Raw genomic sequence first — 57,671 nt, 5'->3', positions numbered from 1 at the left:
ATTGCCTTAGATGGCATGACTATTGAAATAGCCGCTGGTGAAATTTTTGACATCAATAATTTAATTACTGGCCTAGCTCGGTATGGCGAAGTTTCTAATGTTGAACATGGTGATAATGAGCGTCCTTGGCGTTTGAAGGTGGCAACAGAACAAGCCGCTGACAATATACTGGACTCCATTGCTTTTTTAATTTCACCGGAACGTATTTGCATACAAAACGGGAAAAATCAAATAACGAAAGAAATTGTAAAAGTTGCTGATGTAAAAAATAGCCAAGATGGTGCCTACGGTTTTTTTGAAGACACTGTCGTAAGTGAGCCTGCCGCAAATGAAGGCTATGGATTCTTTACTTCAGAAACAACGCCAGAACCCACGATTCTCTTGGAGGACGGAGAAGGATTTGGCTTTTTCACTGCCGTTGCGGCCATTGTGCCTGAGCCTACCCAAGTAGAAGCGCCGGTCATTACTGAGCCAGCAAATCGCCGTAGCAGTGATCGAACTGTAATTGATAAAGCGGCTGAAAAATCAATAGTCAGTGATAAATCAGATTCCTCAATACGCGTCAGTGTTGAAAAAGTAGATCAACTTTTAAATTTGGTCGGCGAATTGGTGATTACTCAATCCATGCTGGCACAAAATGCACTATTGCTAGATCCCGTTGTTCATGAAAAATTACTTTCCGGTGTCGCTCAACTCGAACGTAATACGCGGGAATTACAAGAATCCGTCATGTCGATTCGGATGATGCCGATTTCATTTGTATTTAATCGTTATCCACGTTTAGTTCGAGATTTAGCCAGTAAGCTCAATAAACAAGTTGAACTACGTATGATTGGCGAAAATACGGAATTAGATAAAGGTTTTATTGAGAAACTATCTGATCCAATGACGCATTTAGTTCGAAATAGTTTAGATCACGGTTTAGAAACCCCAGAAGTTCGTTTGGCTAAAGGGAAACCTGCGCAAGGTAATTTGACGCTGAAAGCATTTCATCAGGGCGGCAATATTGTTATTGAAGTCAGTGATGATGGCGCAGGCCTGAATCGAGAACGAATTCTATCTAAAGCCAGAGAGCGTGGATTTAATGTTAATGACAATATGCCTGATTCCGAAGTATGGATGCTCATTTTTGAAGCTGGATTTTCTACCGCAGAACAAGTCACTGATGTTTCTGGGCGTGGCGTGGGTATGGATGTGGTTAGAAAAAATATTCAATCTATGGGCGGACGAATTGAAATTCAATCGATGACAGGTATTGGCTCAACAATGAGTGTACGTTTGCCATTAACGTTAGCCATTTTAGATGGTATGTCGATTTCTGTTTCGTCTGAGCTGTATATTATTCCGCTGACTTTTATTGTTGAGTCTTTGCAACCAAGAATGGTTGATATCAAAAGTATGGCTGGTCGTGGAAGTGTCATTAATGTTCGTGGTGAGTATTTACCGCTAATTGCTTTATATGAAGTATTTAATCTGCCAACGGAAGTCAAGTCGTTCGAAGATGGTATTGCGATTATTTTAGAGGCGGAAGGGCAAAAAATAGCTCTCTTTGTTGATGATTTATTAGGCCAGCATCAGGTCGTGGTTAAAAATTTAGAAACAAATTATCGCCGGGTTGCCGGTGTGGCTGGTGCAACCATTATGGGTGATGGACATGTTGCATTTATTTTAGATATCGCTGTTTTAGTACAAATGGCCCAACAAATAACAACGCCATATTTAACGCAGATGGCTGCATAGGAGCAAATGATGTCAGAAAATGAGGTCAACCGCGAGCTATTAGTTTTTGCCTTAGGCAAAGAAGAATATGGTATTGATATATTAAAGGTCCAGGAAATTCGGGGCTACGATGCGGTAACTAGTATTGCAAATTCGCCAGTGTTTATTAAGGGCGTTATCAATCTTCGTGGAAATATTGTTCCGATTGTAGATTTAAGAATTAAGTTTGGACTTGGCAATGTAGTTTATGATCAATTTACCGTCGTTATTATTATTAATGTTTCACAAAGAACCATGGGTATTGTGGTTGATGGCGTTTCTGACGTTATGACATTAGCCAGTGATCAATTACGTAGCGCTCCTGAATTTGGTTCGGCATTAGATACAGCGTATATATTAGGTTTAGGTACTGTAGAAAATAGAATGATTATTTTGGTTGATATTGAAAAACTCATGACGAGTGCTGACATGGCGCTTGTTGAAGCTATTGCAGCATAAGGAGATTCCAATGAACAATTTGACTTTACGTAAATGCCTGGTATTGGGCTTATCTGTCATTGTTTTAGTTTTTATTGCTTTGGCATGCATTACCTATGGTGCAAGTGTTAAAACAATCGATCAGACTAATGTATTAAAAAATCAGTACCTACCTAATTTGATTCATGGTCAGGAATTAATGAATGAGGTTAATGGTGTTACCAGACACTTGCGAAATATGCAAATTATTGGTGCTGCAACCCCCGAAGACAAATTGAAAGCGGATGCTGAATGGGAGCAGGTATTAAAATCTAAGGCGATTATTAATAAAATATTTTCTGAATCAGAAGAAAGTGCAAAAATTAATAATGATCAAGACATGGTTAAATATTTAGATAAAATCAAAGAAAAACGAGCTAATTTTTTGGCCGCTCAAGTAAAGTTTAAATCGCTATTTGATACCGGCGATGCAGCCAGCGCTCGGATATTTGTGATGGGGGAGCTGAGAGAAACTTTTAATGTATATCGTGATGAAATATTGGAGTTTATAAATCTTCAGCAGAAAACGGTGTTGGATGACGCTTCTTCGCTCAACTCAACCTCTGAATCGACAAAATTATTAGTTTTGATTTCTGCGGCTTTGGGTGTGATTTTAGTGTTGGGTGTTGGGTTCTTTCTACTACGTAAAATTCAAAATCAACTTGGTGGCGACTTAGAATTTGTTCAACAGTTGGTGGATAAGATTGCGAGTGGTGATTTGAGTTCAGATGTTTTAGTCGCCAATCATGATACATCGAGTTTGATGGCTAAATTGCAACAGTTACAAGTCAAATTACGTGCGGCAGAAGTGGCTCGAATTGAAAATGCACGAATTAAAACGGCGTTGGATTCAGTATCGACTAGCGTGATGATTGCGGATGCTGATCGCAATATTATTTACTGTAATCGCGCCGTTGAGCGTTTATTGCAAAATGCCGAATCAGACATTAAAAAAGATTTGCCTCAATTTAGTGCACGCAACATCATTGGGGCCAATATCGATGGCTTCCATAAAAACCCAGCCCATCAGCGCGGCATGTTAGATCGCTTAAGCAATGAGCATCGCACCAGTATTGTTGTTGGCGGGCGAACTTTTGCTTTGATTGTGAATCCGGTGGTTAATGAGAAAAGTGGCCGTGAAGGTTATGTGGTCGAATGGCTAGATCGTACTGAAGCAATTGCTGCAGAATTGCGTGAACAACAACTCTCCAATGAAAGTGCGCGAATCTTAGGTGCGCTTGAGGGTACTTCGGCCAATGTGATGCTCGCCGATGTGAATCGGGTGATTGTGTATATGAATAAATCAGTGATTTCGATGTTGTCGGGGGTACAAAATGATTTGCGTAAAGTATTACCATCTTTTGATGTTTCTAAATTAATTGGCACCAATATCGATACATTCCATAAAAATCCAAGTCATCAATCGAGTTTATTGGCTAATTTAACGGGTACTTATGTTTCACAAATTACCGTTGCAGGAAAAACATTTAAATTAGTCGCTAGTCCAGTGTTTGCTAAAGATGGCGTTACTCGATTGGGCTCGGTTGTTGAATGGATCGATCGTACGCAAGAGGTGGCGGTTGAGCTTGAGGTGGGTAGCTTGGTTGACGCAGCGGTGAATGGTGATTTTACCCGTCGTGTTGATCCTGCTGGCAAAGAAGGCTTTATGCTGAAATTGGCCGAAGGGATGAATCAGTTGGTTGAATCCAATGAGGCGGGTTTAAGCGATGTAGCGCGCGTATTGGGGGCCTTAGCGCAGGGCGATTTAACGCAAAAAATTACTGCCGAATATCGCGGCTTATTGGGGCAATTGAAAGAGGATTGCAATACCACTAGTGAGCGTTTGGCTGAAATTGTGGCCAATATCAAAGAAGCAGCTTCCACCATTAATGTGGCATCGCAAGAAATTGCTGCAGGTAATAGCAATTTGTCGAGCCGGACTGAGCAACAGGCTGCAAGTCTGGAAGAAACGGCTTCGAGCATGGAAGAGCTTACCAGCACCGTGAAACAAAATGCCGAAAATGCCCGTCAAGCGAATCAGTTAGCCATCGGTGCTTCTGATATTGCCGTGAAGGGTGGCGATGTGGTTGGCCAAGTGGTCTCAACCATGGCCGATATTAATGATTCGGCGAAAAAGATCGTCGACATTATTTCGGTGATTGATGGCATTGCGTTCCAAACCAATATTTTGGCACTGAATGCTGCAGTTGAGGCAGCAAGAGCGGGTGAGCAAGGACGAGGCTTTGCGGTAGTTGCATCTGAGGTGCGTAATCTTGCGCAGCGCTCAGCGGGTGCAGCAAAAGAAATTAAAACTTTGATTGGCGACTCGGTACTCAAGGTAGAAGCGGGTTCTAAATTAGTGGATCAAGCTGGGCATACGATGCAGGATGTGGTTGGTGCGGTGCGCCGTGTGACCGATATCATGAGTGAAATCTCGGCGGCGTCTAGTGAGCAAAGTGCGGGGATTGAGCAGGTCAACCAAGCGATTACGCATATGGATGAAAATACCCAGCAAAATGCGGCCTTAGTAGAAGAGGCGGCAGCAGCGGCAGAAAGTCTTGAAGAGCAAGCAAGTAACTTAACCCAAACCGTGGCTATTTTTAAGTTGGGGGCTGAGCAAATGTCGCATCGTCCAGCTGCGGTTCGATCACCTAAAGTCGTTCATTCTGCGTCATCGGCATCCATTGCGAAACCAACTAGTAAGGCGCCACCACGTTCGGCACCGCCTCAGTTAGGAGGGGACGATGCAAATTGGGAAGAGTTTTAATTAAATAAAAATGACTGCGTAAGCCAAAGAGGGCGCACTTCTTTGGCTTGACGTCGATTTCAGAGGTTAACAATCAAGGGCTGATTGTCTCTGGTATTTAGTGTTCCCAGAGTGATGTACCGCAACGGTTCAGAATGATTCTTGCGGCTTTCTATTATTCATTTTGCCTAGAATATTTTGATGGTATTTACTTCTAGGCATTGATTCTCAATGGCTTTGATCATATACGTAGGTTTAATTATGGTTTCAAACTCGCCGCTTAGTGATCCCCATGAATTTAGTTATTCCACTGCAGACTTCAACAAAGTCGTACAGTTGATTTATCAGCGTGCTGGAATTCGACTCAATGATAGTAAGCAGCAGATGGTATATAGCCGTCTAGCTCGGCGCTTACGTGCGTTGAATATGACTTCATTTTCTCAGTATTTAACCCAATTAGAAAAAGATGCTGATTCAGAAGAATGGCAGCAATTTACCAATTCACTAACGACCAATTTAACGTCGTTTTTTCGAGAGTCTTATCATTTTGATATGCTGGCGCAGCAAATGAAAAAAAGCGCAGCCAAGCCATTTCGTATTTGGTGTTCTGCAGCTTCTACTGGAGAAGAGCCCTATTCTTTGGCGATGACAGCGATTGAGGCTTATCAAAGTAATCACCCCAACGTTGAGATTGTGGCTTCAGATTTAGATACGCAGGTTTTAGCCACAGGGGCAACTGGGATTTATACCTTAGATAAATTAGAAAAATTATCCATGGAGCGAAAGCGAGCCTTTTTCTTAAAAGGAAAAGGCAGTGATTCTGGCAAGGTAAGAGCCAAAAAAATATTGCGTGAATTACTCGAATTTCAGCAAATTAATTTATTAAATGACACCTGGCCCTTGCAGGGACGTTTTGATGCGATTTTTTGTCGGAATGTGATGATTTATTTTGATCGGCCAACACAAAAAGTCATTTTAGAGAAAATGGGGCATTTGTTAAAACCAGAAGGTCATCTTTATGTTGGTCATTCTGAAAATTTACAATTTTTATCTGATTATTATGCTTCTTGTGGAAAAACCACGTATCGCTTAACAGAGCATGCGATTTCACAATGGGGACACCGCTAATGTCCACTCACCTTTATGAAGAGGTTTTGGCGCCCACACTGTATTTTGATAAAAACTTTGATATTGAAGCGGCAAAAATATTACCGGGTGAATATTATGTTACTGGTCGTGATATGTTGCTGGTGACGGTGTTGGGTTCTTGTGTTGCCGCTTGTATTCGTGATCCAGTAACCGGGATTGGCGGTATGAATCATTTTATGCTGCCTGAGTCCGCAGAATCGATGGCGACTGTGAATGGTTTGTCCACTCGCTATGGCACATATGCCATGGAGATTTTAATTAATCAATTGCTTAAGCAAGGTGCCAAAAAAACGCGGCTAGAGGCCAAGGTATTTGGTGGTGGTAATGTGTTACGTGGCTTTACTGTTTCTAATGTGGGGCTAAAAAACTCGGAGTTTGTAAAAAGTTTTTTATCTTTAGAGCGAATTCCAATTGTGGCTGAGGATTTGTTGGATATATATCCACGCAAAGTTTATTTTTTTGCTCAAACAGGCCGCGTTTTAATTCGGAAATTAAAAGAAGTTCATAACAATACGATTGTAGAGCGAGAAAAAAGCTATGGCGCTCGTTTGACACATATTGATGATGGTGGTGATATTGAGTTGTTTACTTAAGCCTTAAAGAATTATTTTTCTTGCATCGTTATCTCGCATCCAAGTACTTTATGCGCTTGCTTGTTACTTGAGCGCATGACATAAAACTTGTACGAGTACTGAACTCAATGCGCTAGGGAGGCCGTAATGGGGCAAAAAATCAAAGTAATTGTCGTTGATGATTCTGCATTGATGCGCAGTCTACTGAAAGAAGTGATTGATACTGCTCCAGATATGGAATGTGTTGCAGCGGCTCCTGATCCACTGATTGCACGAGAAAAAATTAGGGAACTCAATCCAGATGTTATTACACTGGACGTAGAAATGCCGAAAATGGATGGTTTAGATTTTTTGGCTCGTTTAATGCGCTTAAAACCAACGCCGGTACTGATGATTTCTTCTTTGACTGAGAAGGGCTCAGAAGTGGCATTAAGGGCGCTTGAATTAGGTGCTGTGGATATTATCGCCAAGCCAAAATTAAATATTGCGCAAGGCATTCAAGATTACGCAGAAGAAATTAGAGAGAAAATTCGCATGGCGGCAAAGGCGAAAGTAAGTGCATTATCACAGCCGCATATGGCGGTGAATTACACTGCAGATGCGGTCTTATCCAAAACGGTAAGACCGCTGATGAAGTCAGAAAAATTAATTATTGTTGGCGCTTCAACCGGTGGAACAGAAGCATTAAAAGAGTTCCTCGTGCCGATGCCTCCTGATGCGCCGGGAATCTTGATTGCACAGCATATGCCTGAGATGTTTACCAAATCTTTTGCCAATCGTTTAGACACGCTGTGCCGAATTACGGTAAAAGAAGCGGAGCATGGCGAACGTATTTTGCCGGGGCATGCCTATATTGCGCCAGGGCACTCGCATCTTTTGCTGGGCATATCCGGTGCAAATTATGTCTGTGAGCTGTCTCAAGCGCCGCCGGTTAATCGACATCGACCTTCGGTAGATGTTTTATTTAGATCGGCCGCCAATGTGGCCGGCCGTAATTCAATCGGCGTTATTTTGACCGGCATGGGCAAAGACGGTGCGGTTGGCATGCTAGAAATGCGGGAAGCGGGCGCGCATAACTTTGCGCAAGATGAAGCCAGTTGCGTGGTCTTTGGTATGCCAAAAGAAGCCATTGCGGTGGGCGGAGTGAATGAAATTGTCAGTTTGAAAGATATGGCGCACAAAGTATTGTCATGGTTGGCGAGCAATGGTGGCAGGGCACTTAGGATTTAAAAAGGAAGGACATGGCTTTACCGGTATTAATTGTAGAAGATGATGATGCCCTGCGAGAGGCATTGCTTGATACGCTTGAATTGGGAGGATACCCAGCCTTGGCCGCCGAGGATGGTTTGGCGGCTTTAGAGTTATTAAAAATACATCGGGTCGGTATGGTTATTTCCGACGTGCAAATGCAGCCGATGGATGGCGATACCCTTCTGAAAGAAATCAAAGCGCAATATCCTTGGTTGCCCGTGATGTTGATGACGGCTTACGGCGTCATTGATCGCGCGGTCTCCGCGCTGCATGCCGGCGCTTGTCATTATTTGCCCAAACCTTTTGAGCCGGATTTATTGTTGGCGCAAGTAGAAAAATATCGCCTACCCGATATGGAAGGGGATGATGTTTTGGCCGATGCGCCGGCAATGCGTCAGTTAATGGCGATTGCTCGCCGAGCTGCGATGGCTGATGCTTCGATTATGTTGACTGGGGAGTCTGGGGTCGGCAAAGAAGTCATGGCTCGGTACATTCATCGTCACAGCCCTCGGGCGAATAAACCGTTTGTAGCGATTAATTGCGCCGCAATTCCTGAGCAATTACTTGAGTCAACCTTGTTTGGTCATGAAAAGGGCGCCTTTACTGGGGCGGCAAGTCATCACATCGGTAAATTTGAACAGGCGCAAGGCGGTACTTTATTGCTCGATGAAGTCACCGAAATGCCGTTGGCTTTGCAGGCCAAATTACTGCGTGTATTACAAGAGCGAGAATTGGAGCGCGTTGGTGGCGTGAAATCGATTAGCTTGAATATTCGTATCTTGGCCACCAGCAATCGTGATTTAAGCCTTGAGGTTAAAGCCGGGCGTTTTCGCGAAGATTTATTTTATCGTTTGAATGTATTTCCTTTGCGTATTCCAGCGCTGCGCGAACGCTTGGAAGACTTAATCCCTTTGGCACGATCTATGCTTTCTACGTATTCAGTTGCTTACCAGCGACGGTTGCCAAATTTGACGCCAGCAGCAGAGCAGGCGCTTAAAGCGCATCGCTGGTTGGGGAATATTCGTGAGTTAGATAATGTGATTCAGCGGGCTTTAATTTTAGCGCCAGGGGATGAAATTGCCGTCGAGCATCTGTACTTGCCATCGGATGCGGCAAATACTGCCGCTAGTTTGAGCGATTGCCAGACAGCCGAAATCAATACAGCCGAAATCAATACAGCCGAAATCAATACCGCCTCTGGCAATATTAAAGACATGGAAAAAAATCTAATTCTTGAAGCATTGAAGTCAACGCAAGGGGTGAGGAAAGCCGCTGCTGAGAAACTGGGGATGAGCGAGCGAACTTTGCGCTATAAATTGGCACAATACCGTGAACAAGACGGAAATTTACCAATTTGATGCGACAAGGCGCAGTATTTGCTTGCCGCCATCGCCATGCGCCCCTACAATTTTGCCAAGAAGGATAGGTAGTTATGAGCGTGCAAGGAATAGATCAGGTTCTCGGCGAATTAAGGTCGATGTCTGCTTTAGCATCTGGTCAGCCAGTAGCGAAAGCAGCTGAAGCAGGGGCGCCTGATTTTGCCGAGTTACTAAAACAATCCATCGACCAAGTGAACCAAGTCTCGCAAGGCGCACAAGCTCAACAAGCGGCTTTTCAGTCGGGCGATTCGGACGCGAATTTACAAGATGTGATGGTTTCATTGCAAAAAGCCAGTTTGAGTTTTCAAACCATGGTGCAAGTACGCAATAAGTTAGTGACTGCCTATCAAGAAGTGATGAATATGCAGGTATAAACCTGACACCTTGAAAATCGGTAAGGTATGGCAGAAGCGGGCGTCGCGACAGATAACACCATAGTTAGGGCAGGAAATTTCGGTGGGCTGCGTCAGCGCTTCAGCGAGATGCCTGCTGGGCGTAAAATGTTGGCCATGGTGATGGTGGCCATTATTGTTGCTGGGGTGGTTGGTTCATTACTGTGGTCACGTGAACCAGCCTATCGCATCTTATTTACCAATTTACCTGATAAAGATGGTGGCGCAGTCGTCCAGTCTTTGCAGCAGCTCAATATCCCCTACAAGCTCGATGCTGGAATGATTTCAGTTCCGGCGGAAAGAATCTACGATGTCCGGCTCAAACTTGCGGCGCAAGGTTTACCTAAAGCGGCCAATACCGGTTTTGAGCTTATCGATAACCAAAAATTTGGTGTTTCTCAGTTTACTGAGCAAGTCAATTATCAACGCGCGATTGAAGGTGAGTTAGTTCGCTCGATTGAAAGTATCTCTTCAGTAGAAAAAGCCCGTGTGCATTTGGCAACGCCAAAGCAAACCGTATTTTTGCGCGATCAGCAAAAACCGTCGGCGTCGATTGTGCTGACCTTGCATCCTGGGCGCGTTCTCGATGGTGGGCAAGTCGCCGGCATTATCCATTTAGTGTCATCCAGTATTCCCGGTATGCCGGTGACCAATGTGACGGTGGTCGATCAAGATGGCAATTTATTGTCACGTTCAGCAGACCTTAATAAGGGCACCTTAGATCAGCGCCAGCTGCAGTATGTCAATACCGTTGAAAGAGGCTTTGTTGAGCGACTGGAAACGATTTTGGCGCCAATTGTGGGTAAAGGGAATGTTCGCGCCGAGGTAACGGCGCAACTCGATTTCTCTGAAATAGAACAAACTTCAGAAACATATCGCCCGAACTCACCGCCGAATGCCGCTGCGATTCGTAGTTTGCAATCATTGGAGCAAGCTGGTAAATCGAGCGAAGAGATGGCGATGGGTGTACCGGGCGCATTATCTAATCAGCCGCCAGGCGCTGCATTAGCGCCGATTACGGCACCGATTGCTTCTGGTGCAAGTGCGATATTGCCGGCAACGCAAAGTAATTCGCGCAAAGAAGCGACCACTAATTATGAAGTGGATAAAACCATTCAGCATGTGAAGCAGTCGGTGGGGTCTATTAAGCGACTGTCTGCCGCTGTGGTACTCAATTACAAGGCTGGCAAAGATAAAGACGGTAAGTTGTCGTATGTGCCGTTCACACCGCAAGAAATGCTACAAATTAATAATCTGGTGCGCGAAGCGATTGGGTATAACAAAGAGCGTGGCGACTCGGTGAATGTGGTGAATGCCGCTTTTGCTGAATCCATTCCTTTGGAAGAAAAACCATTACAAGATCGCGCTTTAAGTTATGTGCAAAGCAATGGCCCAGACGTCTTAAAAGCGCTGGTGATTTTAGTCGCGGTCATTTATTTGCTCTTCTTTATCGTTCGACCGCTGATGAAAGACATCACGCGTTCTCGTGAAGAAGCTCGTATCACCGAGCTTGATTTAGGGGATATGCCTGTTGGTGAGCATTTCTCGCCAGATTCGAAAGGGCAGGGTAGTGAGAGCGAAGACGAGCAGCAGAAAATGTCTGCCTTTGCTGACCTATTGCAACAAGCCAAAGAATTGGCCAAAAATGACCCGCGCATGGTCGCTACGATTTTGCGTGAATGGATGGCGGTTAATACCGATAAATCCGATCCGAATAAAATGAATTAGGAGTGCATCTAGATGGCAGCCAATATGAATGAAGACGGCGTCAATCGTGGTGCCTTATTATTAATGTCTTTGGGTGAGGATTGTGCGGTTGAAATTTTTAAGTTTTTAGGGCCAAAAGAAGTCCAAAAACTCGGCTTTGCCATGGCCAATATGAATGCAGTAAAGCGTGAAGATATGGACAAAGTGTTGGGGGATTTTATCGCCTCAACGCAAAACCGCGCTAATTTGGGCGCTGCCGACGAATATATTCGTTCGGTCTTAACCAAGGCTCTGGGCACCGATAAAGCCGCTAATTTGCTCGACCGTATCTTACAAGGCAATGACAATAACGGCATTGAATCGCTTAAATGGATGGATGCGGTTGCGGTGGCTGAGTTGATTAAAAACGAGCATCCACAGATTATTGCTACCATTATGGTGCACCTTGAACCAGATCAGTCCTCTGAAATCATGGGGCATTTTGTTGAACGTTTACGCAATGATGTTTTACTGCGGATTGCCACGCTTGAGGGCGTACAACCGGCCGCATTAAAAGAGCTCAATGATGTTTTAACGCAGCTGTTGTCGGGCTCGGACAAGTTGAAAAAAAGCGCCATGGGCGGCGTGCAAATGGCGGCCGATATGCTCAACTTTATGGGCAGCGCAGTCGAAACCTCGGCAGTTGCCAATATTCGCGAGTATGACCCTGAACTAGCCCAAAAAATCCAAGATAAAATGTTTACCTTCGATAACGTGTTGGATATTGATGACCGTGGTATCCAGCTCTTGATGCGTGAAATTCAGTCTGATTCTTTGGTGGTCGCGCTCAAAGGCACCAGCCAAGCATTACGAGAAAAAATATTTAAAAATATGTCGCAACGTGCGGCAGAAATGTTGCGTGAAGATCTGGAAGCAAAAGGGCCGGTTAAGCTCTCTGAGGTTGAAGGCGAGCAAAAAGAAATTCTTAAAATCGTACGTCGTCTGGCCGATGAAGGACAAATTGTATTGGGCGGCGGCGGTGGCGAGGGCTTAGTTGATTAAGGAGCACCATGTCAGGACCCCATCGTCGCGTGATTCCACGCGAAGAGCTATCTGAGTTTCAGCTCTGGCAATTTAATTCACTCCTCGATATGCCAAAGGCAGTTCCCCCCCTTCTTGCCGTTGAAATTCCCGAGGAGATAGCGCCGACACCGGAGGTTGAAGCGCCGCAATTGGAGCCGGTAGCCGCCGTACCGGTTGAACCGAGCTTGCCGCTCCCTACCGCCGAAGAAATTGAAGCTATTCAGCAGCAGGCTCAGCATGAGGGATTTCAAGCTGGCTTAGAGGCCGGTCGTTTGGCGGCCGAAGCTGAAACGCAGCAATTGCTGACTTTATTGGGCCACATTACTGAAACCTTGGCGCAGGGTGAAGCGCAATTGGCCGAATCGGTACTTGATTTGGCTTTGCTCGCAGCAAGACAAATGATTTGTGACGAATTACAGAACCACCCTCAGCAGCTCTTGGCGCCGATCCGTGAGGCTTTGGCGATGATGCCAACGGCGACCCATCCATCGCGCTTATTTTTGTCGCCCGTCGACTTTGAACTCCTGCACTCTTCCTTACAAATCGAATTGCCTGATGACGTTTGGCGTTTGGTCGCAGATCCTAGTTTATTGAGCGGCAGCTGCAAAATTGAAACACCGGCCACGCAGTTGGCTTTTTCTTTGGCATCGCGCTGGGAAAATATTCTTAGGGTATTAAGACGTAGCGATCGAGCTGATTTAGCTTGGGGGCAATACCCCGCAGAAGAAACGCAGGCGGCATCCGCAGTCCAGCCGTTAGAAACGCCAGTGCCTGTCGCTATTGATCTTGAATCCGTGGCGAACATTGATTCATTGTCGCCGCCACCTGCAGCCGACGCTGAGCGCGTTTAGTTCATGAGCGCGCCAATTCAATTAATTCAAAGCTATCTCAATGATTGCGGTTCGGCCATTACCGCGATTCGACCATGGCAGCCGCGTGGGCGTTTAACGCGCGTTTCGGGCATGGTGCTCGAAGCGGTTGGTTTGCGGCTGCCGATTGGCGCATCGTGCCAAGTGATGACGCCCAATGGCCATTCAGTAGAAGCGGTGGTGGTGGGCTTTCAAGAAAGCCGCCTATTTCTAATGCCAATTGCTGAAGTGTATGGCGTTGAGCCCGGTGCAGCAGTGATTCCACTGGAGGACTTTTCTGCTTGGGAGCCCGAATTTGGCAAGCCCAGAACGGCACAGCGGCGCGTTGAAGATCATGGCCGGCAAGTGCCCGTCGGATGGGGATTACTCAATCGAATTTTAGATGGTTTGGGGCGGCCACTCGATGGCAAAGGGCCGCTGCAATTTGATAGTTATCAGCCCTTATTTGCCCGTCCGTATAATCCCATGGATCGAGAGCCAGTCAAGCAAGTGATGGACGTTGGCGTACGCGCCATCAATGCCATGCTGACGGTTGGGCGTGGGCAACGCTTGGGTTTATTTGCTGGTTCTGGGGTGGGTAAATCGGTGCTGCTTGGCATGATGGCGCGTTACACCAAGGCCGATGTCGTCGTTGTTGGCTTAATTGGCGAGCGGGGCCGAGAAGTTAAAGATTTTATTGAGAACATTCTTGGCGACGAAGGTCGTGCGCGTAGCGTTGTCGTTGCTGCGCCTGCCGATACGCCGCCGCTGCTGCGTTTATATGGTGCCGCTTACGCGACCAGCATTGCTGAGTATTTTCGCGATCAAGGGCAAAATGTACTGCTGATTATGGATTCCTTAACGCGCTATGCGATGGCGCAGCGGGAAATCGCCTTGGCCATTGGCGAGCCCCCCGCCACCAAAGGTTATCCACCTTCAGTATTTGCGCGCTTACCGCAATTGGTCGAGCGGGCAGGTAATGGTCGTGAGGGCGGCGGCTCAATTACGGCTTTTTATACAGTTTTGTCCGAAGGGGACGATCAGCAAGATCCCATCGCCGACAATGCCCGCGCGATTTTAGATGGTCACTTTGTTTTATCACGACAATTGGCTGAATCGGGCCACTATCCGGCGATTGATATCGAAGCCTCTATTTCACGGGTAATGCACGACATTATTAGCCAGCCTGAATTTGATTTAGTACGTAAATTTAAGCACTTGTATGCCCGCTATCAGCGTAGCCGCGATTTAATCAGTGTTGGCGCGTATGTGCCGGGCTCTGACCCCGTGCTCGATGAAGCGATACGTCGGCATCCCGGTTTTGAAGCCTTTTTGCAACAAGGTATTCACGAACAAGAAAGCTACGAAGGCGCTAGACTGAAGTTAGCGCAATTGTTTGGGATGTAATTGAGTGGCTCAATTTCGTTTTGCATTTTTATTGCAACTGGCCATCGATCAGCGTGAAGACGCTGCACGCTTAATGCAAGCCGCGCAAGCGGCATGGTTATTGGCCCGCAGTAAGTTAGAACAAGTCGATGGCTTTCGCAACGAATACCGCGCTCGCTTGGCCAATAGCGCGCAAACCGGCATGTCGATTGGGCAGTGGCGCGATTATCAATTATTTTTGGCCAAACTCGATGGTGCTGCCGATCAGCAAATCTTTGAAGTGGAGCGTTTAGCGCTGGAATATGAACGGCATAAAAATGACTGGCAAAGCTGCGAGCGCAAAGTAAAAGCATTTGAAGCCTTACGCGATCGGCACAACCAAGCTGAACTACGCAAAGAAGGGCAGCAAGAGCAAAAACTGCTCGATGAATTTAATAGCCGTTTAGGCCGATATTAAACGCGTTGCACTAGCAGAAACAACAAAGCCCCACATTGGGGCTTTTGTCATTGCTGGTGTCCTCGACAGGAATCGAACCTGTATCTAGCGCTTAGGAGGCACTGGTACTATCCGTTGTACTACGAGGACTACGGCGGCGATTGTACCGCAAGGGCGATGCTTCTGCCAGCAGTGATGGGCGCGCGTGGTATTGGGTTTGAGTCGGTCAACCCAATGACAACCGATCCTCGTCGGTATGGCTCGTAGATTGTGATGCTGTTGCCACGACTGTGGCTAAATAATTGACTACCTTGCTGCAAAATGACATTAATCAACGCTGTGGGGTGATTGTTGCCCTAGGCTATACGTCAATAGTGCCAGCGCATTCGTTCAGGAGAAATTCATGTCACGCAGTACAAAAATTGTCGCAACCTTAGGCCCGTCGTCCAACGATGTCACTGTTTTGGAAAAACTGATTGTGGCTGGAGTGAATATGGTCCGATTGAATTTCTCGCATGGCACGGCACAAGATCATTTAGATCGTGCTGCCTTGGTGCGTGAAATCGCCAAAAAACTCAATCGTCCGATTGCCATTATGGTCGATTTGCAAGGCCCTAAAATTCGCGTTGGTAAATTTGAAAAAAATAAAATTGAATTAAAAAATGGCGCCAAATTTATCCTTGATGCTGAATGCGAGCTAGGCAATCAAAACACCGTTGGCTTAGATTATAAAGAGCTGCCAAACGATGTAGAAAGCGGGGTGGTGTTGCTGCTTGATGACGGTAAAGTCAAACTGCAAGTGGATCATGTCGAAGGCCCGAAAGTATTTACCACGGTACTCGTGGGTGGAATACTTTCGAACAATAAAGGTATTAATCGCCAAGGTGGCGGCTTAACGGCCCCAGCGTTAACCGCCAAAGACATGGAAGACATCAAAGTTGCGGCTAAGTTACACGCTGATTATGTCGCGGTTTCTTTTCCTAAAAGTGGCGCCGATATGTATATGGCGCGCACCTTGCTTCGAGCTGCGGGCAGTAAGGCATTGCTGATTGCTAAAATTGAACGCACTGAAGCCATTGGTAATTTAGAAGACATTTTGACTGCGTCAGACGGCATTATGGTGGCGCGCGGCGATTTGGCCGTTGAAGTGGGTGATGCTGCAGTGCCAGCACTACAAAAGCGCATGATTAAAGCCGCACGCGCGATGAATAAGCTCACCATTACGGCAACGCAAATGATGGAGTCGATGATTTCGAGCCCAGTACCAACGCGCGCCGAAGTGTCTGATGTGGCCAATGCCGTGTTAGACGGCACCGATGCGGTGATGCTGTCGGCCGAAACAGCTTCGGGTAGTTATCCGGTGGAAACCGTTGAGTCGATGGCGCGAGTGTGTGTTGAAGCCGAAAAATCGCAAGATTATAAAGTTAGCAATGCGGCTATTTTAGATGGCGAGTACTCTCGAGTTGACCAAACCATTTCCATGGCTGCGCTGTTTGCGTCCAATCATTTGAATGTCAAAGTGATTGCCGCATTGACGCAATCGGGCTCGTCAGCATTGTGGATGTCACGGGTGATTAGTGGTGTGCCAATTTATGCCTTAACGCCAGAAGCTGAAACCTACAATCGCTTGTCATTGTTCCGTGACGTAGAGCCGGTGATGCTGTCGCATGATAATACCGATCGTGAATCTTTATTGGTGCGCGCAGAGGTAGAAATGCTGCGCCGTGGCATCGTGCAAATTGGCGATTTGATTGCCTTTACTTTTGGCGATGTGGTCGGCATGGGTGGCGGCACCAATTGCCTGAAAATTGTCAAAGCAGGCGAAATTAAGCACCGCTAAAGTGCTGTAGCTTGCAATCGTAATGGTCAGAGGCGCACCGAGGTGCGCCTCTTTTTCATGCTTTATTGTCTTGAAACGCGAATCACGCCGGGCACATCCTTTAGGCGAACAAAGACTTTTTGCAGTTGCTCGTTATCGCGAATTTCAATCGTAAACCGCATTTGTGAACGGGCATCTTTGTTTTGCGTATGCACCGCAGTCACATTGATTTTGTCTCTGACCATCACGTCGGATAAGTCGCGCAGCATACTCGCTCGTTCTAGCGTTTCTACCAAAATATCCACCGAAAACACATGCCCCGCTGATTGCCCCCAATCGGCTTTAATCAGTCGCTCTGGCGCTTCAGTCGCTAGCCGTTTGAGTGCACTGCAGTCGGTGCGATGAATCGAAATGCCACGCCCTTTGGTCACAAAGCCCATCACATGATCGGGAGGAACGGGTTTGCAGCAGCGCGCCAGCATCGTCATTAATTTATCGATGCCTTCAATTAAAATGCCTTCGCCACTTTGATTGGCGCGGGCGCTTTTAACCATCAGCTCTGGTGTTTGGTCGGCGACTTCTTGCGGCGCCAACGACTCGGTAAAAGCCATCGCTAATGCGCGCAAAGAGCATTCGCCTTGGCCTAGCGCGGCAAACACATCTTCGATTTGCTTATAGCCGAGTTTTTGGGCGATCAGCTCTTGACTGATATTACTTGCCCCAGCGCGAGACGCCTCTTTATCAAATAAAGTGTGTCCCGCTTCGATGGCAATATCCAGATGCTGCTGACGTATCCAGTGCCGGATTTTTTGGCTGGCACGATGGCTTTTTACATAACCTTGATGCAGCCAATCTAAACTCGGGCCACCTTCTTTGGCGGCTAAAATCTCAACGCGTTGGCCATTTTCCAGTGGCGTGCCCAGCGGCACAATCGCACCATTCACTTTGGCGCCACGGCAACGGTGGCCTAAATCGGTATGCAAATGATAAGCAAAATCGACCGCCGTACTGCCCTTAGGCAGCGAAATCACCCGGCCCGCTGGGGTGAGGACATAAATCGTATCGTCGAATAATTCGGCTTTAAACGCATCCGAAAAATCACTTTCATTGGCTAAATCTTCGCGCCAATCAAGCAATTGGCGTAACCAGGCAATTTTTTCTTCATAGCGTGAATCGCCTTTGCCGCCTTCTTTGTAACGCCAGTGAGCCGCCACGCCAAATTCAGCGTGTTCGTGCATATCGAAAGTGCGAATTTGCACCTCGACCGCTTTATCGGCCGGGCCAATCACCGCCGTATGTAAAGAGCGATAAAAATTGCCTTTGGGCTGGGCGATATAGTCGTCAAACTCACCGGGAATCGGTTGCCAGAGGTTATGCACGATGCCCAGCACCGTATAACAATCTTTAACATCATCCACCAGCACGCGAACGGCGCGAATATCATACAGCTCAGAAAAATCGAGCTTTTTCTTTTGCATCTTTTTCCAGATGCTGTAGATGTGTTTTGGCCGCCCCATTAGGTCAACATGCGTCACGCCAGCAAGCGCCAATTCGCTACGCAGTTTACTGATCACATCGCCAATAAAATGCTCACGATCAACTCGGCGCTCATCAAGTAATTTGGCGATTTTTTTATAGGTATCGGTATGCAAATACCGGAAACCTAAATCCTCGAGCTCCCATTTGATTTGCCAAACGCCTAAGCGATTGGCCAAGGGCGCAAATAAATCTAAGGTTTCACGGGCTATAATTCGGCGTTGTTCTTCGTTTACATTGGCCAAGCTATGCATGGTTTGCGTACGCCAAGCGAGCTTTATCAGTACCGCACGAATGTCTTCCACCATCGCCAGCAGCATTTTGCGCTGCGCTTCAACTTGCTGCGCGTAGTCAGCGGCCTTGCCGTGTTGTGGCTGCGCCAATTGGCGTAATTGCCTGACCTTGATAATCCCTTCCACCAAGGCGGTGACGATACTGCCAAAGCGTTTATTAATTTGCTCGGTGGCATTGCTGAGTTTATCGGGCGCACAAAACAGCAATGCCGCGATCACTGCATTGGCATCCATACGTAAATCGGCAACGATGGACGCGCTGGCCACAGCATGAATAAACAAAGAAGTTTGTGTATCCGGATTGACTGAGCCTTGGTACAGTTCAGCCGCCCAGTCTAATGCTTCACGTAAACGGATAATATCCTGCGGAGGATAGCGCTCGGAAAGCGCAATTAACCAACGATCAGGATCGGCAGCTTCGGCAATCGATTGGGCTAAAGGACGAGTAACGGCAACCATAATTTTCTACAACGTAAACGAATCATTGAATTTTGCGGCAATAATACAGTCTGTCATAGCTAAATCATTGGAAAAATAACCGAATGCCTCGAAAATACCTCCGCCGCTGGCTGCCTGACCACGCGGCGATGCTAGACAATCGTTTTTTACGGCGTTTTGCCCATTGGTTTGAGCATCCCAATTTATTTCATCTCAATCGCAAATCCGTCGCTGGTGGCTTAGCCGTTGGCATGATTGGTGGCCTGATTCCGGGGCCATTGCAGGTGATTACTTCGGCGATTTTATGTTTGATTTTTCGCGTTAATTTACCGGTGGCCATTTTGGGTACTTTTTATACCAATCCACTGACTATTGCGCCGATTTATTGGCTGGCGTATCAAATTGGTGCTTGGGTGAGCAATGCCCAAGGGCGGGCGGTGCTGGCACCGATGCCAGAGTGGGGCGAGCTCTCGTTAAATGGCTGGTTACTGGCGATGTGGCATTGGGTGGGCACCTTGGGCACGCCACTCTTGATCGGCTTGCCTATATTGGCATTTGGTTTGGCGATTGTGATGTATTTTGCCGTGCAGTTATTGTGGCGATTATGGGTGTATTGGATGCTGCACCAGAAAAGAAAAAGGCGCTAGGGCCTGATACTTCGTGCCTTGCCTCAGGCCAAAATCCGCGCAAACGCGGTTGGCAAACCAAACGTCAACGACCCTAGTACCCCAAGCTAAATCAGGCAGTATTGCTCGTGCTACGCTGTGCCACCACTTGGTTGAGGGCGTGCAGCACTTGGGCTGCTCGTTGTAATAACACGACATCGCGCCCCCATGGGCGGCGATTTTTGGGTAAATGGCGTAAAAACGCCAATTGCCGCGCACTATGCAAAACCAGTGCGCGTACTTCTGGATCATCGCACATGAGTTGCTGCAGTAAGCTTTGAGCGAGGGTGGTGTTATCGGCTTGCAGATAGTAGGCGCTAGATTGCAAATAAAGTAGCCAGTCTCGACTTTGTGCATACGCCAGTGGCAGGCTTTTAGCTGGGTCGTCTTCAAAGTCAATAAATTGAATCTGACCATCTTGCCACATGATATTACGGGTAAAAGCTTGGCTGAGATTTTGGCGGCATTGATGGACGTGCAATATCGCCTGTAGCCCGGTTATCCAAATCTCTAATTGCTCAGGACCAGAGGCGCGCAGTAATTCTTCGAGTGATTGCTCGCCAGCGACGCTCATGGCAAACCAATCTTGTTCAATATGGCGCACTTGCGGTACAGGCACGCCAGCGCGATGCAGTGCTGCTAGGCGTTCAATTTCGATACGTTGACTAGCGGCACCTCCCGGCGCATGGACGGCACAGAGTAAGGGCAGGCGCAGTATTTTGGCCAAGCCATTGAGTAAACGATAACCGAGCGCCGAACGTGCAGGCTCTTGACGTTTGATAATCAACTGCTCACCAGCCAACTCAACCAAGACAATCCGGTCTGCGGTGGGTAAGTTGGCGGTGGTAAGCTGAGCGATCGGTACTGCGACTGGCATGATAAATTTCAAAACAAGTAAGTTTATGCGAGTAATTTACATTGTCTTATTGAAAATAAAAAGATTCAGGTCAGTTCTGTTGCAGTGTTGTGGCTATGTCCTTATGGCGTTTTTTTACTTTGGCCCGTGATTAGTATTTGCTATTGGCAGCGGCAGTTAATTCATCTTGCAAACGCTGCAAAAAGTTTAAACGCTCTTGTGAGATCGTTCCTTCGGCAATCGCAGCGTGAATGGCGCAGCCGGGTTCTTGGCGGTGGCGACAATTGTGAAAGCGGCATTGTCCAAGATGGCGCGCCATGTCGGGCATTAAGCGCGGTAAATCTTCCACCCCAATATGCGCCAAACCAAAAGATTGCAAACCGGGTGAGTCGATTAGCTCAGAGGTGGCATTGAGTTTATACAACTGAGCATGTGTGGTGGTGTGTTTACCAGAATCGAGCGCAGTCGAGATTTCTTTCACGCGGGCATTGGCTTCGGGAATCAAGGCATTGGTAATGGTTGATTTTCCCATCCCCGATTGCCCAACCAGCACCGATACTTGGCCTTCTAACCAAGGCGTGAGCGGGCTTAAATCTTGTTTGGCTGAAATCTCAACCACCGGGTAGCCCAAACCGGTGTAATACGCCAAACGTTCTCTAGCGGCATCCGCGACTGGCAAATCACACTTATTCAGGCAAATCACTGGGCGTATGCCTTCGGCTTCGGCGGCGATGAGTGCGCGGCTAATGAGCTCATCGGAAAAGCTAGGTTCAGTGGCCACCACAATCACAATCTGCGTCACATTGGCGGCAATCATTTTGCTGCGCCAAGCATCGGAGCGATAGAGCAGGGTTTTACGCTGCAATGCTTTATTGATCACGGCTTGCTCTAGATTGAGCACGTCAATATCAACTTGATCACCACAGGCATAATCGGTTTTTTTGCCTCGAGTTGAGGCGGAAAGACGGCGGCCATCGGCAAGTTCTACGATGTAAACCTTGCCGTAGCTAGTCACAATGCGGGCTGTTTCGGTCATGAGGCCTTTGGAAGTGCATCTACGCACGCGGCGCAGATAAAGTCATTACGAGTTAAGCCGTTGGCTGAATGAGTATTCCATGTCAGTTTACAGCGGCTAAAACTCAGCTGGATATCAGGGTGATGGTTATGCTGGTGGGCAATAAATGCCACCGCATTGGTAAATGCCATCGTTTCATAAAAACTGCGAAAGCGAAACGTTTTTTCAAGGCTGTCATTCACGACAAACCAATCGTCTAGCTCGGTGCATAGCATTTCAACGGCCAGTGCATCGAGTTTGGGCGCAGCTTGAACACAAGATTCGGTATTTAACGACATCGCAGAGCTCCAGTGTGGTTTTCTCTGTTGTAGTCCAAGCGATTGAAGAAGCCCAAATCTAATTACACTGCGAGTCGTTGCAAGGCAGCAATGCGTAAACTGGCTGGCGGATGGCTGTCATAAAACAAGCTATGCCAAGGATCTGGTGTCAGTGTTGCGGCATTGTCGCGATACAATTTAACCAAGGCATTGACTAAATCAGCGCTGGAACTTTGGCTGGCCGCAAAAGCATCGGCTTCATATTCATGGCGGCGCGACATCATTGAGCTCAGCGGCGAGAACAAAAAAGTAAACACCGGCAGCACCATAAAAAACAGTAATAAAGCCGCCGCAGTCGATGGTGTCGCCACGCCTAAACCTTGATAAAACCACAGCTGAGTTTTGAGCTGACCCAGTAGCCATAAAAAGCCCAGCATCAGTGCAAAAGTCCAGACGATGCGTTTTACAATATGGCGATGCTTAAAGTGGCCTAATTCATGCGCCAACACCGCTTCAATTTCTGACGGCGATAAATGCTTCAGTAGCGTATCAAAAAACACGATGCGTTTGGATTTACCCAAGCCAGTAAAGTAGGCGTTGCCATGCGATGAGCGCTTGCTGCCATCCATCACAAATAAGCCATTGGATTGAAAGCCACAGCGAGTGAGCAGGGCGGTGATCCGCGTTTTCACTTCGCCGTCTTCCATCGGAATAAATTTATTAAATAGCGGTGCGATAAAGGTTGGAAACACCCACATCAACGTCAGCGAAAATCCCAGCCATGTTAGCCAAACCCACAGCCACCAATATTCGCCCATTGCCCCCATCAGCCACAATACCGCTGCAATTAATGGTAGGCCAATCACTGCGCCGATGAGTGTGGTTTTGGCCAAGTCGGTGATAAACAATTTGGCGCTCATTTGGTTAAAACCAAAGCGCGACTCGATGACAAAGGTTGAGACCAAAGAAAACGGCAGCGACAATACGCTACTGACCACCGCCAAGCTGGCAATCAGCGCAATGCCGTGGCCGAGGCTATCGGGGGTAAACCACTGTGAGGTGAGATGGGATAACCACGCGATACCGCCGCCCAAAGTAAACGCCGCCAAGATCATCGCATCAAAAATCGTAGTGAGCATGCCAAACCGAGTTTTAGCGATGGTATACGCTGCCGCTCTTTGATGTGAGGCGAGGGTAATTTGCTCGGCGAACTCGGTAGGTACCACCTTGCTATGTCGTTTTACATGATTGACATGACGCAGTGCTAACCAAAGCTGTAATAAAACACTCGCCATCAGGGCAAACAGGAAAAGTAGTGAAAATTGTGTAGCGCTAAAAAGGTCAGTCATGAAGTAAAATGATGTTTTTTCTCGGGAATTGCTCAGTATGCCACAAGACCAGAACCGACTCATCTGGGTCGACATGGAAATGACGGGTTTGGAGCCTGAAACCGACCGTGTCATCGAAATTGCCGTGGTCATTACCGACAATGATTTAAATATCGTCGCCGAGGGCCCTGTTTTTGTGATTCACCAAGACGACGCCTTGCTCGACTCAATGGATGAATGGTGTGTTAAAACTCACGGTAATTCGGGTTTGACCGCCAAAGTAAGGGCTTCAACCACGACCGAAGCGCAAGCCGAAGCGCAACTGATTGAATTTATTTCGCAGTACGTGCCAAAAGGCGTGTCGCCATTGTGTGGGAATTCGGTACATCAAGATCGGCGCTTTTTAGTGAAATACCTGCCGCAATTAGAAAGCTGGTTCCATTATCGCAATCTAGATGTTTCTACACTGAAAGAACTCTGCAAACGCTGGCAACCGCAAATTGCCAAAGGCTTTAAAAAGCGCGGCGCGCATACCGCTTTGGCCGATATTGTCGAATCGATTGATGAGTTGAAATATTACCGCGAGCACTTTATTCAAGCGCCAGCGGTTGAAGAAGTGTCTTAATTGAGCAAAACATCGCCCAGACCCAGCGTCAGTCGACGCAGGCATTCACCCCGGGCCATAGGCCTATTTTTGATGACTCGATTGGGCCCGCATGATGTTTAGTTCTGAAATTAAAGCCTTGGCAACCGAACTCGGGCAATTACTCTTGGCGCGTGGTGAAACGATATCCACGGCTGAATCGTGTACCGGTGGCTTGATTAGCGCCGCGATTACTGAAATTGCCGGATCGAGTGCGTGGTTTGAGCGTGGTTATATTACCTATGCCAATCAAGCCAAAATCAGTCTGCTCGATGTGCCGCCAGCGTTTATTGATGGGCTCGGCGCGGTGAGTGAGCCGGTGGTGGCTGCGATGGCGCAAGGCGCTGCTGATGGTGCGGCGGCGCGTTGGGCAGTGGCGGTCTCTGGGGTGGCTGGGCCAACCGGCGGCAGTGTCGACAAACCGGTGGGTACGGTGTGGTTTGCGTTTGCAACGCCAGAAGGGATTCATACCGAAAAGCAGGTATTTGCTGGTGATCGTTCTGCAGTAAGGATGGCCACGGTATACCATGCATTATTGCGTTTAGTTGCCTTAGTCAAACAAGCCAGATAAAGCGAGCGCAGGATTAGTTTTAGCAGGAGAGCAGACAATGACGACCATTGTTGTAGTAAAAAAAGACGGGCATTGCGCCATTGCGGCTGATAGCCAATCCACCTTTGGCGACACGCGTTTAGCCGCGATGGACGATGCGCGCTGGAATAAGATTTTTCAATACGACGATAATTATTTCGCCATTTGCGGTAGCGCCGCACACGATTTGGTTTTGCAATCGGCATTAAAAAAAATCAAAAAGCTTGATTTTTCTAATCGCGCCGCCATTTTTGAATCATTCCGCAAATTACATCGCAAATTAAAAGACGATTTTTTTCTGAAAACCGACGAAGAAGACGACGACGCGTATGAATCGAGCCAGATGACGGTGTTGATTGTGAATCGACACGGTATTTTTGGCGTGTATAGCCTGCGCGAAGTGTATGAATTTGAGCGTTTTTGGGCCAGCGGCAGTGGCCGCGACTATGCGATTGGCGCGATGCACGCGGTGTATTCGCAGCTGAGTGCCAGCGAAATCGCCAAAGTTGGCGTTGAAACCGGTTGTATGTTTGACGTGGCTTCCAGCTTGCCGATGACGCTGTACTCGGTTGAGATGAATGGGTAACACCCAGATGTAAAACTGTGGCCATGCAGAAACTAGCGCAAGACGATTTGAAGACCTTATTGTGGTGCGTTAGTACGGTCGTTACGCCGGATTCGCTTGAAATGGTGGGGGCTTTGGCTCCCACTTGTTGTTTAAAGCATCTTGCTTGGCAATCGCGTTGATCGTTGGCCTTTACCTTATGACTGAATAAAGAGAATCGAATGAAAGATATTTTAGAGCGTTTCCTATTTGATAAAGCCCCTGTGCGCGGTGAGTTGGTTCAGCTTGACGCCACGTACAAAGAGGTTTTACTCCGTCACGACTATCCGCTGGTGCTGCAACGCATTATTGGCGAATTGATGGCGGCCAGTGCTTTGCTGTCGGCCATGCTCAAATTTGACGGTACCTTGATTATGCAAATGCACGGTACCGGTGCCGTGCAATTGATCGTGATTGAATTCACGTCCGATCGCACCATGCGTGCTACGGCCCGCTGGGACGCCGACAAAATCCAAACTTTTGGCCCTGGCACGTCATTGGCTGAATTACTCGGACGCGGTCGCTTTATGATTACGCTCGATCCAACCGTGGGCGAAGCGTATCAAGGTGTGGTCGGTATGGAACGCGGTCAATCTGTAGCGCAAATTATCGAGCACTATATGAGCGCGTCTGAGCAGCTAGAAACGCGTTTGTGGTTAGCGTGCAGCGATGCAAAAAGCGATAACAAAATGGCCGCCGGCTTGATGTTGCAAAAAATGCCAGCTGAAGCCGACGAAACCCAATCGTATGAACATTTAGTAACGCTGGCAGAAACCGTCAAGCCCGAAGAGCTGCTGGAATTACCGGCGCGTGAAGTGCTGTATCGTTTATTTCACGAAGACAGCGTTCGCGTATTTGACCCCACCACGCCCCGTTTTGCCTGCTCTTGCTCGCGTCACCGCGTTGCCGGCATGATTAAATTGATGGAACGCGATGAAGTCGATGAAGTCTTAGCCGAGCGCGGCAATGTGCATATCGTGTGTGATTTCTGCGGTAAAGAATACGAGTTTGACGCAGTGGATATCGGTGCACTCTATGCTGATAGCCCAGCCACCGGCTCAGTGCAGTAAGGGTATTGCTCGCTGAGTTTAATTTATTAAGGGTTAGCGGTGTATACCGCTAGTTATTTTAGATTAAGTATGCTTGGTTTTAAGTGCCTGCGGCACTGTTATTTACAGTCGCAGTCCGCGACGGGGACCCTCTTTCTTTGACTCGCCAAAGAAAGAGGGGGAAAGAAAGGCGACCCGAGCGCGCATCGGTTCCCGATGCCCTCGATCGATCGTGAGCCAAACGATAAAACTGTTTGTCTCCCTCCTCACTCGGTGCGCTTGGACGGGTTGTTAAGCACCAGACCGACGAGCGCGGCACAGCATCAACACCAAAACTACGCCTGCATTTTGCTGTTTAAATGGCTGGTGATATGGCGGGTTTTACCATCGTATCAATGAATAAGCCCAAGTGATACTGCGTCACTTGGGCTTTTTGCTTGGGCGAGAGTCTGGGTTTTAAATCACGCTCACCTTAGTTGCACCCGCTTGCAAGCGACCAATCACTGCCGCTTGGGCAAAGCCTTGTGCTTGAAATAAAGCCATGACTTCGTCGGCGGCGTCGGCGGAGCAGGCCACCAATAAGCCGCCTGAGGTTTGTGCATCGGCCATGATGCGCTGCTGCCACTCGGCAACGCTGGCAGCAAATTCAACATCGGGACCAAAGCTGGTTAAATTGCGCTCAATCGCCCCGGGGCCAATGCCTTGTTGGGCAAAACCAACGGCGGCCGATAGCAGTGGTAAATCATCGGCACTAATTTGTGCGGTAAGTTGGGCACCACGGCAAACCTCTAATACATGGCCCAGAAGGCCAAAGCCGGTGACATCGGTTAGCGCGTGCACGCCGGCGAGTTTGGCTAAATCACTGCCGACTTTATTCAGCTGAGTCGTGGTATCAATCAATTGCTGATAGCCTGCAGCATCGAGTAGCCCTTTTTTCATTGCGGTACCCAAAATGCCGATGCCCAAGGGCTTGCCTAAAATCAGTACGTCGTTAGCTTGGGCATCGCTGTTTTTTTTCAGCTGTTTAGGGTGCACCAAGCCCATGGCGACTAAACCATAAATGGGTTCCGGCGCATCAATCGAGTGCCCGCCCGCAATTGGGATACCAGCAGCGGCGCAAATGGCAGCGCCGCCGGCCAAGATTTGTTGGATATCTTCAATCGGCAACACATTGACGGGCATGCCGACAATCGCTAAGGCCATAATCGGCGTGCCGCCCATGGCATAAATATCTGAGATCGCATTCGTGGCGGCGATGCGGCCAAAGTCGAAGGCATCATCAACAATCGGCATAAAAAAATCAGTGGTTGCGACCAAAGCTTGTTCGTCGTTCAGCCAATACACTGCCGCATCATCGGCGGTTTCGGTGCCGACCAAGAGCTTGGGAAACATCGCCGCCGTGGGGAGTTTTGACAGCATTTCAGATAACACGGCCGGCGCTATTTTGCAGCCGCAACCGCCGCCGTGCGATAAAGTTGTTAATTTTGTGCTCATTACCACCCCTAAGTCAGAAACCAATAGCCCAAGATAGCAGCCCTGTCGCGCTTTGGCGAGAGGGTATCGGGATGAATTTAGCCACGGCTGCCGTGTAGGTGGGATAATCCACCGATTGAGTGGATAAGGTGAAAAAACGTGAGAAAAATGTTATCGACCTTGGCCGATCTAAACCAATTTGACGAAGTGATCGACGTTCGCACGCCGCTAGAGTTTGCCGTGGACCATATTCCCGGCGCGATAAATGCGCCAGTGCTGAGTAATGAAGAGCGGGTGATTGTCGGCACGCTCTATAAGCAAGACCCGTTTGCCGCGACCAAACTCGGCGCGGGACTGGTTGCCAGCAATATTGGTCTACACCTTGCCACTACCTTTAAAGACAAACCCAGAAACTGGAAGCCGTTAATTTATTGCTGGCGCGGCGGCAAACGCTCGGGCTCAATGGCCACGTGGCTGAATTTAATCGGCTGGAAAGCTGGGCAATTGCAAGGTGGTTATAAAGCTTATCGGGCTGATGTATTGCTCAAACTGGCTGCACTGCCTGCCGCATCGCGCTTTATTGTCTTGGCCGGACACACCGGTTGCGGCAAAACGCGGCTTTTAACGGCCTTAGCCCAAGCGGGCGCGCAAACGCTGGATTTAGAAGGGCTGGCGCAGCATCGCGGCTCAGTGCTCGGCGCGAGCCCAAGTAGTTCGCAGCCATCACAAAAATTGTTTGATAGCTTGTTAACGCGCCAGCTGGCGCAGTTTGATCCGAATCGCCCAGTGTTTGTCGAAGCGGAAAGCAAACGCATCGGCTTAATTCACTTGCCTGCCAGCTTGATGTTGGCAATTCGCGCCGCTGATTGCATTCAAATTGAAGCGAGCTTTGCTGATCGAATTCGATTTTTGTGCGATGACTACAGCCATTTGTTTAACGACCCCGCCAATTTTAAAAGTAAACTCGCCCGATTGGTCGAAATGCACGGCAAAGCCGTTTTGGCGCATTGGAATGAATTGATTGATGAAGGCAAAAAAGCGGAGTTATTTAGCGAGCTGATTCATAAACACTACGATCCAGCGTATAAGCGCAGCAGCCAAAATAACTACCTAAGAATGGATCAAGCTCGAACATTATCCATTGATCCATCTGGCGATTTAAGCCACAGCGCTAAGCAATTACTGCACGAGCTTGGAGGGTGAGATTGAGCGGTAGTTGCGATGATTTAGCGGTGTTCGGCGCTTAGGCTGGGCTTTAAGTCTTAGAAAATAGGAGTAAGCCCCAGTCTGAACATCATTGGATTCAATTAAATGCCACGCTGTCGCGTTAATGCCGTTCACTTAAGCCAAGTGCGCGGCATTTTTTTCCTCGATTTCATTGCTGGTGTCGCTTTTGACGCCAAGGTAGAGAGAAAATGAATTGAAAATCCATGATTTTTCTCCGCGCCTCTGTGTCTCTGCGTCAGATTTTAAGGATTTGTTGTTAAGTGAATTTTATTTACGCTGTCGCGTGACTTTTTTATTGGTTACTTGTTATTACAGTGACACAGCCGCTATGATGCGTTGTTTATTAAACTTGGCGCGAGCGATGCGAGTTTTACTGGCTTTAGGTTTGGCTTTATTCAGTGCTGCTGCGCTTGCCGCGACGCCTAAGGTGCAGGCAAAGACCACTGCGCCCGCTTATCAATTAAGGGCCGAGCAGCTGGGTCTGGTGGTGAATAAAAACGATCCGCAGTCTCTTGAGATCGCCGCCTACTACGCCGATCAGCATCATTTAACACCAGAGCAAATTCTCGAAATCAGCCTGCCGACAGATCGAGTGTGGATTACAGAGGGCGAACTAGAGCAAGTCAAAGCGCAAATCGACGCACATTTTTCACCCCAAATTCAAGCTCTGGCTCTGGCGTGGAGCAAGCCGTATCGCGTGAACTGCATCGGGATGACCTATGGAATTACGCTGGGTTATGTTGAAGGCATCTGCAGCAATCTGGGCCAGCCAACGCCAGCATCGCCGTATTTTAATCACGCAACAACGCAACCTTTTACCGATTTGGGCATCCGCCCCAGCATGATGTTGGCGGCACAAGATGTGGCGAGTGCTAAAAAATTGATTGATCGTGGTGTGCAAGCCTGGGGTAATCAGCCCAAAGCAACGGCGTATTTTTTAACGACAACGGATCAAGCCCGCAGCTCGCGCGCGGCCTTGTTTCCGCCGAGTCAAATCGTCAAAAAACCAGCGATTAAAATCGAAAATATCAACGCCAATACGCTGAAAGATAAAAGCGATATTCTGATTTACCAAACGGGTTTGGCGAACGTGGCCGATCTAGCAACGCTGCGCTTTGTACCCGGCGCGCTGGCCGATCATTTAACGTCCTTCGGCGGCATGCTGACCGATAGTGGGCAAATGAGCAGTATGCAATGGCTAGAAAGCGGCGCAACAGCGAGTTATGGCACGGTGAACGAGCCGTATAGCTACCCGCAAAAATTTCCGCATCCACAAGTGTTATTAGCGCATTATTTGAGCGGCGCAACGGCGGTTGAGGCCTACTGGAAAAGTGTTGCATGGCCGGCGCAAGGCGTATTTATTGGCGATCCACTGGCTGCGCCGTATCGGAGCTTAAGCCCGTTTAAGTAATCAGATTGCTGTTAAATTTCTGTGGTATTGCCCTCTAAGCTTTTACAGTAAATAGCCAGAGGCTGATACCTTGGTTTTTTAGGGCGCAAGCCCCGCAGAGATTTACGCGCTATCAGCGATGGATTGTCCGTGCATCGAAGCATTGATCAATCCATCTCAGGCCCGTTTAAACACGATTAACTGCGCGGCTTGAGCGCCATAATCGCTAAAAATGTGGCGTCGCCATTGTTGGTGGTTGCGGCTTTGTAGCAGCCCAATGCGCCTAACAGATGCACCGCCATCGCGGTCAGTTCCCAAGCCATGGCTTCATCGCCAATTTCAAACACATAGTCAAAATCAAAGAGGGCATTGCCAGTTAATGTGGCTAATTCTTTGATTTTTGCCGAGCGCTCGCGCAGCGCAGGCAATCCGGCGGCATTGCTCCACGCCCATTTCCATGTATTGTTTTTGGCTGAATAGCTGCCGATCTCAATCACCTCGACCTCTACTTCAAGCTGATCGGTCGCGTCGAAAAATTGCAGTTTTCCATTGGCTTGGTCAAACCACCAACGCCCCAGCCCACTGCCTAAACTGTAGCTGGCGCTTAACATCGCTTGTTTTTGCTCAAGCTCGGCAAAGCTCGCGTCAATAAAAGCGTAAAACTCATCATCGGTCATGCTCATACACAATATCCTTACTCTCAAACTTTAATCAAAATCTCAAATCGATTGCCCGATCCGCTTTTTATCGGCGAATCGATTTTAAGTCAACAGCCAAACGGTTTTGTTGATGTATTGCGGTCTAAGCGTGGATAGGCAATGGTGGGAGACCGATACATCTCTAGGGTGCGCCTTGGCGCACTGCAGTGCTGAAGGGAGGGTTAGCTTTAGTAGTAAGCCGCCTATGTGATTTGGCTCAATATGCGATGAACTTGGCTTAAAGGGATTTGCGACTCGCCAGCGGATTAAATCCAGTGACTAGGGCTGTGCCAAGCAAAATGATTAGTGCGCCAATGAGCGTGTTGCCACCGATGTGTTCGCCCAAAAACAGCGTGCCCCACAAGATGCCAAACACTGGAATTAAAAACGTGACGGTGAGTGTCGATGCTGCGCCAATTTCGCGTACGAGGCGAAAATACAGCAAATACGCCGCACCGGTACACAAAATCGCCAGCCCAGCGATGGCCAACCAAACTACAGGCGTGGGCGTGCTGATGGGTTGGCTCGTGGCAAACAGTGGCAATAAAAACAAACTCGCGCCCCACATACTGCCGTGGGCCACTTGAAACGAAGGAATATGGCTGGCTTTGAGTTTGGTATACGCGCTGGCGATGCCGTAGCATAGGGTCGCCGATAAACATGTCGCAATACCCAGCACGGCCCCCGTTTGGCTGACAACCTGATCAAACCCCACCAATACGGCCACGCCCGCGATGCCAATCAATAGCCCCAAGCATACTTTGAACGTCGGCATTTTTCGGATGATGAGCGCCATAATCACCGCCCCCCAGATTGGCGCAGTGGCATTGAGGATCGACATCATCGAGGCATTGAGCGTGCGGGCGGCAAAGCCGTAGGCTAAAAACGGCAAAGCGGTGTTAAACACGCCCAAAATCAGATATTCGCGCCAGTGTTGCCAAGCAAAGCCTTGCTTGAGTACTTGCGCCACCAAGGCTAAAAACACTGCGGCCAAGCCAATACGCGCACTAATGGTCCAAATCGGACCGAGGCTTGGCACGGCTATACGCAAAAACAAAAAAGACGCGCCCCAAATCGCAGCGAGTAAAGTCAAACGGCAGGCATTGGCAAAATTCATTATCAGCTCGAAAAAAGTCGAGATGCCATCATTGTGCATCGCTGCCGTGATGCTTGGCTACTGAAAGATAATGCTGGTGATGTTTGTGATTTCGCTGCGCTAATTGGCGTTAATGCTACTTACTCTGTGTGCGGATTAGCTTGGAGTTTAAATAGGGCGGCATTGATGTCAATCTCATCTTCTGAAAAACAATAAGCCGTATTTTGATTGGTTTTGATATGGAGATATTTTTTTTGTGGGCGCTTGCCGTTTTTTCGCGCCAGGTATTTGCTAATTAAGCCGGCAAATAACAAAGAAAAAATACCGCCAAGATAGTGGTTTTCTTGGTAATGATTTCTGATGGCTTTTTCTCGGTTTGATTCAGTGTCAATCCAGTATTTATTGATCTCTTGGTTTTTAAAGTGTATTCCACCAATTTCTATCAATTGTTCATTCATGTTGATACGCCTTGGATTTTGAAAATCGCCGATTGCTGATTATTTTCATGCCAGTTTAGTCGTGTCAGGGTGAATTAAACATCATGTTTTCTCGATGGATGTTTCAGTTTTTTGTAGCTCGTAGGATAGGTTGAGTGCAACGATACCCATCCATTCAAAGCGATGGGTATCGCCAAATTATGGTTCAACCCATCTTGCGCCACTTAGCCTAATGCTTTACTCACAATCTCATACGTATCACTCGACAATCCTTCCGTGGCGCGAATCCGTTCTAGCTCTTGCTGCATCAACTCGCGGCGGCCGGCGTCGACTTTGGTCCAGCGGTTAAAGCAGCTGGCAAGGCGGGCGGCGATTTGTGGGTTGATGGCGTCTAATTGAATAATATGATCGGCGGCGAAGGCGTAACCGTAGCCATCCGCAGCATGAAAATGCGGCGGATTACCCAGACAAAATGCGGTGATCAGTGAGCGCACTTTATTTGGGTTTTTGATTGAAAACGCTGGATGCTCAGTGAGTTGCTGTACGCGGCTTAGCGCGCCGGGGCGGCGGCTGGTGGCTTGTAGCGTAAACCATTTGTCCATCACCAGCGCATCGCTGCTCCAGTGCGCGGCAAAGTCAGCCAGTTGGGCGTCACCGCCGTCGCGATTGACTAGCGCTTTGAGTGCCGCAAGGCGATCGGTCATATTGTCGGCGCGCTGGTATTGGCGAGCGAGTAAAGACGCAATCATCGGCTCGTCGAGCTCTGCGAGATAATCCAAGCAGATATTTTTTAAGCTGCGGCGCGCCACTTGTTCGCCTTCGTAAACATAAGGCGTGGCGTCGTTCAGCCGTTGATACACGGCGAGCAGTTCTTGGCGTAATTCACGGGCGATTTGTTGTTTGATGCTGCGGCAAACCTCGTATAAACGAACTGGGTCAACGTCGGATAATTGCTCAAACAAATAATTTTCGCGTGGCAATTCCAGCATTAAGGCCACTAGCGCAGGGTCGAGTTTGTCGCTGGTGAGTAGCTTTTGGTAGGCGGCAATAAAGGCTGCTGGTGCTGCGGCTTTTTCGCCTTGGCCAGCTGCAGCGTATTGCGCCTTGAGTAGTTGCACGGCAAAGGTGTTGGCCGCTTCCCAGCGCGAAAAAGCGTCGCTGTCATTGGCCATTAAAAACACCAAATCGTCATCGCTATAGGCAAAATTTAAATGCACTGGTGCTGAAAAATCGCGCAATAACGAGGGTACCGGTAGGCACGGCACGTTGATAAAGGTAAAGCTTTGCACCGCTTCGCGGATTTCTAACACGCGGGTGGTGCTGCCCGCCACGGCTTCACCTTGCAATTGCAGCGGTAGATCTTGGCCACGGCGATCAATCAAGCCAACGGCCAAGGGTAAATGAAACGGCAGTTTGTGTTCTTGTCCGGGCGTGGCTGGGCAATGCTGCGCTACGGTGAGCGTATAGGTTTGTGCGGCGGCGTCGTAATCGGCGTTGACCGACAAGACTGGCGTTCCGGCTTGGCTATACCAGCGCTCGAATTGATCGAGGTTCACGCCATTGGCGTCACTCATTGCGCGGCGGAAATCGTCGCAAGTAACGGCTTGGCCATCATGGCGTTTAAAATACAAATCCATGCCACGGCGAAATCCGGCAGTGCCAAGCAAAGTGGCGTACATGCGTACCACTTCGCTGCCTTTTTCGTAAATCGTCCATGTATAAAAATTATTAATTTCTAGATATTCATCGGGGCGAATTGGATGCGCTTGTGGGCCAGCATCTTCAGAAAATTGGGTTTCGCGCAGTGCACGCACATTGGAAATACGCTGTACGGCGCGGCTACCGATATCGCTGGAGAATTCTTGATCGCGATACACGGTGAGGCCTTCTTTAAGGCTGAGCTGAAACCAGTCGCGGCAGGTCACGCGATTGCCGGTCCAGTTGTGGAAATATTCATGCGCCACCACTGAATCAATACCATCAAAATCAACGTCGGTGGCGGTGTCGGGCTTGGCCAAAACAAACTTGGTATTAAAGATATTCAAGCCCTTGTTTTCCATCGCGCCCATATTAAAGTCGCTGACGGCGACAATCATATACGTATCGAGATCGTATTCCAGCCCAAAGCGCTCTTCATCCCAAGCCATAGCTTTTTGCGCGGCGGCCAGCGCATGGTGGCATTTATCTAAATTGCCCGGTTCTACATAAATCTCGATTTGAATCGTGCGCTGACTCGGTGTGCTATGGCTACCCGATAGCGACACCAATTTGCCCGCGACCAAGGCAAATAAATACGCCGGCTTTTTAAATGGATCGACCCATTTCACCCAATGGCGATTTTTGTCCAAAGTGCCACTGCCAACGCGATTGCCGTTCGATAGCAAGACCGGAAACTTGGTTTTATCGGCAATGATGGTGGTGGTGAATTTCGCCATTACGTCAGGGCGATCTAAGTAATAGGTGATTTTGCGAAAGCCTTCGGCCTCGCATTGGGTAAAGAAATTGCCATTGGATTGATATAAACCCATCAGGCTGGTGTTGTCGCTAGGTAGCAAACGCGTCACGATTTCTAAAATGCCATCGTCGGGCATCTGGGCAATGCGCAAGCTGCAATCATCGAGCTGATAATCGCTAGCGGTGAGCGGCACGCCATCGAGTTTAATGCTCTCTAGCGTCAGTGCTTCACCATCCAAAACCAGCGGCGTATCGGCGCTCACACCCTGATTGCGTTTAATAATCAGGCGAGATGTTACTTTGGCATGGGTATCGCTTAGCTCAAAAGTTAAATCAACGCGGTCAATTAAATAGCTCGGGGGGGTATAGTCGAGACGAAGAATCGCTTGGCGGCTGCTCATAGTGGGCGGCTCTTTTTGGGAATGGCAGAAAGTCGCAAGCTTAAACCGAGATCGATTCACAAACAATCGGCAATAGTGCGGTTGTGCGAGTTCGCCTCATTGGCTTGGTGCAAACAGCGGTTAACTCAGGCTGACGCCATGCTGAAGGTGGGTATATTCCGAAAAAGTTCGATCTTAGACAAAAACAGTCGTTCAGCTTATAAGTGCCGACTGGTATTATGACCAACATATTTTGCCGTCATTACGGAATCACACCACGATGTATATTTACGACGAATACGACCAGCAGATTGTGGACCAGCGCGTAGCGCAGTATCGCGATCAAACGCAACGCTTCTTAGCCGGTGAGTTAACGGAAGAACAATTTCGCCCACTGCGCTTGCAAAACGGCCTTTATATTCAAAGGCATGCGCCGATGTTGCGGGTGGCCATTCCTTATGGTCATGTGAGCAGCCGCCAAGTTCGCAAGCTGGCTGAAATCGCCCGTAAATATGACAAAGATTATGCGCATTTCACCACGCGCCAAAACATTCAATACAACTGGCCAGCACTGGAAAACGTGCCTGACATCTTGGCGGAACTCGCTACAGTGCAAATGCACGCGATTCAAACCTCGGGCAACTGTATCCGAAATACCACGACCGATCAGTTCGCCGGTGTGGCGCACGATGAAATTGTTGATCCACGCCCTTGGTGTGAAATCATCCGTCAATGGTCAACATTTCACCCTGAATTTGCTCACTTGCCGCGTAAATTTAAAATCGCCGTCAATGGCTCGGTGGAAGATCGCGCGGCGGTGTTGGTGCACGATGTGGGTATCAATGTGGTGAAAAACGCCGCTGGCGAGGTCGGATTTGAGATCTACGTGGGTGGTGGTTTGGGCCGCACGCCGATTGTCGGTAGCTTGATCAAGCCTTGGCTTGAGCCAGAACATTTGCTGTCGTATTTGGATGCCGTTTTGCGCGTATATAACCGCTACGGTCGCCGCGACAATAAATACAAAGCGCGGATTAAGATTTTGGTGAAAGCGATGACGCCAGAAGCGTTTGGCGCCAAGGTCGATCAAGAATGGGCGTTTACCAAAAACGGCCCAATGACGTTGACCCAAGAAGAGATCCAGCGCAACCATAAATTCTTCACTGCGCCTGCGTATGAAACCTTCACGGGCGACGACGCTGCATTCACGCAGCAAAAACTCGACAATAAAGGCTTTAGCCGCTGGGTAGAGCGCAATGTGTTTGCGCACAAACAAGCTGGCTATGCTGCCGTGACTTTGAGCTTGAAACCCAATGGCGTTGCGCCGGGGGATGCGAGCTCAAGCCAGCTTGATGCCGTTGCTGACTTAGCGGATCAATATAGCTTTGGTGAATTGCGCGTGTCGCATCAGCAAAACTTGATCTTGGCCGATGTGAAGCAATCTGATTTGTTTGCCTTGTGGGAAGCGGCTAAAGCGATTGGTTTTGCTACGCCAAATATTGGCTTATTAACCGACGTGATTTGCTGCCCGGGCGGGGACTTCTGTTCATTGGCGAACGCCAAGTCGATCCCGATTGCGCTGGCGATTCAAGATCGTTTTGATAACCTCGATTACCTGCACGATTTGGGCGAAATCGACATGAATATGTCGGGCTGTATGAATGCTTGTGGTCACCACCATATCGGCAATATCGGGATTTTGGGCGTCGATAAAAACGGTTCGGAATGGTATCAAGTCTCGCTTGGTGGCCGTCAAGGCAAGGGGGCTAGCTTAGCCAAAGTACTCGGCCCATCGTTTGCCCAAGATGAAATGCCCGATGTGATCGAAAAAATCATCAATGTGTTTGTCGCCAATCGCAATGGCGAAGAGTCGTTTATCGACTTATTTGATCGCATTGGTGCCGAGCCATTTAAAGCCAAAGTATATGAAGGCAAACCCAATCGTCGGGAGAAAGCAGATGCTTGATCAAAATCCTCAAGTCATTATTGACCGTGAAGTGGTTGCAAATCGTTGGGTTCGCGTTGTTGCCAATGAAGAGGGCGTGGTATCTGTCCCTAGCGAAGGCGCGGTGCTGGTTCCGTATCAATACTGGTTATCTAAGCAAGAAGAACTCACATTACGTGCTGCTGCCGGTCATGCAGTGGCGGTGTGCTTTGCACCGGATGACGAGCCAGAAAGCCTGCCAGTTGCTGCCAATCATTTTGTAATGATTGCCTGTGATTTTCCGGCGTTTACCGATGGGCGTGGTTTTTCGATTGGCCGTTTGCTGCGCGAGCGCCATGGCTTTACCGGAGAATTACGCGCGGTGGGCGATGTGTTTAAAGACACCATCAATTATTTATCGCGCTGTGGCTTTACCGCGTTTGACGTGCGTAGCGACAAAGACATTGTCGACGCTGCCAAGGGCTTGGATGACTTTACTGAGTCTTATCAGTCGAGCGTGGCGCAACCCTTACCGCTGTTTCGCCGCCGAGCTGTCGCCGCTTAAACTGGCGTAGATCGATACAGATATCACGGATATAAAAATACCCCAAGGCAAAAACCTTGGGGTATTTTGTTTCAGGCTAGATAAAAGTTAGCCTAGCTGTATATACATAGATTGTTTATTTCATAAAACCGTCATTAAACTGGCGTGATGTTGTCATATTTGGACTTTAAAGTAGCGCTTTTTTACCATTAAGGCGATTGCAGCGAATGTCTAAGTCTAATAATTTTAATGATGAAAACTCTAATACCTCAGAGAACCCAACATTTGATTCAGTGCTTGAGCAACGGTTGATTAATCGCCGTCGTTTTTTGGGTATGAGCTTGTCGGGCGCAGCGGCTTTAGGCGGGATGGGCTTAGGTTTGGTTGGTTGCTCTTCAGGTGAAATTTTGCCGCCGCCAGTATCGCCATTGCCGAGCACAACGCCAAGCGGCAGCCCTGTGCCGAGCCCAACGCCAACACCACCGGTTGCCGTTAACCCGATTATGGCCAGCTTGGGTTTTACTGCCGTCGGCAAAAGCTTATTGGATAAAGTAGTGATTCCAGCCGGGTATAGCTACCAAGTGATTTATGCCTTGGGCGACCCACTAACAGCCAGCACCCCGGCGTATAAAAATGATGGTAGCGATAGCGATTATGAAAATCGTGCGGGCGATCATCACGATGGGATGGAGTATTTTGGTCTTGATGCCGCCGGTAAACCGTCGAGCTCTGGCATTGAGCGCGGTCTGTTGGCGATGAATCATGAAGCAACAACTGATGAAACCAGATCGTCGTTCTTTTTGCACGCCAATGGCGGTGCCAGCACTTTGCCACGCCCAGCGGCCGAAGTAGATAAAGAAGTTGCGATTCATGGCTTGTCAGTGGTTGAAGTGAAAGCGACGAATAACAAATGGGCCACTGTGCCAAGTTCGGCATTTAATCGCCGCGTAACGCCGCTCACTGAAGTTGAAATTAGCGGCCCAGCGCGCGGTAGTGCCTTGCTCAAAACCAAGTATTCGACGACTGGGACTAAAACCCGCGGCACCATTAATAATTGCGGCACCGGCAAAACCCCGTGGGGAACGTATTTGTCAGGTGAAGAAAACTGGTCGGGATATTTCTTCCGTGTCGCGGCAGATGATACCAATCGCAATAATGATAAGAGCGTAACGTCATTAAAACGTTATGGCCGCAATGCGGGATCTTCGTCGCGTCACGGCTGGGAAACCGGTGGTGCGGGCGATCAATATGCACGTTGGAATATCAGTAAAATCGGCAGCTCAGCCGATGGCTCAGACGACTATCGCAATGAAATGAATGGCCAAGGCTACATCATTGAGATGGACGCGTATGACAAAACCAAACCACTGAAAAAACGTACTGCTTTAGGCCGCTTTGCCCATGAAAGCGCGGCGTTTGGCCTGCCAGTAGCCGGCAAACCGCTGACAGTGTATTTGGGTGACGATTCGCGTAATGAATACATGTATAAGTTTGTCTCCAAAGCGCTGTGGGTGGCGGCGGACGCTAATCCAGCAGATCGGATGGCGACGGGCGATAAATACCTGAATGAAGGCACTTTGTATGTGGCTAAATTTAATGCTGATGGTTCGGGCCAATGGATCGAGTTGTCGATGAGCAATGCAGCGATCGCGGGCTTTGCGACGTACTCATTTGCTGATTTAGCCGATATTTGTGTCAATACCCGTTTGGCCGGTGATGCCGTGGGCGCCACCAAAATGGATCGACCTGAGTGGGGCGGTGTTAACCCGGTGACGGGCGAGTACTATCAAACACTGACCAATAATAGCAATCGCCGTATCGATCCAGCATCAAGCTCGCAATTGACCCCCGATAGCGCCAATCCACGTTATTACGAAGATAACGATGGCAATAAAGGCAAGGGCAATCCAAATGGCCACATTCTGCGCATGAAAGAAGGCACTGCTGTTGGTAGCTTTGTTTGGGATGTGTACTTATTTGGCGCAGAAGCCGATGCCGATAAAGCGACGGTGAATTTATCGAACCTGACCGATGATCAAGATTTTTCATCGCCGGATGGTTTGGCATTTAGCCAAAATACCGGTATTTGTTGGATTCAAACCGATGACGGCGCTTATACCGATGTGAGTAATTGCATGATGTTGGCAGCGATTGCTGGCAAAGTGGGCGATGGCGCAGCAAAAACGTTGAGTTATACCAAGGCCGATACCAGCGTAATGAATGTCGTCACGCAAGTCGGTGCCAAACCGGCAGCAGACAAACTCAAACGCTTCTTGGTTGGCCCTAAAGATTGCGAAATCACCGGTCTATGCGAAACGCCAGATGGCAAGGCGATCTTTATTAATATCCAACATCCGGGCGAAGGCACCAAGATGGCCGATGTGGCTGATCCAACGAAGTACACCAGTCAATGGCCAAGCAATGCCGGCTACGGCGCAGGTAAACGCCCACGCTCGGCAACGATTGTGATTACCAAAGACGATGGCGGTCGTATCGGCTCGTAAAATGAGTTGTTGAATCATTATCTGTTGAATCATTGATTCGCGAAATCGCTAAGCACAATACCCCAAGGTTTCTTGGGGTATTGTCTTTTGTGCCTTTCCTATACTAAGTTAGCGGCATATACATTGAGGTATGAATTGTCTATTTTGGTCTTCACGCTGGAGTACCTTCAGTCGTATGCGTGGCGTGTAGGGGTATCTCAATGAGTGGCAGCGGCAAATTTAAATTTACTCAGGCATGTGCCCAGCTTATGGGTGAGTTTTTGCAGATCTTCGCTGACGGATTTACTGGCGTTAACGCGGTCAATGCTGTCTTCGAGTGTGGCGAATAGATTGTGTAAATTTTGCTGTTGTTGGCTGAGCATTGCAATTTGTTGGCTAATTTGTTCGGCAATTTGATGGGTCGCCGAGCTGGTTTGATCGGCGCTATGTGAAATATTCTGGATCATGCTGGTGCTGGTTTGCATTAAGCTTAATCCGGTTTTCGAGCTATTTAAAATGCCCATCATGGCTGAATTACTATCGTCAATTAAAGCCGCTAGACTTTGAATGATGCTGCTAATTTCGGTCGTGGCATCACTGGTGCGGTAGGCCAATTTTCTGACTTCATCAGCGACCACTGCAAATCCGCGCCCTTGTTCACCCGCTCTGGCCGCTTCAATCGCGGCATTGAGGGCCAATAAATTAGTTTGATCTGAAATTTCGCGAATGACGCCAATAATGGTTTGTATTTGCTGCCCAGCTTGGCCAAGCTGGCTTACTTTATTGCCTGCTTCTTGGGCTTTATTGGTAATGGACTGCATTTCTTGCTGACTGCTTAATACCGCAGCTAAGCCTTGCGTGGCTAAAGCACTGGTTTGGTCGACTTGGCCTAAAATTTCGCGGGATAAAGTTTGCACTTGAATGGAGGTTGCGCTCAGTTGCTGAGTGACTTCGGTGACTTCTGCAGCTCGCGTTGAGCGGGTTTGATTGGCGAGCAAAATATTGTCGCTCAGCGTCGTGATTTCTTGGGATGATTGGGTAATCTTTTGGCTGACATGGTGAATGTCACGCAGTAATTCAGTTAATCGATCCGCTAAAATATTCAGATTGGCCAGCACACTGTTCGCTAATTTACCGGGCCAAGTTTGTCGCTGTGGGGTGTGTAAATTCCCCTCAGACATGGCTTGCGTGAGCAGCATTGCAGCACCAGGTTCGCCGCCAATGCGGTTTTTCATTTCTTGCATCAGCCAAGCGAGCACTGCAATCATAACGATTAAGCCGATCAAACCTAAAGCCAATACGGTTGAGGTGGCTTGTTGAGAGTCAGATAATAATGTTTGTGCTGTTTGCGTGGCATAAGCATTGCCTTGCAATACAATCGCATCAATCGCTTGGCGATGTGCTTCGTAGGCGGGCTTGAGTGCTTGTAATGCATTGCTCATTGCGGCATTGTCCGAGGATTTAGCTGCCGGAATTAATTGTTGCTGGACGATATTCCAGAAATGAGTGCCACTTGATTTGGCTTTGCCGAGTAAATTGTTTTTTAATTCGGCATCGAGATCGCTGTTTTGCCAATATTCATTTCTGGCGTCGTAATCGGCTTTTAGTTTATTTAATAATTGAATAATGGCTGGCCGCTCACTGGCTGTGGCTTGCAGTAGTTGATAGCTGGCTAATTGTGCTTCAACGACATAGAGCGGGGGAGGTAAAATATCGGCAACAAGATCTTTGCCTTGGCCCATTTTGGCTGAGTCGTTGGCGATGGTATTGAGTGATAAATAAGCTTGAATACTTAATGCAATCACAATGCAAAGTGACAACGTTAAAATCAGTAATAAGAATTTACGCAAACTTAGCATTTTAATCATGTCTTTTTTCCAAAATAAGCATTCAGAATGTGGCTCTAATTAAGTTGTATTTTCTAGTATTTAAAATCGCTCAATGATTTGTTTTAAAACGTCTTCTTGGTAAGGATGCAACTCGCTGGCGTCTTCCATTTCGGCTAATAAGACGGGGTTGTTAAATTTAGTGCGCGCTTCTTCGTAATAGGGGATTTGTACTCGGCGATAAAAATCAACATATTCATCAAAATCTAGCACATGGCAGTAATTGCGATAACGGCCGCGCGCTTTGATTTTGCCTAGGCTGATAAAAGACAATAAATAGGTGCTGCCCTTGGTGCCAAGGAACTCAGTGAGTGGGGTGGATGATGGATAATTGGGTGGTTCACAGACAAATTTATGAATGATTTTAAAATCAAAGTCTCGCTGGTCTGCATCATGACGCCAGATGACATAGCCTGCATCAGCGCTGGGGATGATTTTTCCACAGCAGTCACAAATCCATTCTTGTAGTGGCTTGAGCATGGTATGCCCCAGTGTTGTTCTGCTACAAGCTTAGTTAAATTTAACAGGAAGGCTAGCTGATGAGGTACTTTCTTAGAACGAAAGACGACAAAAAACCCACTTCATTGCTGAAGTGGGTTCTGTGTTTGGTGCCCGGGGCCGGACTCGAACCGGCACACCTTTCGGCGGGGGATTTTGAGTCCCCTGCGTCTACCAATTCCGCCACCCGGGCAGGTGTCTGGTAACGAGCCGACATAATAGCCAAGCATTTTAAGTTTGGCAAGTGTTTTAGTGAGTATTTATTCTTTTTCGGCTTTTTTTAGTGCTAAGGCCCGTTCATAGAGCGCATTTCTTGGTGCGCCAGTAATCGCTTGTGCCAGAGCCACCGCTTGTTTTACCGGCAATTCGGCAACCAAGGGCACCAAAACTTGGTCATGCGCTGCTGCTTCGTCTTTTTCTGCTGGCGGCGCTGCATTCACCACGACAACCGATTCGCCTTTTTGCTGATTGGGATCGTTTTTGATCCACTCGGCGAGTTCCGCGAGTGGGCCACGGCGAATTGTTTCAAACGTTTTGGTTAATTCACGACATAATACGGCCTCGCGCTCAGCGCCGAAGATGCTGCTCATATCGGCGACACATTCAGCGATGCGATGCGGTGCTTCATAAAATACGGTGATATACGGTGAATCTTTCAGCAGTGTTAATTCATCACAGCGTTGTTTGGTTTTGGGTGGTAAAAAGCCATAAAACAAACTGTGCGCACAGCTAAAACCACTGGCCGATAAGGCGGTGGTTAAGGCCGATGCACCAGGGATAGGGATGACTTTAAAGCCGGCAGCATGCACACTGGCGGCCAATACGGCGCCAGGGTCAGATACTGCAGGGGTACCAGCATCAGAAACTTGCGCTACGATTTCTCCGGCAGCCAAGCGCGCAATGAGTTTTTCGGCCATAGCCCGCTCATTGTGCTCACGCACCGAAATCATCGGCGTAGTGATGCCATATTGTTTCAGTAGTTGGCCCGTTACTCGGGTATCTTCGGCTGCAATCACATCGGCAGCGTTTAAAACCGCGATGGCCCGGGCTGTCATATCACCCCAGTTTCCGATTGGGGTGGCAACCACATATAATGAAGACTTACTGACATGGATATCAGGGTTATGCACGCCAAATTTCTCCTTGCCCATTTAAAGGCGGCTGTGTCGTGGTTTCGCGATACTGCGATCTTAGGGCTCATACTATACGGGGCGCTGGCCTTTACGACCACTACCATCCAAGCACAAGAAACGGATTTTACTGTCGAGCCGGTGCAGTCAACTGGCTTTATTGCACTGATTTTGCCCAGCAAAGCCAAAGCATTTAAGTCGGTGAGCGATACGATTCGCGCGGGCGTGCTGGCGGCTGAGCGCGTGCATGGTGGCGCGGATATTCCTTTGGTGCGCGCCTATCCAACCGATGAAAAAGAAGAAAACGTCATTTTGGCTTATTTACAGGCCCAACAAGATGGCGCGCAAGCGGTGATTGGCCCATTAACCAAATCGGCGATTAATTATTTGTCCGATAGCACCACGCTGACTATTCCAGTCTTGGCGCTCAATAGTTTTGATGAAACGACTTTGCTGCAACCCAATTTATATAGCTTTAGCTTGTCGGTTGAGGCTGAGGCGGCGCAAGTGGCGCAGCTGATTCATAAAAATCAGTTAATGCGGCCGGTGGTATTGCAAGTGGGGGACGCTTTAAGTCAAAGAATGGCACAAGGCTTTATCCAAGAATGGAAAAAAGCCACTGGCAATGAGGCGCAAGTGATTACCGTTGCCGATGCTCGCCATGATGGCGCGCAGTTGCGTGAGCAAATTGCGCAGCTGGATGCGGATGTGATTTTTTTGGCGATGGATGGCAAATCGGCGCGGTATATTCGCCCCTATCTTGGTAACGATATGGCGATCTATGCCACCAGCCAAGTGGATTCGGGTCGCCTAGGGCGTACTGCGCTGGTAGACTTGATTGGAATACGTTACGTTGATATGCCCTGGTTGGGTATGCCACAGAGTGAAGGTTATGATTTGTATAACCGCACTCGTTCTAATGCGTATGATTTAGAACGTTTATTTGCTTTTGGCGTTGATGCTTGGCGTATTGCGAGTGTTTTAGCCAAAGATACGCAGCCAACATTCAGTATCGATGGGGTGACAGGCCAGCTTACGATGGGCCCCGATCGCGTGGTGGTGCGCGATATGATGCTGCGTACCATGGCACTAGAAAAATAATGAATTCCCTCGGGCAGGCGGCTGAACAAGCTGCGCTTGAGTATTTGCAGCAACAGGGTTTGCGGCTGATTGCACGCAATTGGTCGTGTAAACTCGGAGAGATAGATTTAATTATGCAAGACGGGGGAACTTTGGTTTTTATTGAAGTTCGTTCGCGACGTAATCCTCGTTTTGGCGGTGCGGCAAGTAGTATTAACTCAGCCAAGCAAGGCAAATTACTGCGCACGGCACAATGCTATTTGCAGTCGATGGTATCGTTGCCGGTTTGTCGTTTTGATGCCATTTGTATTGATGGCCAACACTTGCAATGGCTAAAAGATTGTATCCAAGCGGATTAGCCCCATATTGTCCCTAACCACGTGATAACACGTGAGCCCTTGAGTGGCACGTTTAAAAAAGGAAACCTCATGGATTTGATCCAGCGTGTTCAGCAACACTTTGTAGAAAGTATCGAAGCCAAACAATTATCAATGGGCGCTTTGTCGCCAGCGATTGCGATTGCCGCCGAGAAAATCGTGCAATCATTGATTGCCGACGGCAAAATTTTGGCCTGCGGTAATGGTGGGTCAGCAGCGGACGCTCAGCATTTTGCCGCCGAAATGGTCGGCCGCTTTGAGCGTGAACGTCCTGGTTTGCCAGCGATTGCCTTGACGACCGATTCATCGGCGCTGACAGCCATTGCCAATGACTATGATTTTGATTTGGTTTTTTCTAAGCAAGTGCATGCGCTTGGCCGCGCTGGTGATATTTTGCTGGCGATTTCGACTTCGGGTAATTCAGCCAATGTGATCTCGGCGATTCATGCCGCACATGATCGCAATATGGTGGTCTTGGCCTTTACCGGCCGCGATGGTGGGCAGATTGCCGATTTATTAACCGGTGATGATGTGCATTTATGTGTGCCTCATCCACGCACTGCGCGGATTCAAGAAGTCCATATCACGGCGATTCACGCTTTGTGTGATGCCGTGGACTTTATGCTCTTAGGGGGCGATTAATGAAAGGGCGCATCACGGCCGCGATTTTGGTCGCTAGCTTGGGTTTGTCAGCGTGTGTGCCTTTGGTTGTTGTGGGCGGAATTGCGGTTGGCGCTTGGATTGGTTCAGACCCGCGTAAAACAGTGATGATTAAAGACGATGCGGATTTATCGGCCAATATCAGCGCCAAAATCATTGATCGTTGGAAAGAGCTCGCACATGTGAATGTCGACACCTTTAATGGTGCGGTATTACTGGTGGGGGAGTTGCCGACAGCAGCTGCGCAGCAAGAAGCCACTGCGATCGCTAAAAGTTTTCCAAAAACGCGTAAAGTCTATAACGAAACCGTGATTGCGCCGCCATCGAGCGCGATGGATCGACTCAATGACAGCCAGCTCACGGCTAGAGTTAAAAGTGCTGTGATGTTGCAAGTGCCTGATGGCGCCAGCGTGCATGTGCAAATCGTGACTGAACGTAAAGTGGTGTATTTATTGGGCTTGGCGACGCCGCAAATTGCCGACCAAATCGCCAACATTGCCGCTTCGGTTTCAGGGGTGGCGCAGGTGGTGAAACTCATCGAGCCTAGCTTAGTCGCAACGCCATAGATCGATAGATGGTTTTATTGAAAAACAGCGCTCTCAATGAGCGCTGTTTTTGTTTGAATTATTTAAATAAAGCCGCTTGTTGCTTAAGTAAATCTTGCAGTACCCCTTGCATAATTAGCTTTTGCGCAGGCGCGGTAGGGTGTAATTGATCGGCTTGAAATAGCGCATTATTGTTAATAATCGGCGCTAATAAAAACGGTGTGAAACTTAGTTGAAACTCTTTAGCGAGTTTTTGATAACTCGCCGTAAATGCGCGGGTGTATTGTGGGCCAAAATTGGGCGGAATCTGTATGCCAACCAAATGTACCGCAGTGCCCTTGCTTTGTGCACTGCGAATGATTTTTGCCAGATTGTCTTGCATGGCTTGCGTGGGCAGACCACGTAAACCATCGTTAGCGCCAAGCGCCAAAATCAGTAATTGCGCGGGGTATTGATTTTGGATCGCAGCAAAGCGCGTTAGCCCACCGGCCGTGGTTTCTCCTGATACACTGGCGTTGATAATATGAAAGCTTTTACCGCGCCGCTGTAATTCGGTTTCTAGCAAGCGTGGCCAAGCTTGTTCGGCTTTTAGGCCGTACCCGGCGGATAGACTATCGCCAAAGACCAAAATAGTTGGCGTCTTGGCGGCAAATACCCCTTGGCTGGCGATGAGTAAGGCAGCAAGTAGCCAGGTTTTGGCTTTGCAAGATTTAGTACGGAGCTTTGTTAGCTTGGTGCATGTTCTACTGATTAACCATTTCAAACGGATTACTAGATTCATGACAATTCCTTTGCCTGTCGATACATCGGCGATATTGCAAGTACAGCAATTGACTAAAACCGTTGCCAGTGGCAAATCGACGCTGACTATTTTGCACGATTTAAGCTTGAGTGTCGCCCATGGTGCCAGTTTAGCCATTGTCGGTAGCTCAGGCTCGGGCAAATCGACTTTATTGGGTTTGCTGGCGGGTTTAGATGTGGCTAGTTCTGGTGAAATCTACTTGGCGGGCAACGCTTTAAGTGGCTTGAGCGAAGATGGTCGGGCCTTATTACGCGCCAAAACAGCGGGTTTTGTTTTTCAGTCTTTTCAGCTTTTGCCGGATTTAAGCGCCTTAGAAAATGTGATGTTGCCGCTCGAACTCAGCGATCGGGCCGATGCGCGTTCGGTTGCCGAGCAATGGCTGACTAAAGTTGGTTTAAGCGAGCGCATGCAGCATACGCCGCGGCAACTGTCTGGCGGCGAGCAGCAGCGAGTTGCGCTGGCGCGCGCTTTTGCGCCGGGGCCAGCGATTTTATTTGCCGATGAGCCCACCGGTAGTTTGGATTCGGCCACGGGACTGGTGATTGCCGATTTATTGTTCACGCTCAATCGTGAAGCAGGCACCACGCTGGTGCTGGTGACGCATGATGAAACATTGGCGGCGCGCTGCCAGTCTCAGCTGCGTTTAGCCGCTGGCCGAGTGGTCAGCCAGCTAGGTTTAGCAGCATGAAGTGGTCGATGAATTGGATTTTATTTCGCCGCAGTTTAGCTGCCGGTGAGTTTCGAACTTTGCTGTTGGCGCTAACGATTGCGATTGCTGCTTTAAGCAGTGTGGGATCGATTACTGAGCGGGTGCAGCATTTATTGTTGGGGCAAGCGAACGAGACTTTAGGCGCTGATTTGGTCTTGCGCTCAGACCATGAGATTGCCGCGCCGCTGAGTAATGCCGCGCAAGTTCAGGGTTTGCGCGTTGCCAAGACTGCCACATTTCCTTCTATGGTCGGTGTTCATCAGCCGGATATCGCGCCGGTCGCTGGCGAGACGCTCGCTGCCGCTTCGTCAAGCTCTGCCGAAACCGAGGCAGCTGCGCTGACTTTGGCCTCGGTAAAGGCGGTTAGCGCCTTATATCCTTTACGTGGCGATTTGCGTTTACAAGATGGCACGCGTACCAGCGCGCCGCAGATTGGGCAGGCGCTGATTGATCAACGCTTGCAATCCATGTTGGGTATTAAAGTCGGTGCCATATTGGATGTAGGTTTGCTGCAATTACAGGTAGTCGGTATCTTGGGGCAAGAGCCCGATGCCGCGTTTGATTTCTCGAGTTTACAGCCGCGCTTGATGATGAATGACGCCGATTTAGCCGCCAGCGGTTTATTGGGTTTTGGCAGTCGAGTGAAATACCGCTTAATGCTGGCAGGCAATGCCTCGGCGTTGGCTGAGTGGCGTTTGCAAGCTACAGCACAGTTAGAGCGCGGGCAAAAGCTAGAAAGCGTTAGCGACGCCAGACCCGAGCTGAAAGATGCCTTAGATCGAGCCAGTCGATTTTTAAAATTAGCGGCCTTATTGGCGGCTTGTTTGGCGGCGGTAGCGATGATTTTGGCGGCGCGCCGCTTTGCACTACGCCATTACGATATGGTGGCTTTGCTGCGCACCTTTGGCGCAACGCGCCGCCAAGTGCAGCAGATTTTATTGGCGCAATTGGCTTTAGTGGCTGCAATGGCGGCGCTGCTAGGCGGCGTATTGGGCTGGTTAGCGCAAACGGCTTTAGTGGCCTTATTAAAGTCAAGTTTACCCGCGCCTTTACCGGCGGGGAGTAGTTTGCCGTGGCTATTGGCGAGTGTGTTGGGCGTGGTGTTATTGATCGGTTGCGCAGGGCCAATGTTAATGGCGCTGGCACAAACGCCGCCACTACGCGTATTGCGCCGCGAGATTGAGCCCAGTGCCCGTGTTGGTGTGCAATGGTTGGTGACGTTAGGGTTGATGCTGGGCTTACTGTATTGGATTGCCAATGATATTCAACTGGCACTGATGGTGGGGGCTGGTGTGGTGTTGGCGCTGGCTTTGGCCGGTGGTTTAGGGTTGTTATTACTGCGTGGCTTGCAACTGCTATTGCCGGGGGCAACGGTAAAAATTGCTTTGCGCCAATTGCAGCGCCAACGTGTGTTGGTGGCAGCCCAACTGGGGGCATTATCATTGGGCTTGATGGGCATTGCGCTGTTAACCGTAGTGCAAAGTGATTTATTAAGCGCTTGGCAGCGGCAAATTCCAGCCAATGCGCCGAATCATTTTGCAGTCAATATCCAGCCTGAGCAAGCCAGCGCTGTGGCCCAGCAATTTAGCCAACAAGGTTTAGCTGCGCCGACTTTATTGCCGATGATCCGTGGGCGTTGGCTGGCGCTCAATCAGCAGCCGGTAGAGCCTGAGCGTTATAGCGAAGCGCGCGCGCAGCGTTTGGCTGAGCGTGAATTTAATTTGAGCGTGGCGCCAAGCGCAGTCAGCGAACAAGGCAAAATTGTGGCCGGTCAGCCTTTACAAGCCAATATCCCGGCGTGGTCAGTTGAAGAAGGCTTGGCAAAAACCTTGGGTATTGCCGTTGGGGACACGCTTACCTTTGATGTTGGCGGCATACCCATTAGTGCACCTGTTGCTAATTTACGTCAGGTGGCTTGGGAATCGTTCCAAGTGAATTTTTTTGTTATGGGTAGTGCTAGCTTACTACAAGCGCAGACCGGCAGTTGGATTAGTAGTTTTTATTTGCCACCCAATCAAACGCAATGGATCGCCAACTGGGTGCGCGCCATGCCCAATATCACTGTGATTGATGTGGGGCAGGTGCTTAATGAAGTGCAAAGAGTCATTACCTTAGCCAGCTCAGTGCTGCGTTTGGTGTTGATTTTATGCGTGCTGGCGGGCTTAACCGTCTTAATTGCTGCTTTGGATACCACTGAGAGTGAACGGCGGCGTGAGGCGGCGATTATGCGCGCCTTGGGTGCAACGTCAAAGCGACTGGCAGCCGTGTGGTGGGTGGAAAGTTTGTTGCTCGGCGCTGTGGCCGGCTTGATTGCGGGCGTGTGCGCCAGTGTCTTGGGTTGGTTTTTGGCCACGCAACTACTGAATATCCCGATGGCGCTTAATTTCTTATTGCCGTTATATACCTTACTACTGGGCATGCTTTTGGCAGCATTAACGGTGTGGCGACGCTTGCGTATTTTTGCGCAAACCACACCGATGATGTTACTTAAAGATTAAACCGTTGCAATGTTTGCGCCAGCGCAAAACTGTGTAAGTTTGAGTGGTGCATGCTGTGATGAAATTGGGTATTCAATGGGGTGGGGCAATGCTGATTTTGGATCAAGGACCCGTGGTTCGGCTGTGCCAAACTTATCTGGGTGGCACACCGCATCAGGTTGAAAAAGTCACCGGCTTTTATGCCGATGTGTATATGGTCACCGTAGGGGCTGTGCGGTCGGTATTGAAGTACTACCGTCTGCCGGGGCAGGCGCAGCTAGAGGCTGCTGGTTTGGATTTTTTGCGGCAGTATAGCCATGGCATCAAAATCCCAGAAGTGATTGCACTGCATACCCCGGGTGACATCGGTGAAGCACTGATTATGACTTATGTTTCTGGGATTCCGGCAAGTCATGCGCTTGAATCGCCAGTAATGATTGATCGCTTTGCCGATGAATGCACCGATTTATTACTGAGCTGGCATTCAGTTACTCGGCCGACTGGTTTTAGCGGTCTGGATGGTTGTCAGTACGCTGATTTTGCCAGTAGCTATCAAGCCTTTTTGCAGCAGCGGATTCATTGGCTGAAAAGCAATTGGGCCGCGCAGCGTTTGGGCGTGCATTTGCGCGAAAGGCTGATTGCGCTGGCTGAGCAATTTGATGCTTTACCGCCGGCAGCGATCGGCTTGCCAACGTTGATTCACGATGATTGCCATGCGGCTAATTTTTTAGTTGATCCGGAAACCCAGCGTTTATGTGGTGTGATCGATCCGTGTCATGCGCGATTTGCCCATAAAGAATTGGATTTATTTCACTTGTCGGATGTGCGGCCTGATTTTAAATTATTGCCAACGTATCTGGCCAAATCGCCACAAGACGCAGGCTTACGCACTCGATTGGCGTATTTCAGTTTATTTGACGACATCAAGCATGCGGCAGCAACGCATTGGGATGACGAAGAATGGCTATGGCGTAAAGTGGATAAAGTTGACGTTTTGATGGCGCAAATTCCGTTGGTGGCTTGAGCGTGTGGATTGAAATAAAAAAAGCCGGTTCACGATGAACCGGCTTTTTTATGCTCATTTTAAATCGCAATGATTGCAATCTAATCGTCATCATCTTCATTTAAGCGCACGAGTAAAACTGGAATCGTGGTGCGGTGTAATAAGCTTTCGGCCATGCTGCCAAAGATTAAATTCATAAACCCTGAGTAGCCATGCGTACCCATTACAATCAGATCGGCATTGACTGCTGTTGCCGCTTTAAGTAGCGCATCAGCAGTATTGCCGCCGCGTTGCTCGATCAGGCGGTTACTACATGCAACGCCTTGGTTTTGCGCTTGCTGGCAAAAGCGATCAAGCATGGCTTGAATTTCGCCTTCAACGCGATCACGTTGCTCATCGTAGCTTGGCAGATCAAGCCCGGGCATCACGCTGCTGGCAATGGTTGCGCGCGAAATATCGCTCACATGCAGCAAAATCAGTTCGCTTTTGGCCAGTTGTGCCAGGGCTAAAGCATGCTCAAAGGCTGCGGCAGCGGTGTCGCTGTTGTCAATGGGAACCACAATTTTTTGATACATATCGCGCTCCAAAAAATGCGAAGTGGGCAAGCAAAAAAGGCTTACATCGTCGTGCCATTTTGCCAGAAAACGTGTGCAGCAAACCAACTGCCTTAGTACTTACTCGATGCGATTCATTGTACAGAGAATGCCGACCATTAGTGATAAAACGCGCAGTGCAAACTTATGGATAAGGTGCGTTCAATACCGCCAAAAACTCATCGCCATATTTATCGAGTTTACGATCGCCAACGCCCGAAATGCGCGATAGCTCATAATGATCGCGCGGATGCAATCGAATCATTTCTTTGAGCGTGGCGTCGCCAAATACCACATACGCCGGTACGTCTTGATCGTCGGCGAGTTGTTTTCTGAGTCGGCGCAATGCTTGCCAGAGCGCCAATTCTTGCGGATTGGCAAAATCGCTGTCTTTGTCGGTGTAATTAAATTTCTCGGTGCGGGCACGTAAAAATAGCGGCGTTTCGCCTTTTAAATACGGCCGAGCCAGATCAGTCAGCTGCAAACCGCCGTGACCTTCGGGTGCCAGTTGCAAAGCGCCGCGCACGAGAAGTTGGCGAAATACGGCGCGCCAGCTTGATTCGTCTACGTCTTTGCCAATGCCAAAGGTGCTGAGTTTGTCGTGCAAAAATTCTTTGACCTTAGGCGTGGTTTTACCGCGTAACACGTCGACCAAATGCGCAACGCCAAAGCGATTGCCAGTGCGATAAACGCAAGATAAGGCTTTTTGCGCCGCTGCGCTCATTTCGACTAATTGGGGTGGATTTAAACAATTATCGCAATTGCCGCAAGGGGTAATGGTTTCGCCAAAATAGGCCAGCAAAGTTTGTCGTCGGCAGTCGGTGGATTCAACGAGGCCCAACATGGCATCCAGTTTGCGGCGCTCGATGTGTTTTTGCTCATCGCTGCTACCGCCTTGCTCTATCATTTGCGCCAGCAAGATCACATCGTTTAAGCCATACGCCAGCCAAGTATTGGCGGGCAAACCATCGCGGCCAGCGCGGCCAGTTTCTTGGTAGTAGTTTTCTATGCTTTTGGGCATATCCAAATGCGCGACAAAGCGCACATCGGGCTTATTAATTCCCATGCCAAAGGCGATGGTGGCCACCATGACTACGCCTTCTTCACGCAGAAAAATTTGTTGATTTTTGGCGCGCACACTGGCGTCGAGCCCAGCGTGATACGGCAGCGCGCGAATTTCTTTTTCTCTAAGCCAAGCGGCAGTGTCTTCGACTTTTTTGCGCGATAGGCAATACACAATGCCAGAATCTCGCTCGTGCTCCCGGCGCAAAAAAGTCAGCAATTGATCGCGGGCGGTTTTTTTCTCGACAATGGCGTAGCGCAAATTGGGGCGATCAAAGCTGGAGATATATTGCTTGGCACCTTCTAAGCGCAAGCGCATGACCATCTCGGTTCGCGTGGCATGATCGGCCGTGGCGGTGAGTGCAATGCGTGGCACTTGCGGAAAATCATCAGCCAACACCGATAAGGCCAGATATTCAGGGCGGAAATCATGGCCCCATTGTGAAACGCAATGCGCTTCATCAATCGCAAATAGGGCGATATGCGCTTGGCGTAGCAAGGATTGAAAGCGAATCGTCGTTAGCCGCTCAGGTGCGACATACAGTAGCTTGAGTTCCCCTGCGACAAAAGCGCGCTCAACTTCACGCGCCGCATTGGCGTCCAGCGTTGAATTTAAAAAAGCCGCCGCGACGCCCAATTCTTTGAGCGCATCGACTTGGTCTTGCATCAGCGCAATCAGCGGCGAGACCACCACCGCGCAACCGTTTCGCACCAAGGCAGGGATTTGATAGCACAGCGATTTGCCGCCCCCCGTGGGCATGAGGACGAGCGCATCACCACCGGCGCAAATATGGTCGACGACTTCACCCTGTTGGCCACGAAAAGCGTGATAACCAAAGGTGTGTTCAAGAATGTGCAGCGGAGTATTAGGCATATGGGCGTGAATTGTACTCTTTTCTCTCGGAATAGATGGTTTTTACCCCTGAGTGCTGGGCTGCTTTGGCTAAGTTGCGTAACATTTGCATTATTAGGAAATGCTTATAAAGCAATTTGCTTATAAAAAGTCCAAAAGACTTCGAGGAGGTAATATGCCGCAACGACTAGTCCGTCTTTTACGCCGCATTATGGTGGCTTTAATGTTGCTGAGCGTAGTGTTGCTCATGTGGCAACATTGGGGAATGACGCGCGTTATTCGCTTTGATGCCGAGAACGACTCTGGGATTTTTTTTCCGATTGATGATCGGCCACTAGGTGGTAAAACGGTCTCCAGCGTGATGCGGCAGGGCGACGCAATGCTGCTGTTCTGTGCGCTGGATGCTCAAGCGTATGCTTGGCCGTTTTGCGAGGCCAGTGTGCGAATTGCGACTGCGCCTGAGGGGATTGATTTATCTAAGCTGGATGAAATGCATCTTGATTTAGGATTAAGCTCGCCTAAAGGGCGAAAAATCAGAATTTATTTACGCAATTACGAGCCTGAATTTTCTTCATTAACCGACCCACTTTCACTCAAGGTGAATGAGGTTGAAGTCGATGTGCCTGAAAATGGTCAATTGACAATTCCATTGCGCTATTTCCGTGTGGCGTCATGGTGGTTAGTCGATCAAAAAATCCCTTTTGTGCATAGCGATATGAAGTTAAATAATGTCTCGCATCTGGAGATTATTACCCCAAATGCTGTGGTGACGGGGGATTATCAAATTGCGATCAATGCCATTGAGTTTCGCGGTAAATGGCTTAATTTAACCCAATTATTGGCTGGTATTGTGATTGTTTGGCTGGCGTTTGGTCTGGCTTGGCTTATTTTGGAATTGATTATTTATCGCCAGCAGTTTAATGCCAAACGCTTGCAAATGACTGAATTAGAAAATATCAATCGCGCATTAGCACTTCAAGCTGAAACTTTAAGTTATCAAGCGCGTTTTGATTCGCTCACGGGCGCACTCAATCGAGAAGGTTTGCGCGACTTTCTATTGCAGCAATGGCAAGGCGACAGTCCAAATGAAGCGGGAATGAGCTTGTTATTTGCCGATTTAGATTTTTTTAAACGAATTAATGATGATTTTGGCCATGCGGTTGGCGACGCCGTATTGCAGCAATTTACGCTGGTGCTGCGTCAAGACATTCGGCAAAGCGACGCCTTGGTTCGCTGGGGCGGTGAAGAATTTTTAATCGTTTGTCCGCGTACCCCACTCGATGCGGCAACGCGATTGGCGGATAAATTAAGGCAGAGTATTGCGCAGGTGGAGTGGCCCAATGGTATTCAACTGACGTGCTCTTGCGGCGTAGCAACACGCAATGAGGGCGAAGCATTTAGCGCTTTAATTGAACGTGCGGATGCGGCTTTATATCGGGCAAAAGCGGCAGGGCGCAATCGTGTTGAAGTGGGGTGAGATAGTTAAATTAATGGGTATATCGACCTATGCTTTATAAATAATGACCTAGATCGATATACCCTTATTGATTACAAGCCTGCTTCAACTAGCATTTCACGCGTGAGCAAGAAGACAAAGCCGTCACCTGATTCGGTGCTTAACCATACAAACGGCAGTGTTGGGAATTGCGCTTCGAGCTCGTCGCGGTTATGGCCGATTTCAACAACCAATACACCGCGTGGATTTAAGTGCTTGGTCGCTTGCGCTAAGATTTCGCGGGTGATATCGAGGCCATCTTCACCGCTACCTAAGGCCATTTCTGGCTCATGCAGATATTCTGGCGGTAATTCGGCAACGCTGTGTGCGTCGACATACGGTGGATTGGAAATAATCAAGTCGTAGCGTTCATCTGGAATCGCTGCGAATAAATTCGAGTCGAGCAAATCAATTCGATCCCCCAAGCCATATTCCAGGATGTTGATTTCAGCCACATCGAGCGCATCGGGCGAGAGATCAATCGCATCAATGGCCGCATCGGGGAAGGCGTGCGACATTAAAATCGCCAAGCAAGCCGATCCGGTACACATGTCCAGCGCGCGGTGGATGAGTTCTGGATGCTCTACATACGGCTCTAAGCCATCGTTAAATAAAATCTCGGCGATAAATGAGCGCGGCACAATCACGCGTTCATCAACATAAAATTTAAATTCGCCCAAATACGCTTCTTTGGTTAAATACGCTGCGGGCTTACGCGTAACCACGCGTTCTTGAATCACATCGAGCACTTGCGCGATTTCTTCTGGCAATAAATGCGCGTCAAACACCGGCTCTAGGCGGTCAATCGGTAATTTGAGCGTGGCTAAAATCAAATAAGCTGCTTCGTCCCACGCTTCAGTGGTGCCGTGACCATAAAATAACTCAGCGGTATTAAAACGGCTGACGGCAAAGCGGTGCAGATCACGCACGGTGCGTAAATGTTCACGGGCGATATCGTACATACGTTGGGCTCCAAAGTGGGGTAGTGACAGTGTGCTAAGGGCTGTTGGCATTTGGTTTTTCGCCGCGCCCAGCCCGCTGGGTTTGGCGGCGGCTGTTTAGATAAAGTCACCTGATGCTGCGTTACCAAGCGCTGGCGTAGAATGACTACGCTGCGCGCTTCGTGCCTTGCCTCAGGCCCAAATCCGCATAAACGCGGCTGGCAAACCAAGCGTCAACAGACCCTAGTTTACTGCGATTGGCTTAGCTTGCCGTCATTTCAACAGAATAATTTGATCTAGCCCGTATTCGCTCAATGAATGAGCGTGTATCGAGGATGCGCCTTGGCTGGCCGATGATGAGTGGCAATCAGCGTTAAATGCTTGGTTTTATACTGGATTTTATCGCTGATCGACGCCATTGGCTGCAGACGAAGGTAGGCATATGGGCGCGCTTGGTGTAAAGTGCTGCCTTTAGTTTTGTCGCGTGTATTGGAGTGTAATGAGTATCACATTTGCATCATTAGGCTTGGCGCCTGAAGTATTGAAGGCGGTCGTTGCACAAGGCTATGAAACTCCCACTGCGATTCAAGCTGAAGCAATCCCGGTTATTTTGGCCGGTAAAGATGTGTTAGGCGCCGCGCAAACCGGTACCGGTAAAACCGCCGCGTTTACTTTACCGATTTTGACGCGAATTATCCGTCACGCCAATCACAGTGCTTCTCCGGCACGTCATCCGATCCGTGCTTTGATTTTGACGCCAACGCGTGAATTGGCCGATCAGGTGTACGCCAATGTGGCCACTTACAGCAAGGGCACGGGTCTGCGTAGCCATGTGGTGTATGGCGGTGTGGATGTGAAAGCGCAACAACCAGCGCTGCGTGAAGGGATTGAAGTTTTGGTCGCCACGCCAGGCCGATTGCTGGATCATATCCAGCAAAAATCAATTAATTTATCGCAAGTTGAAATTTTGGTCTTAGACGAAGCCGATCGCATGCTCGATATGGGTTTCATTCTCGATATTCAAAATATTTTCAATTTGTGTACCAATCGCAAGCAAACGCTGTTGTTCTCGGCGACTTTTGCGCCCGAAATTATCAAGCTGTCCAAGCAATTTATGCATGAGCCAGTGAAAATTGAAATTT

Annotated in this window: 50 protein-coding genes and 2 tRNA genes (2 of these 52 only partly in view); 33 read left to right on the top strand and 19 right to left on the bottom strand. The window is 48.7% G+C overall.

All coding sequences use genetic code 11. The annotated features are described in order from the left end of the window. From K4H25_RS14190 to fliJ, 13 genes are all read left to right on the top strand, one after another. Positions 1 to 1,740 carry the 3' portion of a chemotaxis protein CheW gene (locus K4H25_RS14190; RefSeq protein ID WP_221021084.1) on the top strand. The gene continues 399 nt to the left of window position 1, outside the view, so 1,740 of the gene's 2,139 nt are visible here — the last part of the coding sequence; its start codon lies beyond the left edge, outside the window; its stop codon occupies positions 1,738 to 1,740. A gap of 6 nt (positions 1,741 to 1,746) precedes the next feature. Beyond that, on the top strand, positions 1,747 to 2,217 hold the full coding sequence (locus K4H25_RS14185; RefSeq protein ID WP_255587716.1) for a chemotaxis protein CheW: 471 nt from the start codon (positions 1,747 to 1,749) through the stop codon (positions 2,215 to 2,217). 10 nt (positions 2,218 to 2,227) lie between these two features. Then, on the top strand, positions 2,228 to 5,002 hold the full coding sequence (locus K4H25_RS17145) for a methyl-accepting chemotaxis protein (protein ID WP_374706348.1): 2,775 nt from the start codon (positions 2,228 to 2,230) through the stop codon (positions 5,000 to 5,002). A 210-nt stretch (positions 5,003 to 5,212) separates the two neighbouring features. After that, positions 5,213 to 6,109, top strand: coding sequence for a CheR family methyltransferase (locus tag K4H25_RS14175; protein ID WP_255587714.1), 897 nt, complete (start codon positions 5,213 to 5,215; stop codon positions 6,107 to 6,109). Continuing rightward, on the top strand, positions 6,109 to 6,723 hold the full coding sequence (gene cheD, locus K4H25_RS14170) for a chemoreceptor glutamine deamidase CheD (protein WP_221021083.1): 615 nt from the start codon (positions 6,109 to 6,111) through the stop codon (positions 6,721 to 6,723). Before K4H25_RS14175 ends, cheD begins: the two co-directional genes overlap by 1 nt. A 126-nt stretch (positions 6,724 to 6,849) precedes the next feature. Next, positions 6,850 to 7,932, top strand: a complete 1,083-nt coding sequence (locus K4H25_RS14165) for a protein-glutamate methylesterase/protein-glutamine glutaminase (RefSeq protein WP_221021082.1) — start codon at positions 6,850 to 6,852, stop codon at positions 7,930 to 7,932. 11 nt (positions 7,933 to 7,943) lie between these two features. After that, the gene (locus K4H25_RS14160; protein WP_221021081.1) at positions 7,944 to 9,311 is read left to right on the top strand and encodes a sigma-54-dependent transcriptional regulator; all 1,368 of its coding nucleotides are present in this window, start codon (positions 7,944 to 7,946) and stop codon (positions 9,309 to 9,311) included. Positions 9,312 to 9,385: 74 nt separating this feature from the next. Continuing rightward, on the top strand, positions 9,386 to 9,706 hold the full coding sequence (fliE, locus tag K4H25_RS14155) for a flagellar hook-basal body complex protein FliE (protein ID WP_221021080.1): 321 nt from the start codon (positions 9,386 to 9,388) through the stop codon (positions 9,704 to 9,706). Between the two features lie 27 nt (positions 9,707 to 9,733). Further along, positions 9,734 to 11,452, top strand: a complete 1,719-nt coding sequence (gene fliF, locus K4H25_RS14150; RefSeq protein WP_255587710.1) for a flagellar basal-body MS-ring/collar protein FliF — start codon at positions 9,734 to 9,736, stop codon at positions 11,450 to 11,452. A gap of 12 nt (positions 11,453 to 11,464) precedes the next feature. Continuing rightward, positions 11,465 to 12,472 (top strand): flagellar motor switch protein FliG, encoded by a 1,008-nt coding sequence (gene fliG / locus K4H25_RS14145; RefSeq protein WP_255587708.1) that lies wholly within the window; start codon positions 11,465 to 11,467, stop codon positions 12,470 to 12,472. An 8-nt stretch (positions 12,473 to 12,480) separates the two neighbouring features. Next, positions 12,481 to 13,344, top strand: a complete 864-nt coding sequence (locus tag K4H25_RS14140; RefSeq protein ID WP_221021079.1) for a flagellar assembly protein FliH — start codon at positions 12,481 to 12,483, stop codon at positions 13,342 to 13,344. Between the two features lie 3 nt (positions 13,345 to 13,347). Beyond that, positions 13,348 to 14,748: a flagellar protein export ATPase FliI gene (fliI, locus tag K4H25_RS14135; protein WP_221021078.1), complete on the top strand. Its 1,401-nt coding sequence runs from the start codon at positions 13,348 to 13,350 to the stop codon at positions 14,746 to 14,748. A 4-nt stretch (positions 14,749 to 14,752) separates the two neighbouring features. Beyond that, on the top strand, positions 14,753 to 15,184 hold the full coding sequence (gene fliJ / locus K4H25_RS14130; RefSeq protein WP_173532153.1) for a flagellar export protein FliJ: 432 nt from the start codon (positions 14,753 to 14,755) through the stop codon (positions 15,182 to 15,184). Between the two features lie 54 nt (positions 15,185 to 15,238). Here fliJ and K4H25_RS14125 read toward each other — a convergent pair. Next, positions 15,239 to 15,313, bottom strand: a tRNA-Arg gene (locus K4H25_RS14125). Between the two features lie 253 nt (positions 15,314 to 15,566). Here K4H25_RS14125 and pyk point away from each other — a divergent pair. Next, on the top strand, positions 15,567 to 17,003 hold the full coding sequence (pyk, locus tag K4H25_RS14120; protein WP_221021077.1) for a pyruvate kinase: 1,437 nt from the start codon (positions 15,567 to 15,569) through the stop codon (positions 17,001 to 17,003). Positions 17,004 to 17,065: 62 nt separating this feature from the next. Here the strand turns inward: pyk and K4H25_RS14115 are convergent, their stop codons facing one another. Beyond that, on the bottom strand, positions 17,066 to 19,270 hold the full coding sequence (locus K4H25_RS14115; RefSeq protein ID WP_221021076.1) for a RelA/SpoT family protein: 2,205 nt from the start codon (positions 19,268 to 19,270) through the stop codon (positions 17,066 to 17,068). Positions 19,271 to 19,353: 83 nt separating this feature from the next. Between K4H25_RS14115 and K4H25_RS14110 the strand changes: the two genes are divergently transcribed. Beyond that, positions 19,354 to 19,896: a DUF2062 domain-containing protein gene (locus K4H25_RS14110; RefSeq protein ID WP_221021075.1), complete on the top strand. Its 543-nt coding sequence runs from the start codon at positions 19,354 to 19,356 to the stop codon at positions 19,894 to 19,896. 91 nt (positions 19,897 to 19,987) lie between these two features. Here the strand turns inward: K4H25_RS14110 and K4H25_RS14105 are convergent, their stop codons facing one another. From K4H25_RS14105 to K4H25_RS14090, 4 genes are all read right to left on the bottom strand, one after another. Beyond that, positions 19,988 to 20,791 (bottom strand): BUD32 family EKC/KEOPS complex subunit, encoded by an 804-nt coding sequence (locus tag K4H25_RS14105; RefSeq protein ID WP_221021074.1) that lies wholly within the window; start codon positions 20,789 to 20,791, stop codon positions 19,988 to 19,990. Positions 20,792 to 20,921: 130 nt separating this feature from the next. Further along, the gene (rsgA, locus tag K4H25_RS14100) at positions 20,922 to 21,806 is read right to left on the bottom strand and encodes a ribosome small subunit-dependent GTPase A (RefSeq protein ID WP_221021073.1); all 885 of its coding nucleotides are present in this window, start codon (positions 21,804 to 21,806) and stop codon (positions 20,922 to 20,924) included. Further along, complete coding sequence (locus tag K4H25_RS14095) at positions 21,803 to 22,123, bottom strand: 4a-hydroxytetrahydrobiopterin dehydratase (protein ID WP_182075432.1); 321 nt, start codon at positions 22,121 to 22,123, stop codon at positions 21,803 to 21,805. Before K4H25_RS14095 ends, rsgA begins: the two co-directional genes overlap by 4 nt. A gap of 62 nt (positions 22,124 to 22,185) precedes the next feature. Further along, on the bottom strand, positions 22,186 to 23,451 hold the full coding sequence (locus tag K4H25_RS14090) for a M48 family metallopeptidase (RefSeq protein WP_221021072.1): 1,266 nt from the start codon (positions 23,449 to 23,451) through the stop codon (positions 22,186 to 22,188). A 37-nt stretch (positions 23,452 to 23,488) separates the two neighbouring features. Between K4H25_RS14090 and orn the strand changes: the two genes are divergently transcribed. The 4 genes from orn to hslO all read left to right on the top strand — a co-directional run bounded on the left by orn (position 23,489) and on the right by hslO (position 26,336). Then, positions 23,489 to 24,055 carry an oligoribonuclease gene (gene orn, locus K4H25_RS14085; RefSeq protein ID WP_221021071.1) on the top strand — a complete coding sequence of 189 codons (567 nt, stop codon included), beginning with the start codon at positions 23,489 to 23,491 and terminating at the stop codon, positions 24,053 to 24,055. A 91-nt stretch (positions 24,056 to 24,146) separates the two neighbouring features. Further along, positions 24,147 to 24,644, top strand: a complete 498-nt coding sequence (locus K4H25_RS14080; protein ID WP_308443219.1) for a CinA family protein — start codon at positions 24,147 to 24,149, stop codon at positions 24,642 to 24,644. 37 nt (positions 24,645 to 24,681) lie between these two features. Next, positions 24,682 to 25,248 carry an MFS transporter gene (locus K4H25_RS14075; protein WP_221021070.1) on the top strand — a complete coding sequence of 189 codons (567 nt, stop codon included), beginning with the start codon at positions 24,682 to 24,684 and terminating at the stop codon, positions 25,246 to 25,248. A gap of 200 nt (positions 25,249 to 25,448) precedes the next feature. Continuing rightward, entirely contained in the window at positions 25,449 to 26,336 is an 888-nt protein-coding gene (gene hslO, locus K4H25_RS14070) for an Hsp33 family molecular chaperone HslO (protein WP_221021069.1), read from the top strand. Between the two features lie 435 nt (positions 26,337 to 26,771). Here the strand turns inward: hslO and selD are convergent, their stop codons facing one another. Further along, positions 26,772 to 27,809 (bottom strand): selenide, water dikinase SelD, encoded by a 1,038-nt coding sequence (selD, locus tag K4H25_RS14065; protein WP_221021068.1) that lies wholly within the window; start codon positions 27,807 to 27,809, stop codon positions 26,772 to 26,774. Positions 27,810 to 27,956: 147 nt separating this feature from the next. Between selD and mnmH the strand changes: the two genes are divergently transcribed. Together mnmH and K4H25_RS14055 are read left to right on the top strand one after the other, a co-directional pair. Beyond that, complete coding sequence (mnmH, locus tag K4H25_RS14060) at positions 27,957 to 28,991, top strand: tRNA 2-selenouridine(34) synthase MnmH (protein ID WP_255588214.1); 1,035 nt, start codon at positions 27,957 to 27,959, stop codon at positions 28,989 to 28,991. 385 nt (positions 28,992 to 29,376) lie between these two features. Continuing rightward, entirely contained in the window at positions 29,377 to 30,426 is a 1,050-nt protein-coding gene (locus K4H25_RS14055; protein ID WP_221021066.1) for a TIGR03790 family protein, read from the top strand. A gap of 176 nt (positions 30,427 to 30,602) precedes the next feature. On the opposite strand, the gene K4H25_RS14050 is transcribed toward K4H25_RS14055, so the two are convergent. The 4 genes from K4H25_RS14050 to pepN all read right to left on the bottom strand — a co-directional run bounded on the left by K4H25_RS14050 (position 30,603) and on the right by pepN (position 35,491). Beyond that, positions 30,603 to 31,088, bottom strand: coding sequence for a DUF6882 domain-containing protein (locus tag K4H25_RS14050; protein WP_221021065.1), 486 nt, complete (start codon positions 31,086 to 31,088; stop codon positions 30,603 to 30,605). Between the two features lie 253 nt (positions 31,089 to 31,341). Beyond that, complete coding sequence (locus K4H25_RS14045) at positions 31,342 to 32,220, bottom strand: DMT family transporter (protein ID WP_221021064.1); 879 nt, start codon at positions 32,218 to 32,220, stop codon at positions 31,342 to 31,344. A gap of 119 nt (positions 32,221 to 32,339) precedes the next feature. After that, the gene (locus tag K4H25_RS14040; protein ID WP_221021063.1) at positions 32,340 to 32,657 is read right to left on the bottom strand and encodes a hypothetical protein; all 318 of its coding nucleotides are present in this window, start codon (positions 32,655 to 32,657) and stop codon (positions 32,340 to 32,342) included. Positions 32,658 to 32,860: 203 nt separating this feature from the next. After that, entirely contained in the window at positions 32,861 to 35,491 is a 2,631-nt protein-coding gene (gene pepN, locus K4H25_RS14035; protein ID WP_221021062.1) for an aminopeptidase N, read from the bottom strand. 259 nt (positions 35,492 to 35,750) lie between these two features. Here pepN and K4H25_RS14030 point away from each other — a divergent pair, with 259 nt between their 5' ends. The 3 genes from K4H25_RS14030 (at position 35,751) to K4H25_RS14020 (ending at position 40,439) form a co-directional block, all read left to right on the top strand. Beyond that, the gene (locus tag K4H25_RS14030; protein WP_221021061.1) at positions 35,751 to 37,433 is read left to right on the top strand and encodes a nitrite/sulfite reductase; all 1,683 of its coding nucleotides are present in this window, start codon (positions 35,751 to 35,753) and stop codon (positions 37,431 to 37,433) included. Beyond that, positions 37,426 to 37,956 carry a DUF934 domain-containing protein gene (locus tag K4H25_RS14025; RefSeq protein ID WP_221021060.1) on the top strand — a complete coding sequence of 177 codons (531 nt, stop codon included), beginning with the start codon at positions 37,426 to 37,428 and terminating at the stop codon, positions 37,954 to 37,956. The genes K4H25_RS14030 and K4H25_RS14025 overlap by 8 nt, the downstream gene beginning before the upstream one ends. A gap of 206 nt (positions 37,957 to 38,162) precedes the next feature. Further along, complete coding sequence (locus tag K4H25_RS14020; RefSeq protein ID WP_221021059.1) at positions 38,163 to 40,439, top strand: PhoX family protein; 2,277 nt, start codon at positions 38,163 to 38,165, stop codon at positions 40,437 to 40,439. Positions 40,440 to 40,636: 197 nt separating this feature from the next. Here K4H25_RS14020 and K4H25_RS14015 read toward each other — a convergent pair whose 3' ends face one another. The 4 genes from K4H25_RS14015 to rsmI all read right to left on the bottom strand — a co-directional run bounded on the left by K4H25_RS14015 (position 40,637) and on the right by rsmI (position 43,890). After that, positions 40,637 to 42,286, bottom strand: coding sequence for a methyl-accepting chemotaxis protein (locus K4H25_RS14015; RefSeq protein ID WP_221021058.1), 1,650 nt, complete (start codon positions 42,284 to 42,286; stop codon positions 40,637 to 40,639). A 60-nt stretch (positions 42,287 to 42,346) separates the two neighbouring features. Beyond that, complete coding sequence (locus K4H25_RS14010) at positions 42,347 to 42,784, bottom strand: hypothetical protein (RefSeq protein WP_221021057.1); 438 nt, start codon at positions 42,782 to 42,784, stop codon at positions 42,347 to 42,349. A 126-nt stretch (positions 42,785 to 42,910) separates the two neighbouring features. Further along, positions 42,911 to 42,995 (bottom strand) — tRNA-Leu (locus tag K4H25_RS14005). A gap of 67 nt (positions 42,996 to 43,062) precedes the next feature. Beyond that, positions 43,063 to 43,890, bottom strand: coding sequence for a 16S rRNA (cytidine(1402)-2'-O)-methyltransferase (rsmI, locus tag K4H25_RS14000; protein ID WP_255588212.1), 828 nt, complete (start codon positions 43,888 to 43,890; stop codon positions 43,063 to 43,065). Positions 43,891 to 43,926: 36 nt separating this feature from the next. On the opposite strand from rsmI, the gene K4H25_RS13995 reads away from it, so the two are divergent. The 4 genes from K4H25_RS13995 to K4H25_RS13980 all read left to right on the top strand — a co-directional run bounded on the left by K4H25_RS13995 (position 43,927) and on the right by K4H25_RS13980 (position 46,615). Then, positions 43,927 to 45,033, top strand: a complete 1,107-nt coding sequence (locus K4H25_RS13995) for a penicillin-binding protein activator (protein WP_221021055.1) — start codon at positions 43,927 to 43,929, stop codon at positions 45,031 to 45,033. Continuing rightward, the gene (locus tag K4H25_RS13990; RefSeq protein ID WP_221021054.1) at positions 45,033 to 45,371 is read left to right on the top strand and encodes a YraN family protein; all 339 of its coding nucleotides are present in this window, start codon (positions 45,033 to 45,035) and stop codon (positions 45,369 to 45,371) included. Before K4H25_RS13995 ends, K4H25_RS13990 begins: the two co-directional genes overlap by 1 nt. A 69-nt stretch (positions 45,372 to 45,440) precedes the next feature. Further along, positions 45,441 to 46,031, top strand: a complete 591-nt coding sequence (locus K4H25_RS13985; protein ID WP_173532127.1) for a phosphoheptose isomerase — start codon at positions 45,441 to 45,443, stop codon at positions 46,029 to 46,031. Next, on the top strand, positions 46,031 to 46,615 hold the full coding sequence (locus tag K4H25_RS13980) for a BON domain-containing protein (protein WP_221021053.1): 585 nt from the start codon (positions 46,031 to 46,033) through the stop codon (positions 46,613 to 46,615). The genes K4H25_RS13985 and K4H25_RS13980 overlap by 1 nt, the downstream gene beginning before the upstream one ends. Positions 46,616 to 46,673: 58 nt before the next feature. On the opposite strand, the gene K4H25_RS13975 is transcribed toward K4H25_RS13980, so the two are convergent. Next, positions 46,674 to 47,375, bottom strand: coding sequence for an arylesterase (locus K4H25_RS13975; RefSeq protein ID WP_221021052.1), 702 nt, complete (start codon positions 47,373 to 47,375; stop codon positions 46,674 to 46,676). On the opposite strand from K4H25_RS13975, the gene K4H25_RS13970 reads away from it, so the two are divergent. From K4H25_RS13970 to K4H25_RS13960, 3 genes are read left to right on the top strand one after another with little or no spacing between them, the layout of a single operon-like run. Continuing rightward, entirely contained in the window at positions 47,374 to 48,084 is a 711-nt protein-coding gene (locus K4H25_RS13970) for an ABC transporter ATP-binding protein (RefSeq protein WP_221021051.1), read from the top strand. The genes K4H25_RS13975 and K4H25_RS13970 overlap by 2 nt on opposite strands. An 8-nt stretch (positions 48,085 to 48,092) precedes the next feature. Beyond that, positions 48,093 to 50,603, top strand: coding sequence for an ABC transporter permease (locus K4H25_RS13965; protein ID WP_221021050.1), 2,511 nt, complete (start codon positions 48,093 to 48,095; stop codon positions 50,601 to 50,603). 58 nt (positions 50,604 to 50,661) lie between these two features. Continuing rightward, entirely contained in the window at positions 50,662 to 51,606 is a 945-nt protein-coding gene (locus K4H25_RS13960) for a phosphotransferase (protein ID WP_221021049.1), read from the top strand. 80 nt (positions 51,607 to 51,686) lie between these two features. Here K4H25_RS13960 and K4H25_RS13955 read toward each other — a convergent pair whose 3' ends face one another. Both K4H25_RS13955 and recQ read right to left on the bottom strand, forming a co-directional pair. Further along, positions 51,687 to 52,160 (bottom strand): universal stress protein, encoded by a 474-nt coding sequence (locus K4H25_RS13955; RefSeq protein WP_221021048.1) that lies wholly within the window; start codon positions 52,158 to 52,160, stop codon positions 51,687 to 51,689. Positions 52,161 to 52,323: 163 nt separating this feature from the next. Then, a complete protein-coding gene (gene recQ / locus K4H25_RS13950) occupies positions 52,324 to 54,114 on the bottom strand; it encodes a DNA helicase RecQ (RefSeq protein ID WP_221021047.1) in 1,791 nt (596 codons plus the stop codon). A gap of 154 nt (positions 54,115 to 54,268) precedes the next feature. On the opposite strand from recQ, the gene K4H25_RS13945 reads away from it, so the two are divergent. Continuing rightward, complete coding sequence (locus tag K4H25_RS13945) at positions 54,269 to 55,570, top strand: GGDEF domain-containing protein (protein WP_221021046.1); 1,302 nt, start codon at positions 54,269 to 54,271, stop codon at positions 55,568 to 55,570. 71 nt (positions 55,571 to 55,641) lie between these two features. On the opposite strand, the gene prmB is transcribed toward K4H25_RS13945, so the two are convergent. Then, positions 55,642 to 56,550: a 50S ribosomal protein L3 N(5)-glutamine methyltransferase gene (gene prmB / locus K4H25_RS13940; protein ID WP_221021045.1), complete on the bottom strand. Its 909-nt coding sequence runs from the start codon at positions 56,548 to 56,550 to the stop codon at positions 55,642 to 55,644. Positions 56,551 to 57,028: 478 nt separating this feature from the next. Between prmB and K4H25_RS13935 the strand changes: the two genes are divergently transcribed. Beyond that, positions 57,029 to 57,671, top strand: the beginning of a protein-coding gene (locus K4H25_RS13935; protein ID WP_308443217.1) for a DEAD/DEAH box helicase. 719 nt of this gene lie beyond the right edge of the window; only the first 643 of its 1,362 coding nucleotides appear in the window; it begins with the start codon at positions 57,029 to 57,031; its stop codon lies off the right edge, out of view.

Origin of the sequence: Deefgea piscis (genome assembly GCF_019665785.1) — a bacterium.
GTDB lineage: Bacteria > Pseudomonadota > Gammaproteobacteria > Burkholderiales > Chitinibacteraceae > Deefgea.
The sequence above is the reverse complement of the archived record's forward strand: the minus strand, read 5'-3'. Positions and strand labels throughout refer to the sequence as shown.

Excerpts from the sequence above, each read along its gene's own strand:
- K4H25_RS14185 (WP_255587716.1), top strand. The coding sequence starts at position 1,747 with ATGATGTCAGAAAATGAGGTCAACCGCGAGCTATTAGTTTTTGCCTTA.
- K4H25_RS17145 (WP_374706348.1), top strand. The coding sequence starts at position 2,228 with ATGAACAATTTGACTTTACGTAAATGCCTGGTATTGGGCTTATCTGTC.
- K4H25_RS14175 (WP_255587714.1), top strand. The coding sequence starts at position 5,213 with ATGGCTTTGATCATATACGTAGGTTTAATTATGGTTTCAAACTCGCCG.
- cheD (WP_221021083.1), top strand. The coding sequence starts at position 6,109 with ATGTCCACTCACCTTTATGAAGAGGTTTTGGCGCCCACACTGTATTTT.
- K4H25_RS14165 (WP_221021082.1), top strand. The coding sequence starts at position 6,850 with ATGGGGCAAAAAATCAAAGTAATTGTCGTTGATGATTCTGCATTGATG.
- K4H25_RS14160 (WP_221021081.1), top strand. The coding sequence starts at position 7,944 with ATGGCTTTACCGGTATTAATTGTAGAAGATGATGATGCCCTGCGAGAG.
- fliE (WP_221021080.1), top strand. The coding sequence starts at position 9,386 with ATGAGCGTGCAAGGAATAGATCAGGTTCTCGGCGAATTAAGGTCGATG.
- fliF (WP_255587710.1), top strand. The coding sequence starts at position 9,734 with ATGGCAGAAGCGGGCGTCGCGACAGATAACACCATAGTTAGGGCAGGA.
- fliG (WP_255587708.1), top strand. The coding sequence starts at position 11,465 with ATGGCAGCCAATATGAATGAAGACGGCGTCAATCGTGGTGCCTTATTA.
- K4H25_RS14140 (WP_221021079.1), top strand. The coding sequence starts at position 12,481 with ATGTCAGGACCCCATCGTCGCGTGATTCCACGCGAAGAGCTATCTGAG.
- fliI (WP_221021078.1), top strand. The coding sequence starts at position 13,348 with ATGAGCGCGCCAATTCAATTAATTCAAAGCTATCTCAATGATTGCGGT.
- pyk (WP_221021077.1), top strand. The coding sequence starts at position 15,567 with ATGTCACGCAGTACAAAAATTGTCGCAACCTTAGGCCCGTCGTCCAAC.
- K4H25_RS14115 (WP_221021076.1), bottom strand. The coding sequence starts at position 19,270 with ATGGTTGCCGTTACTCGTCCTTTAGCCCAATCGATTGCCGAAGCTGCC.
- K4H25_RS14110 (WP_221021075.1), top strand. The coding sequence starts at position 19,354 with ATGCCTCGAAAATACCTCCGCCGCTGGCTGCCTGACCACGCGGCGATG.
- K4H25_RS14105 (WP_221021074.1), bottom strand. The coding sequence starts at position 20,791 with ATGCCAGTCGCAGTACCGATCGCTCAGCTTACCACCGCCAACTTACCC.
- rsgA (WP_221021073.1), bottom strand. The coding sequence starts at position 21,806 with ATGACCGAAACAGCCCGCATTGTGACTAGCTACGGCAAGGTTTACATC.
- K4H25_RS14095 (WP_182075432.1), bottom strand. The coding sequence starts at position 22,123 with ATGTCGTTAAATACCGAATCTTGTGTTCAAGCTGCGCCCAAACTCGAT.
- K4H25_RS14090 (WP_221021072.1), bottom strand. The coding sequence starts at position 23,451 with ATGACTGACCTTTTTAGCGCTACACAATTTTCACTACTTTTCCTGTTT.
- orn (WP_221021071.1), top strand. The coding sequence starts at position 23,489 with ATGCCACAAGACCAGAACCGACTCATCTGGGTCGACATGGAAATGACG.
- K4H25_RS14080 (WP_308443219.1), top strand. The coding sequence starts at position 24,147 with ATGATGTTTAGTTCTGAAATTAAAGCCTTGGCAACCGAACTCGGGCAA.
- K4H25_RS14075 (WP_221021070.1), top strand. The coding sequence starts at position 24,682 with ATGACGACCATTGTTGTAGTAAAAAAAGACGGGCATTGCGCCATTGCG.
- hslO (WP_221021069.1), top strand. The coding sequence starts at position 25,449 with ATGAAAGATATTTTAGAGCGTTTCCTATTTGATAAAGCCCCTGTGCGC.
- selD (WP_221021068.1), bottom strand. The coding sequence starts at position 27,809 with ATGAGCACAAAATTAACAACTTTATCGCACGGCGGCGGTTGCGGCTGC.
- mnmH (WP_255588214.1), top strand. The coding sequence starts at position 27,957 with ATGTTATCGACCTTGGCCGATCTAAACCAATTTGACGAAGTGATCGAC.
- K4H25_RS14055 (WP_221021066.1), top strand. The coding sequence starts at position 29,377 with ATGCGAGTTTTACTGGCTTTAGGTTTGGCTTTATTCAGTGCTGCTGCG.
- K4H25_RS14050 (WP_221021065.1), bottom strand. The coding sequence starts at position 31,088 with ATGAGCATGACCGATGATGAGTTTTACGCTTTTATTGACGCGAGCTTT.
- K4H25_RS14045 (WP_221021064.1), bottom strand. The coding sequence starts at position 32,220 with ATGAATTTTGCCAATGCCTGCCGTTTGACTTTACTCGCTGCGATTTGG.
- K4H25_RS14040 (WP_221021063.1), bottom strand. The coding sequence starts at position 32,657 with ATGAATGAACAATTGATAGAAATTGGTGGAATACACTTTAAAAACCAA.
- pepN (WP_221021062.1), bottom strand. The coding sequence starts at position 35,491 with ATGAGCAGCCGCCAAGCGATTCTTCGTCTCGACTATACCCCCCCGAGC.
- K4H25_RS14030 (WP_221021061.1), top strand. The coding sequence starts at position 35,751 with ATGTATATTTACGACGAATACGACCAGCAGATTGTGGACCAGCGCGTA.
- K4H25_RS14025 (WP_221021060.1), top strand. The coding sequence starts at position 37,426 with ATGCTTGATCAAAATCCTCAAGTCATTATTGACCGTGAAGTGGTTGCA.
- K4H25_RS14020 (WP_221021059.1), top strand. The coding sequence starts at position 38,163 with ATGTCTAAGTCTAATAATTTTAATGATGAAAACTCTAATACCTCAGAG.
- K4H25_RS14015 (WP_221021058.1), bottom strand. The coding sequence starts at position 42,286 with ATGATTAAAATGCTAAGTTTGCGTAAATTCTTATTACTGATTTTAACG.
- K4H25_RS14010 (WP_221021057.1), bottom strand. The coding sequence starts at position 42,784 with ATGCTCAAGCCACTACAAGAATGGATTTGTGACTGCTGTGGAAAAATC.
- K4H25_RS13995 (WP_221021055.1), top strand. The coding sequence starts at position 43,927 with ATGCACGCCAAATTTCTCCTTGCCCATTTAAAGGCGGCTGTGTCGTGG.
- K4H25_RS13990 (WP_221021054.1), top strand. The coding sequence starts at position 45,033 with ATGAATTCCCTCGGGCAGGCGGCTGAACAAGCTGCGCTTGAGTATTTG.
- K4H25_RS13985 (WP_173532127.1), top strand. The coding sequence starts at position 45,441 with ATGGATTTGATCCAGCGTGTTCAGCAACACTTTGTAGAAAGTATCGAA.
- K4H25_RS13980 (WP_221021053.1), top strand. The coding sequence starts at position 46,031 with ATGAAAGGGCGCATCACGGCCGCGATTTTGGTCGCTAGCTTGGGTTTG.
- K4H25_RS13970 (WP_221021051.1), top strand. The coding sequence starts at position 47,374 with ATGACAATTCCTTTGCCTGTCGATACATCGGCGATATTGCAAGTACAG.
- K4H25_RS13975 (WP_221021052.1), bottom strand. The coding sequence starts at position 47,375 with ATGAATCTAGTAATCCGTTTGAAATGGTTAATCAGTAGAACATGCACC.
- K4H25_RS13965 (WP_221021050.1), top strand. The coding sequence starts at position 48,093 with ATGAATTGGATTTTATTTCGCCGCAGTTTAGCTGCCGGTGAGTTTCGA.
- K4H25_RS13960 (WP_221021049.1), top strand. The coding sequence starts at position 50,662 with ATGAAATTGGGTATTCAATGGGGTGGGGCAATGCTGATTTTGGATCAA.
- K4H25_RS13955 (WP_221021048.1), bottom strand. The coding sequence starts at position 52,160 with ATGTATCAAAAAATTGTGGTTCCCATTGACAACAGCGACACCGCTGCC.
- recQ (WP_221021047.1), bottom strand. The coding sequence starts at position 54,114 with ATGCCTAATACTCCGCTGCACATTCTTGAACACACCTTTGGTTATCAC.
- K4H25_RS13945 (WP_221021046.1), top strand. The coding sequence starts at position 54,269 with ATGCCGCAACGACTAGTCCGTCTTTTACGCCGCATTATGGTGGCTTTA.
- prmB (WP_221021045.1), bottom strand. The coding sequence starts at position 56,550 with ATGTACGATATCGCCCGTGAACATTTACGCACCGTGCGTGATCTGCAC.